Source organism: Streptomyces sp. NBC_00212, from assembly GCF_045206365.1.
Lineage (GTDB): Bacteria > Actinomycetota > Actinomycetes > Streptomycetales > Streptomycetaceae > Streptomyces.
Map to the genome: position 1 here is coordinate 6712083 of NZ_CP108115.1, position 57535 is coordinate 6769617.

Here is a 57535-nt window from a genome sequence, read left to right on the forward strand (position 1 = left end):
GCCCGCACCTTGTCCACGACCGAGGCGTCCAGGCCGCGAAGGAGCGCCACCCGGGCGTGCAGGGACTGCTCGAAGTCCAGCTCGCCGCGCATCGCGGCGGCCGTGACCTCGGCGACCTCGTCCTCGCAGCCGGCGTGCGCGGCGAAGAGCTCGATCACCTCGTCCTGGATCAGCGTGGAGTCCACGTCCATCACGACGAGCCGCTGGGCCCGCCGGTGCAGCCCCGCCGAGACGACCGCCACGTCCACGCCGAGGGCGGCCGCCTCGGTCGCGAGCGCGGTGCGCAGCACCCCGGTCGCCACGCCGGACACGGCGAACTCCACAGCCGTGACCGGGTACTTGGCGAGCCGGAAGATGCGGTCGATGTTGCCGCCGGCGCCGGCGATGCGAGCCGCTATGGCCGCCGTGGACTCGGCGGTCAGCGGGTGACCGAGCACGGTGACGTGCGAACGGCCGCTGCCGCGCGGCCTGTTGTCGCCGATGCCGGAGATGATCTCGGCTTCGAGCTTGAGCGATTCGGCCCAGCTGTGCACGGTGGCGCGCAGCTCGCCCTGGGAGGCCACGGTCGGCTCGGTGACGAGTACGCACAGCACGAGACGGCCACGGGAGACGACCTGTTCGATGTCCACGACATCGACGGAGTAGGCGGCGAGGGTGTCGAAGAGCCCGGCGGTGATGCCGGGGCGGTCCTTGCCGAAGATCTTGACGAGGAGGGTCGGTACGTCAGAGCTCTGACCGGCGTCGGAGTTCTGGCCGGCGGGGGGCAGGGGCGATGGCGTCATGGTGATCCCACCGTATCCGGCCGCGGCTCGGCCCCGGCACGCCGTCCCGCCCTGCGGACAGCGTGCCGGTGTACGGCCGCTCGGCCCGCGTGCCGCTCAGCGGCGGCCCCGCGGCGCCCCGGGGGGAGGCGGCGGGTCCTCCTTCGGGGGCCGGTACGGGCGGGGCCTCGGCCGGGGGCGGCCCGGGGGGCCCGGCAGCGTGGGGGAGCCGTGCAGGCCCGGCGGCAGCTTCAGATACGGGTTGGTGTCGGGGTTCGGCGGGCGGTAGGAGGGCGCCGGGTTGTACGGCCCCGGCCCCGTCTCCTCGCGGGGCCCGGGCACCCCGGGTGCCGAAACCCGGGCCAGGGCAGCGGCCCGCCGCCCCGCCGCCCCCGCCGCCCGGGCGAGCAGCGCGCCCGCCGCCCCCGCCGTGGCCCCCCACCCGGCGCCGAGCGCGAGCGCGAGCCCCGCGTCGCCGTGCAGCTCGACGCCCGCCCCGAACGCGTCGAAGCCCAGGACCGACAGGGAGGCGTTCGCGGACACCCCGGTGAGCCACACCATCAGGGGCAGCGCCACCGCGGTGGCCGCGGCCAGCGACAGCGCGCACCGCCCCACGAAAGCGCCGAGCGAACCCCTGCCCACCGGCGTACGGGCCGCGGCGAGCACCCCCGCGTACAGCATGAGCACGCCCGTCGCGACCGCCAACAGCCATACCCGGTGGTCGAGTTGGGCGAGCCGCCCCAGCGTCACCGACTCGTCGCTCTTCGCCCCGATGAGCTGGTCGAGCGGGTCGGGCAGGACGGTGGCGAGCGCGCCCGTGGCATGGCCGTGCCAAGGCACGAAAAGGCCGAGCGGGATCGCCGGCCACACGCCGTTGGGCGCGCCGAGCAGCGCCGCGCCCGCGATCCGCTTCGGGTGGGCGTCGCCGATCGCCGCGTACGCCGCCGCCGCGAGCCCCGCCACGACCGCCACCAGGACCACCGTCACCAGCGCGGACACCGCGGGCCGCACCACCCGGTGCAGCGCCGACCAGGAGCGCGGCAGCGGGGTGCGGCGGGAGGCGAGCAGGGCGATCACCAGGACCGCGAGCACCCAGCACGCCGCCCCGACCAGCGAGCGGGTCGTCCGGACGCTGAAGCCGACCTTGGCCTTGGCGTCCGCGAGGTCGGCGAGCCGGCCCGGCAACAGGCCGCCGACGTCCCCGATGCCGGGGATGCTCGGCACGCCGGGCACCTTGACCTGGCCCAGGCCCAGCTGGGATCCGTCGAGCGTGATGAGGTCGTGGCCGGCCCAGGCGAGCCCGCCGATCACGGCGACGAACAGGACGGCCACCGCGGCCGCGCGGGCCGTGAGTTCCGCGCCGGAGATCCAGGCCCCGGCGGCCCGCAGCGAGCGCAGGAAGAAGAAGGCGAGCAGCAGGGCGCCCGCGAGCCCGACGCCCAGTGGCGCGAAATCGACGGCCGTCTTCGCCTCCGCTCCGGTCAGCCCGAACGCCGAGACGTCGCCGGACGGGGTGACCGAGCCGCCCGCCCCGAGCACCACCACGGCCGCGGTCATCGGGCCGAGCGCCCCCGCCGCGTCCGCCCCGAGCAGATGCAGTCCGAGGGCGGCCGTGCCCGCCATCGCGACCAGGGCCCAGCTCACCGAGGCGATCGAGGCGAGCACGACGTCGCCCCACCGGATCGCACCTCGGACGTCGTTGTCGCCCACGCTCATCAGGACCCCCCGATACGAGCCGACTTGCCCCCATTCATACGGAGAGGACATTTTCATCCGCTGTCATGTTCCTTTATGCGCGGACATCATGATCCGTATGCACTCATGGGTGCTTACTACTCTCGGGGGGTGTTTGGTCCACGTCAACGGGCGGGCCCCGGGCGCCTGTTGCACGACCGCGACCGGACTGTGCCGCGTCTGTGCACGTAATTCACGAGGCCCGGGTTTCGGATACGAGCCCGGGCCTGAAATAGTTCCCCACGATGTTCACCATCCCTAGACTCCCTGTGTCGGGAGTCACAGGCCTCCGGTGCGGAGGTCTTTCGGGGGACGATAAGTGGGGCTGGAGTGCCGGAACTCGTACTGGAATTGAATGGCAGCACCTGGACGCTCGATCCGTCCAGGTCATACACCCTCGGGCGTGATCCGCAGGGTGACCTCGTGGTCGACGACGCCAGAGTCTCGTGGCGCCATGCCACGATCAGCTGGGGCGGCCGCAGTTGGGTCATCGAGGATCACGGATCGACCAACGGCACCTATGTGCAGGGCCAGCGGATCCACCAGATGGAAATCGGCCCCGGCTCTTCCGTCCACCTCGGCAACGCGACCGACGGCCCGCGGCTGAATCTGACCGGTGCCGCCGCGGCCGCCTACGCGCAGCCCGCCCCGGCCCAGCAGGCGCAGGCCGCGCCTGTCCACCCGCAGCCCCAGCAGGCCCCGCCGCAGCAGGGCGGCTGGGCGCAGCCGCCTCAGCAGCCCCAGCAGGCGCAGGTCCCGCCGCAGCAGCAGTGGCAGCAGCCCCAGCCGCAGCAGCCGCAGTTCCCGCAGCAGCAGGGCGGCGGCGCCGCGGGCGCTCCGCCGGTCTACGGCGACCGCAGCCCGACCACGTTCCACCAGGTCGCGCTCGGCCGCGTCATGCGCATCGGCCGTGCTCTGGAGAACGAGCTGGTGGTCTCCGACCTCCAGGTCTCGCGCCACCACGCCGAGTTCCACGCGACGCCCGACGGCCGGATGGAGATCCGCGACCTCGGGTCCCACAACGGCACGTACGTCAACGGTCAGCCGGTCGCCAAGGGCGGCACCGCGCTGCTCGGCCCCAACGACATCGTCGGCGTCGGCCACTCGACCTTCCGCATCGTCGGCGACCGGCTCGAAGAGTTCGTCGACACCGGTGACGTCTCCTTCTCGGCCCGCCACCTGACCGTCACGGTCGACGGCGGCAAGGACATCCTCAAGGACGTCTCCTTCGGCGTCCCCGAGAAGTCCCTCATCGCGGTCATCGGCCCCTCGGGCTCCGGAAAGTCCACCCTGCTCAAGGCGCTCACCGGCTACCGGCCCGCCAACAAGGGTGACGTCCTCTACGACAACCGGAACCTGTACAAGCAGTTCGCCGAGCTGCGCCAGCGCATCGGTCTGGTCCCGCAGGACGACATCCTGCACAAGGAGCTGACCGTCAAGAAGGCGCTGAAGTACGCGGCCAAGCTGCGCTTCCCCGCCGACACCACCGAGAACGAGCGCCAGCAGCGCATCGACGAGGTGCTGCGCGAGCTCAAGCTGGACATCCACAAGGAGAAGAAGGTCACCTCCCTCTCCGGTGGCCAGCGCAAGCGCGTCTCGGTGGCCCTGGAGCTCCTGACCAAGCCGTCGCTGATCTTCCTCGACGAGCCCACCTCGGGCCTCGACCCGGGCATGGACCGCGACGTCATGCAGCTGCTCCGGGGCCTGGCCGACGACGGCCGCACGGTTCTGGTGGTCACCCACTCGGTGGCCGAGCTCGCCATCTGCGACAAGCTGCTCGTGATGGCGCCGGGCGGCTCGGTGGCGTACTTCGGTCCGCCGGAGGAGGCGCTGAACTTCTTCGGCTACAGCACCTGGGCCGACGTCTTCTCCGCCTTCGAGAGCTACCGCGACTACGACTGGGCGGGCCGCTGGAAGGGCTCGCAGCACTACCAGATGTACGCCGCGGACATCGACGCGGTGGCCCCGCAGTCCGTACAGATGCCGCCGGCCCAGGCGATGAAGCCGCCGAAGCCGCAGGGCTGGGCCTCCCAGCTGTGGACCCTGATGCGCCGCTACGTCTCGGTCATCGCCTCCGACAAGGGCTTCCTCGCCCTGTCGGTGGCCCTGCCCGCGGTGATCGGCTCGGTCAGCGTCGTCATCCCGGCGAAGTTCGGCCTCGCGCCGCCCACGCCGCCGTCCCGGTTCAACGGCGACGCCGGCACGATCATGCTGATCCTCGCGGTCGGCATGTGCTTCTCGGGCGCGGCCAACTCCGTACGAGAACTGATCAAGGAACGGGTCATCTACGAACGCGAACGGGCCACCGGCCTGTCCCGTTCGGCGTACCTGATGTCCAAGATCCTGGTGCTCGGCGTCATCACGGCCTTCCAGGGCGTGATCCTCTGCGTGATCGGCTTCTCGACCCGCAAGCTGCCCGCCGAGGGCCTCGTGATGCCGCCCGCGATCGAGATGTGCCTGGTCGTGATCGCGCTCGGCTTCACCTCGATGATGTTCGGCCTGATCATCTCCTCGCTGGTGAAGACCTCCGAGAAGACGATGCCGCTCCTGGTCATGTTCGCCATCGTGCAGGTCGTCTTCACCGGCATCCTGTTCAAGGTGTACGACTCGGTCGGCCTGGAGCAGTTCGCCTGGCTGATGCCGTCGCGCTGGGCCATCGCGGGCGTCGGCACGACGCTGGACCTGTCCCACCTGATGGGGCCGATGGACCAGAACGACCCGACCAACCTCGACCCGCTGTGGAAGCACGAGGCGTCGCAGTGGTTCATCAACATCTCGGTGCTGCTGTTCATCGGCGTCGTCCTCGGCTTCTTCGTCGCGCGCCTGCTGCGCCGCCACGAGCCCGAGGTCATGCGCAAGTAGCCCGCGCCTGACAACGCGAGAAGGGCGGCACCCCCATGGGGGTGCCGCCCTTCTGCTGCGTCCGGAGAGATCAGCCGTCCGGAGAGGACCAGCGGTCCGATGCGGATCAGTAGGCGCTGTTGACGTTGTCCATCGAGCCGTACTTGTCGGCCGCGTAGTTGGCGGCGGCGGTGATGTTCGCGACCGGGTCGTAGATGTTCCACGAGGTGCCGGACACGTGGTACGCGTTGAAGGTCGGCTGGATGACCTGGAGCAGACCCTTCGACGGGACGCCGTTGATGGCGTTGATGTCCCAGCCGTTGATGGCCATCGGGTTGCCGGTCGACTCGCGCATGATGTTGCGGTGCAGACCCTCGTACGAGCCCGGGATGCCCTTGCTCTTCATGATGTCGAGGGACTGGCGGATCCAGCCGTCGAGGTTGTTGGCGTACACCGGCTTGCGGGCGGCGGAGCGGCTGGCGGCGGCCGCCTCGTCCCGCTTCTTCGCCTCGGCCTGGGCCTTCGCCTTGGCGTCCGCGGCGGCCTTCGCCTTGGCAGCGGCCTTGGCCTGCTGGTCGGCGGTGGCGTGCTGCTTGGAGACGGACTCCGAAACGGTCTTCGTGCTCGCGACGGTCGCCGAGAAGGCGGCGGGCTCGGCAGCCATGGCGTTGCCCGACTGACCCGTCCCGGGGAAGACCGAGAGGGCGAGAGCGGCGGCGCCGAGGGCGGCGACACCGGCAATCGAGATCTTGTGCGTCTGGGTGAGACGACTGTGACCAGGGTTGCTGGACTCGGGCATGGCTGTGGACCTCTTCCGAATGACGTGGACGGCGCATCGAAGCGCCGCGGCGATTGAGCCGCAGCGCTGTGCGACGGGAGCCATTGTTAGCGGCCGCAAAATCTGGTGGCAAAGGTGCTACATACGAAGCCGGGTAGTGGATCACGCCCGGGCGAAAGTCGGCTCGTACCCACTCTCGCCCCGCTCACACCGGCTTTATTTGTCCACTAAACGGCTTCGTAAGTGATGTGCGTCCTATGCGCGGGCTCACATCGGACACGTAACAGTCTCACCAAACGTTGCTGGAGCAATGCGCATAGTGAGGGTTCTCGTCCGGAAGTAGGAGGTGGACGTCGCCGAACTCGTGCCACAGGTAGAGCCGGCTCAGCGCCTGGTCGTAGGCGACGGCCAGCGCCTCGCGCCCCGCGATCGCCTCCAGCATCAGAAGGTGGGAGGCCTCCGGCTCGTGCAGCCCGGTCAGCAGGCCGTCCACCGCCCGCACCCCGCGCTGCGGGGTCACCACGAGATCCGTCCAGCCCGCGGCCTCGCGCACCACCCCGTCGGTCCCGGTCGCCGACTCCAGGGCGCGCACCGCCGTGGTCCCCACGGCCACGATCCGGCCGCCACCCGCTTTGGCCGCGTTCACAAGGCGGGCCGTCGCCCCCGGCACCTGGAAGCGCTCCGGGTACGGCGGCTCGTGCGCCTCCGCCGAGGCCACCCCGGTATGCAGCGTGACCGGCGCGAACTGCACGCCGCGCCGCACCAGCTCCACGACCAGCTCGACCGTGAAGGGCCGCGCTGCACTCGGCATCTCCGCCGAGCCGAGCCCGCCTGGCGCAGGCAGCGCGAACACCGTCTGGTAGGCGGCGAGCGGCTGGTCCCGCTCGGTGTAGGCGTACCGGATGGGCCGCCCGTGCCGGTGCAGCAGCCCGGGCACATCGGCCGCGGAGACCCGCGCCCACCACAGCCGGTCCGGGCTCAGCGCCTCGTCGAGCACGAGCCGTGCCCCGCCGGGCAGCGCCACCACCGCCCCCGCCCGGTCCCCGGTCCGCCGCTCGGTACTCCCCGACGCCGTCGGCGTACGCAGCTCCACCGCCCAGCGCCCGTCCGGCCCCCGGGTCGAGAAGTGCACCACCACCGGCCCGCCCTCCACCGTTCCGTCGACCGCCGCTGGCATCGTCTGCGACGTATTGACGACGAGGACGTCACCGGCCCGCAGCTGCTCCGCCAGATCGCGGAAGGCGTGATGGGAGACCCGCGTGCCGCGCGACACCATCAGCCGTACGTCGTCGCGCCCGGTCCCGCGCACCTCCGCGGGCACCGAGGCGAGCAGATCGTCGGGCACCCGCACCACCATGGGCACGGTCATCGCGCCACCTCCGCAGGGGCCTCCACGAGACCTTCCGTAAGAGAGGGGGCGCTGTAGCGCCCGCTCGCCGGCCGCTCGTCCAGGAGCCGCAGGAACCCCGGCACCGCCGTCGACGGCTCGGGCCGGCCCGAATCGTCGTCCGGCACCGCCGCCGCGTACAGGTCGGTGCGCATGTCGCCCGGGTCCACCGCCCACACCCGGAGCCCCGGCTCCTCCACGCCGAGCACCGCCGCCAGCCGGTCCAGGGCCGCCTTCGAGGCCCCGTACCCGCCCCACGTCTCGTACGCCTCGGCCGCCGCGTCCGAACTGACCGCGACCACTGCGCCCACGGGCGACTCCCGCAGCAGCGGCAGCGCCTCCTGCACGAGGCCCAGCGCCGCGACCACATTGGTCTCCAGGGCCGCCCGCAGGCCGGCCAGATCCAGCTCCTCCAGGCGTACGAGCGGCTCGGCGCCCAGCGCGGAGGCGTTGTTCACGAGGAGGTCGAGCCCGCCGAGGTCCCAGGCCGCCGCCACCAGTTCCGCCCGGTGCCCGGCATCGGTGACGTCCCCCGGCAGCGCCACGACCTTCGTGCCGTACGCATCGAGCCCGCGCGCCGTCTCCTCCAGTACGGGAGCGGTCCTGGCATCGAGGACGAGGTCCCAGCCCCGCCCGGCCAGCGCCCCGGCGAGCGCCCGCCCGAGCCCCTTCGAGGCCCCCGTGATGATCGCAACCGGCATGATGACCAACCCCTCTGTCACGTCGAACCGTCCGTCGATGCGTTCAGAGTGGCTCCGGGTGCGCCCCCGCCGCCTCGGACGCGGGCCCCACCCCGGCAAGGCACTTCGACCTAGGCCCGGCGACCTAAGCGGTGGAGGTCCACAGCCCGAGGCGCGCTGTCACACCCCGCCGGTACGGTGACGACATGAGCCGCTCCCGTCCCGCGCACGCCCCCGGACCAGGGGAGACCCCGTCACCGAGCGCGGGTCTCGCCGCCGTGAGCACCGCCCTGCTCGCCATGAGCAGGCACCTGGAGGTCGGCGACGTCCTCAAGACGATCACCGCGTCGGCCCGCGAACTGCTGGACGCGGAGTACGCGGCGCTCGGCGTCCCCGACGACCACGGCGGCTTCGCCCAGTTCGTGGTCGACGGCGTCAGCGACGAGCAGTGGCGGGCGATCGGTCCGCTGCCCCGTCAGCACGGGATCCTCGCCGCGATGCTCCACGAGGAGAAGGCCGAGCGCCTCGCCGACGTCCGCAAGGACCCCCGCTTCGAGGGCTGGCCGTCCGCCCATCCCGACATGTCCGACTTCCTGGGCATGCCGATCCGCGACGGCGAGGAGACGCTCGGCGCCCTCTTCCTCGCCAACAAGCGCTGCCCCAAGCCGGACGGCGGCTGCGGCTTCACCGAGGACGACGAGGAACTGCTGCGCCTGCTCGCCCAGCACGCCGCGATCGCCCTCACCAACGCCCGCCTGTACGAGCGCAGCCGCGAGCTGACCATCGCCGAGGAGCGCTCCCGGCTCGCCCACGAGCTGCACGACGCGGTCAGCCAGAAGCTCTTCTCGCTGCGCCTCACCGCCCAGGCGGCCGCCACCCTGGTGGACCGCGACCCGGTCCGCGCCAAGGGCGAGCTCCAGCAGGTCGCGGCCCTCGCGGCAGAAGCCGCCGACGAACTGCGCGCCGCCGTGGTGGAGTTGAGGCCCGCGGCCCTGGAGGAGGACGGCCTGGTGCACACGCTGCGCACCCAGATCCAGGTCCTCGACCGGGCCCACGCGGCCCGCGTCACCTTCGACAACCAAGGAGTGCGCGCGCTGCCCCCGGCCCAGGAGGAGGCCCTCCTGAGGGTCGCCCAGGAGGCCCTGCACAACGCGCTGCGCCACTCCGGCGCCGGCCGGGTCGACGTCGTCCTGGAGCGCAGCGGCCAAGGCGCGGTGCTGCGGATCACCGACAACGGCCGCGGCTTCGAGCCGAGCCGGGTCCGCCGCGCGGGCCGCCACCTCGGCCTGGTGTCGATGCGGCACCGGGCGAGCGGCGTCGGCGGCAGGCTCACCGTGCAATCGGCACCCGGCGAGGGCGCCACGATCAAGATGGAGGTCCCCGGTGGCTGACAAGGTGATCAGGGTCCTGCTCGTGGACGACCACCAGGTGGTCCGCCGAGGACTGCGTACGTTCCTGGAAGTACAGGACGACATAGAAGTGGTGGGGGAGGCCTCCGACGGCGCCGAGGGCGTGGCCCGCGCCGAGGAGCTGAAGCCGGACGTCGTCCTGATGGACGTCAAGATGCCGGGCATGGACGGCATCGAGGCCCTGCGCAAGCTCCGCGAGCTCGCCAATGGAGCCAAGGTCCTCATCGTCACCAGCTTCACCGAGCAGCGCACCGTGGTCCCCGCCCTGCGGGCGGGCGCTTCCGGCTACGTATACAAGGACGTCGACCCGGACGCGCTGGCCGGAGCGATCCGCTCGGTGCACGCGGGCCATGTGCTGCTCCAGCCCGAGGTGGCGGGCGCCCTGCTCAGCCAGGACGACGGGCACGGCGGCACCGGCCGTGGCACGACCCTGACCGAGCGGGAGAAGGAGGTCCTGGCGCTGATCGCGGACGGCCGCTCCAACCGCGAGATCGCCCGCCACCTCGTGCTGTCCGAGAAGACCGTCAAGACGCACGTCTCCAACATCCTGATGAAGCTGGACCTCGCCGACCGCACGCAGGCCGCGCTGTGGGCCGTACGGCACGGCGTGACGGGCTGATCCGACTGTCTGACATACGTAAACCGGATCGTCACCGTACGGTGCGAGATTCATACCGTCGTGTGGATGTCACCCACATAGCGCATCCCCTGGCGGCGGTGAGCGTTCTCCAGGCATGCCGCGGCGGCTGGTCGCGGCGAAGACCAGGAGGATCCAGAACATGAAGCTCAACAAGGCTCTCGCCGTCACCGTGCTCGCCGGCGGCGCCCTCGCCGCCGCGACCGGCGCTGCCTCCGCCGACGGGGTGGCCAACGGCAAGGCCGAGCACTCCCCGGGCATCGTCGCCGGCAACCTGGCGCAGGTCCCGGTGCACATCCCGGCGAACGTCACGGGCAACACGCTCAACGTGGTCGGCCTGCTCAACTCGGACTTCGGGAACGAGAGCTCCAACAACTGACCGGCCCCGCGCCGACGCAGTGACCTCCGGCCCCCGGGTTCCACCCGGGGGCCGGTCCCTTGCCCGAACCGTTTCGGCCCGCGCGACCTCAGAGCCTGTGTCCAAACCCCGCCCGGGTCCGCGACGCCTGGCACGCACGCTCGCCGCGTTGCCGAAGCGCCCTAGTAGCTCCTCCCCCAAGGTCTTGAAGACCAGGGGGTACCCCCATCGAGGACGCTCCGGCGCCTTGCGATCGCACGCACCAGACGCCGCGGCCTGATCCGGACGGGGTTTGGACACAGGCTCTCAGCCCCGCTCCCGCTCCTCCACATACGCGTTGTACGCGGCGACCCTGGCCCGCCGGGCCACCCGCTCCACCGGGCGCAGCACCTCGCCCCGCGCCGCGATCTCCGAGGCGCTCACCGCGCCCCCGTGCCCGCTCTCGTAGGCCAGCGACACCAGCAGCCCGACCCGCCGGGCCAGCTCCAACACCCGTACCGCGCGCGGCGGATAGCCCGGCGCGAGCACCTCCTCGTCGGGGCCCTCGGCCCGCGCCCGGTACGCGTCGATCGCGGCGGCCGCGGCGGGGCCCGAGCCCGCCACGTCGAGCCGGTTGAGCGCCGCGGTCGCCTCCCGCAGCGCCTCCGCGAGCTCACGCTCGGCCTCCCCGAGCGAGGGCACGTCCGCGGGCGGCGCCTCGCGCACCGCCAGGCAGTGCCAGACGACCTCCGCGTGCACGTCCCCCGCGGGCCCGGCCTCGTACAGCTCGGGAACGAGACCGTACGGGGCGCCGAACCCGACCACGGCCTCCTCGGCCTCAAGGGCGCGCGCGTTGAACTCCGGGGGGCCGCTGAGCCCCAGCGGATGCCCCGCCGCCGGGAGCGCGACCCGCCAGCCGTTCACCCCGAGGGTGCGCAGCCGGCCGAGCGCCAGCGTGAGCCCCACCGGCGCGGACTCGCCGGGCAGCCCTTCCACGCGGTGCACCGCGTCGTCCCCGACGATCGCGAGCGCCGCGTCGTCCGGCGAGACATATCCGGCCAACAGGGCATTTCCCCAAGCGGCCAGCCGACCTGAACGTGGTTCCGAGAACATGCCTCCAGCCTAGGGAAGCCGTACGACCGGACCTAGGGCCTGCCCGGCGGATCTTGTCTGGGACGCGCGGCCCTGGTGCGCCCTCCCCCAAGGCCTAATGGGCCAGGGGGGGACCCCCACCGCGTTGTCGTCAATCGCCGACGCTGCGCGTCGCCTCAATCCTCCGCCTTGCAGCTGGACGCACCAGGCCCCCGCTCAACGGCGCCGCAGAGCGAAGGCATCTCGCGGGCGACCAGATCCGCCGGACAGACCCTAGAGGCGGGATCACTTCGCCAGTGGCGTAGGTTTTCCCTGGGGACCGCGCCCACAGGCGCCCCCGGCAAGCACTCGCGAACTCAAGACGATGGCATGGGGAGACAACGCGCTCATGAGCGATGTACTGGAGCTGGTGGACGTATCCGTGGTCCGCGACGGACGCGCTCTGGTGGACGACGTCTCCTGGTCGGTCAAGGAAGGCGAGCGCTGGGTCATCCTCGGCCCCAACGGCGCCGGCAAGACCACCCTCCTCAACATCGCCTCCAGCTACCTCTTCCCGAGCACCGGCACCGCCAAGATCCTCGGTGAACAGCTCGGCAAGGTGGACGTCTTCGAGCTGCGCCCACGCATCGGCATGGCCGGCGTCGCCATGGCCGACAAGCTCCCCAAGCGCCAGACCGTCCTGCAGACCGTGCTCACCGCCGCGTACGGCATGACGGCCACCTGGCAGGAGGAGTACGACGCCGTCGACGAGGACCGCGCCCGCGCCTTCCTCGACCGGCTCGGCATGACGGACTTCGTGGACCGCAAGTTCGGCACCCTCTCCGAGGGCGAGCGCAAGCGCACCCTGATCGCCCGCGCCATGATGACCGACCCCGAGCTCCTCCTCCTCGACGAGCCCGCCGCCGGCCTCGACCTCGGCGGCCGCGAGGACCTGGTCCGGCGCCTCGGCCGGCTCGCCCGCGACCCGTACGCGCCCTCGATGGTGATGGTCACCCACCACGTCGAGGAGATCGCCCCCGGCTTCACCCACGTCCTCATGATCCGTCAGGGCAAGGTCCTCGCCGCCGGCCCCATGGAGACCGAGCTCACCTCCCGCAACCTCTCGCTCTGCTTCGGCCTCCCGCTCCTCGTCGAGCACCGCGGCGACCGCTACACGGCGACGGGGCTCCCGCTCGGCTAGGGCCTTTGTGCACTGTCGGTGAGGGGACGCCCGGACCTACCATGACCTTGTGGACATCGAGGCATGGGTTTGGTGGCTGATCGGCGCGGCAGCTCTGGGCATTCCCCTCGTCCTGACCACCATGCCCGAGTTCGGCATGATGGCGGTCGGCGCGGTCGCCGCCGCCATAGGCGCGGGCTTCGGCCTTGGCCCCGTCGCCCAGGTCCTCGTCTTCGTGGTCGTCTCGGTCGCCCTCGTCTCCGTCGTACGCCCCATCGCCGCCCGCCACCGCGCCCAGCGCCCCCAACTCGCCACCGGCACCGAGGCGTTGAAGGGCCGTCAGGCCGTCGTCCTGGAACGGGTCGACGCCGACGGCGGCCGGATCAAACTGGCGGGCGAGGTCTGGTCGGCCCGCGCGCTCGACCAGGACGGCGTGTTTGAGCCCGGCCGTCAGGTCGACGTCGTCGAGATCGACGGAGCCACTGCCATCGTCATGTGAACCATGCCAGGATCATCGGGTCCGGTAACTACCAACGTTTCCAGGGCCATCCGAGAGCAAGAAGGGCACGGGGTACGCGATGCAACCGATCATCATCGTCCTGATCATCCTGGTGGTGCTGGTCTTCATCGCCCTGATCAAAACGATCCAGGTGATCCCGCAGGCCAGCGCCGCCATCGTGGAGCGCTTCGGCCGCTACACGAGGACGCTGAACGCGGGTCTGAACATCGTCGTCCCGTTCATCGACTCGATCCGCAACCGCATCGACCTCCGCGAGCAGGTCGTCCCCTTCCCGCCCCAGCCGGTGATCACCCAGGACAACCTGGTCGTCAACATCGACACCGTCATCTACTACCAGGTGACCGACGCCCGGGCCGCCACCTACGAAGTCGCCAGCTACATCCAGGCGATCGAACAGCTCACCGTCACCACGCTCCGCAACATCATCGGCGGCATGGACCTGGAGCGGACCCTGACCTCCCGCGAGGAGATCAACGCGGCCCTGCGCGGCGTCCTCGACGAGGCCACCGGCAAGTGGGGCATCCGCGTCAACCGCGTCGAGCTCAAGGCCATCGAGCCGCCGACCTCCATCCAGGACTCGATGGAGAAGCAGATGCGCGCCGACCGTGACAAGCGCGCGGCCATCCTCCAGGCCGAAGGTGTACGGCAGTCGGAGATCCTGCGCGCCGAGGGCGAGAAGCAGTCCGCGATCCTGCGCGCCGAAGGTGAGGCCAAGGCGGCCGCCCTGCGCGCCGAGGGCGAGGCTCAGGCCATCCGTACCGTCTTCGAGTCCATCCACGCGGGCGACCCCGACCAGAAGCTGCTCTCCTACCAGTACCTCCAGATGCTCCCGAAGATCGCCGAGGGCGACGCCAACAAGCTCTGGATCGTGCCCAGCGAGATCGGCGACGCCCTCAAGGGCCTCTCCGGCGCCTTCGGCAACCTCGGCGGCGGCATGCCCGGCTTCAACACCGGCGGCAACAACGGCAACGGCGCGACCGAGCGCCGCGAAGAACCCCCCGTGGACTGACGACCCATCGGATGAACTGCCTGTGGACCGGGGCTAGTTGACTGCCCCATACACCCTTCATGCATGATCAGTGCGGCCCCTCGACCCCCACGGCGGGGAGGCGACTCACTGAACGTGTAAGGAGATGGCCTTGTCCATCTGGGAAGCACTCGCGGTCTTCGCGGCCGGCATCGGCGCGGGCACCATCAACACGATCGTCGGATCCGGCACGCTCCTCACCTTCCCCGTGCTCCTGGCGACCGGCCTGCCACCGATCACCGCCAACGTGTCGAACGCGCTCGGCCTGGTCCCCGGCTCCATCAGCGGGGCCATCGGCTACCGCAACGAACTGCGCGGCCAGACCCGGCGGGTGCTCCGCCTCGGCGCCGCCGCCCTGCTCGGCGGGCTCGCCGGGGCGATCCTGCTGCTCGCCCTGCCGTCCTCGTCGTTCGACGCGATCGTCCCGGTCCTGGTCGGCGCGGCGCTCGTCCTCGTCCTGTTCCAGCCGCGCCTGGCCGCCGCGATCAAGCGCCGCCGCGAGGCCCGAGGCACCGAGGCCCACCCCGAAGGCGGCGCCGCACTCCTCGCCGGCCTCTTCCTCGCCAGCATGTACGGCGGCTACTTCGGCGCCGCCCAGGGCGTCCTCTACCTCTCCCTGATGGGCCTGCTCCTGTCCGACAGCCTGCAGCGCGTCAACGCCGTCAAGAACATCCTCGGCGCCGTCGTCAACGGCATCGCGGCCGTCTTCTTCCTCTTCGTCGCCGAGTTCAACTGGACCGCCGTCCTGCTCATCGCCGTCGGCTCGACCATAGGAGGCCAGATCGGCGCCAAGGTCGGCCGCCGCCTCAAGCCCGCGGTGCTGCGCGGAGTGATCATCGCCGTCGGCATCGTCGCGATCCTCCAACTGACCCTGAAATAGCGGACGTACGCACATGCCGTACGCACATGAAGAAGCCCGCCTCCATTCGAAGGCGGGCTTCCCACAAGGAAGTTGACCCCGTTACGCGGCCGGTGCGGCGCCCGAAGCCAGCCACTCGGGCAGCTCGGACCGGGCCCCGGCCGCCATCGCAAGCAGCATCGCATCGGCCGGCGACGGCACGAACGGCTGCCGAAGCAGCGGCATCCCCGCCTCGTCCGGCGTCCGGTCCGCCTTGCGGTGGTTGTCCTCGGCGCAGGACGCCACCGTGTTCAGCCAGCCGTCCCGGCCGCCCTGCGCCCGCGGCACCACGTGGTCCACGGTCGTCGCCCGCCGCCCGCAGTACGCGCACCGGTGCTGGTCCCGGATCAGCACCCCCCGTCTCGACCACGGAGCCTGTCTTCGGAACGGCACCCGCACGTACCTGCACAGCCTGATCACCCGGGGCGCCGGTATGTCCATGGTGGCTGCACGCATCCGCAGACGGGGATGGGACTGCTCGACCACGGCCTTGTCCTGGAGCACCAGCACCACGGCACGGTTGAGCGTCACCGTCGACAGCGGCTCGAAGCTCGCGTTCAGTACCAGCGTGTCCCGCATCCTGCCCACCTCCGTAGTGCCGGCCCACTGACTGGCGGGCTGGGATCAACTCTGGCCGGGCTCGCCACGATGGACAACGCAATATCGGCGCCGGCGCGGGCGACGAACCCGGCCGACAACAGAAAAATGCCCTGCCCTGATCTCTCCAAGACCAGGGCAGGGCAAACGGAAAACGAACGATCAGCTCTGTGCGGGACCCGTGTACTCACCAATGAGCTGCGCCCGCCCGAGCGTGTGGAACCGCAGGTTGAAACCGACCACGGCAGGCGAGGCATCGGCATCCGGACCCAGCTTCTCGCTGTCGACCGCGTACACCGTGAAGACGTACCGGTGCGTCTCCCCGGCCGGCGGCGCCGCACCGCCGAAGTCCTTCGACCCGTAGTCGTTACGGACCTGGACGGCCCCGGCCGGCAGTCCCTCGAACTTGCCGCTGCCGGCCCCCGCGGGCAGCTCGGTCACCGACGCCGGGATGTCGAACACCGACCAGTGCCAGAACCCGCTGCCCGTGGGCGCGTCCGGGTCGAAGCACGTCACCGCGAAGCTCTTCGTCCCGGCCGGAAACCCTTCCCACCGCAGCTGCGGCGAGGTGTTCCCGGCCGCGTAGACCTGGGCGTCCTTGAGCACGGCACCCGGCTCGACGTCCTCGCTCACCACGGTGAACGACGGCACCTCGGGGTGGAAGTCGTGGGGAAGCGGCGGCCTCTTGAGCTCGCTCACGTCGGCACCTCCTGATTCGGCATCAACTGGTGGGACCGAGCCTAGGGCGTCCTCGCTCAGAACCAGTTCCGCCGCCCGCCGACCTCGGCCAGCCACTGATTGAGGTACGCCGCCCAGTCGGTCCCCCGGAAGTCGTGGAGGCCGACCTCGAACGAGCGGTAGGAGTCGCTGCCCTCGCTGAACAGACCCGGCTTCTTGTCCATCTCCAGGACCACGTCCATCGCGCGGTCGTCCGCGACGAACGACAGCTCCACCTGGTTCAGACCCCGGTACTGCGACGGCGGGTAGAACTCGATCTCCTGGTAGAAGGGCAGCCGCTGCCGCGTCCCGCGGATGTGCCCCTTCTCCATGTCCGCGCTCTTGAAGCGGAAGCCCAGCTGGATGAACGCGTCGAGGATCGCCTGCTGGGCCGGCAGCGGATGCACCTGGATCGGATCCAGATCGCCCGAGTCGAGCGCCCGGGCGATCTCCAGCTCGGTCGTCACGCCGATGTGCATGCCCCGCAGCTGCTGCCCGGCGACGGCCGTGACCGGCGTCTCCCAGGGAATCTCCAGACCGAACGGCACCACGTGCACGGCCCCCGCCTTCACCTCGAAGGCCCCGCCGAGCCGCACCTTGGTGAACTCGATGTCCTGCTTGTGCTCGTGCTCGCCGCCCTCGACCTCGACCCGGGCCTGCAGCCCGACCGAGAGCCCCTCGATCCGCTGGTCCACCGACCCGCCCTGGATCCGCACCTCACCCTGGACGACCCCGCCCGGCACCACATTGGTCTCGGTGAGCTCGGTCTCCACCGAAGCCCCGCCGGCTCCCAAGCTCGCCAGCAGCCGCTTGAACCCCATGCCAGTCCTTCCCGTACGACTTCTCGACCTCGACCCCTACGAACGCGCAACCGCCGTGTCCGGTTCCGCCCCGCCGTCCACTACCCTCGGACGCCATGATCGCGGGCACCGAACGTACGCCACTGGCAAGGGACTTCTTCGACCGGCCCGTCCTGGAGGTCGCTCCGGACCTCCTGGGCCGCACGCTCGTACGCCATACCGAGGCGGGCCCCCTCGAACTGCGCCTGACCGAGGTGGAGGCCTACGACGGCCCGAACGACCCGGGCTCCCACGCCTTCCGGGGCCGCACCCCCCGGAACGAGGTGATGTTCGGGCCGCCAGGACATGCGTACGTCTACTTCACGTACGGCATGTGGCACTGCCTCAACCTGGTGTGCGGTCCCGAAGGCCGCGCGAGCGGTGTTCTGCTCAGGGCGGGCGAGATCCGGGTGGGCGTCGATCTGGCCCGCAAACGTCGAATCTCGGCCCGTCATGACAGAGAACTGGCCAAAGGCCCGGCCCGCCTGGCCACCGCACTGGACGTGGGACGGGCCCTGAACGGCACCGACGTGTGCGACGGCCCGAAGGCCCCCCTCTCCGTACTGACTGGCACCCCTCCCACGCCCGACCAGGTACGCAGTGGACCGCGCACCGGAGTGGGCGGCGACGGTGCCCCGCACCCGTGGCGCTTCTGGATCTCCGAGGACCCCACGGTGAGCCCGTATCGGGCGCATCAGCCCCGCAAGCGCCGAACTTGACTCGGCCTCAAGCGGCGCCTAACGTAGCCCGAGCCGCTTGAGACGGGCCCTGCTGTTCAGCAACCCCAGGCGGCCATCCACTACCTACGATCGAACCTCAACGGGTCTGTATTTCGGCATGCCGAAATTCGAACTCGAATGACTCGATTATGAAGAGGCGGGGAAACCCGCTAAAGTAGTGGACACGCCGAAAGGGAAACGCGAAAGCGAATACCTGAAAGCGAACCCCAATTCGACGGGGAATCGGACACGAAAGAGTCTGATAGAGTCGGAACACGAAATACCGAAGGGAAGCGCCCGGAGGAAAGCCCGAGAGGGTGAGTACGAAGGAAGCGTCCGTTCCTTGAGAACTCAACAGCGTGCCAAAAGTCAACGCCAGATTGACAACCCCGTATCCGCTTCGGCGGATCGAGGTTCCTTTGAAAAGTCCACTCGCCCCCTTGGGGTGTGGGTGGCGATTACACAGCGAGGACGCTGTGGACGACCGGCCTCATTCCGGCCTGGTCGTCCCGCTCTTACGTGATGTGTGCACCCGATTACGGGTAAACATTCATGGAGAGTTTGATCCTGGCTCAGGACGAACGCTGGCGGCGTGCTTAACACATGCAAGTCGAACGATGAAGCCCTTCGGGGTGGATTAGTGGCGAACGGGTGAGTAACACGTGGGCAATCTGCCCTTCACTCTGGGACAAGCCCTGGAAACGGGGTCTAATACCGGATAACACTTCCTGCCGCATGGTGGGGGGTTAAAAGCTCCGGCGGTGAAGGATGAGCCCGCGGCCTATCAGCTTGTTGGTGGGGTGATGGCCTACCAAGGCGACGACGGGTAGCCGGCCTGAGAGGGCGACCGGCCACACTGGGACTGAGACACGGCCCAGACTCCTACGGGAGGCAGCAGTGGGGAATATTGCACAATGGGCGAAAGCCTGATGCAGCGACGCCGCGTGAGGGATGACGGCCTTCGGGTTGTAAACCTCTTTCAGCAGGGAAGAAGCGAAAGTGACGGTACCTGCAGAAGAAGCGCCGGCTAACTACGTGCCAGCAGCCGCGGTAATACGTAGGGCGCAAGCGTTGTCCGGAATTATTGGGCGTAAAGAGCTCGTAGGCGGCTTGTCACGTCGGATGTGAAAGCCCGGGGCTTAACCCCGGGTCTGCATTCGATACGGGCTAGCTAGAGTGTGGTAGGGGAGATCGGAATTCCTGGTGTAGCGGTGAAATGCGCAGATATCAGGAGGAACACCGGTGGCGAAGGCGGATCTCTGGGCCATTACTGACGCTGAGGAGCGAAAGCGTGGGGAGCGAACAGGATTAGATACCCTGGTAGTCCACGCCGTAAACGTTGGGAACTAGGTGTTGGCGACATTCCACGTCGTCGGTGCCGCAGCTAACGCATTAAGTTCCCCGCCTGGGGAGTACGGCCGCAAGGCTAAAACTCAAAGGAATTGACGGGGGCCCGCACAAGCAGCGGAGCATGTGGCTTAATTCGACGCAACGCGAAGAACCTTACCAAGGCTTGACATATACCGGAAACGGCCAGAGATGGTCGCCCCCTTGTGGTCGGTATACAGGTGGTGCATGGCTGTCGTCAGCTCGTGTCGTGAGATGTTGGGTTAAGTCCCGCAACGAGCGCAACCCTTGTTCTGTGTTGCCAGCATGCCCTTCGGGGTGATGGGGACTCACAGGAGACTGCCGGGGTCAACTCGGAGGAAGGTGGGGACGACGTCAAGTCATCATGCCCCTTATGTCTTGGGCTGCACACGTGCTACAATGGCCGGTACAAAGAGCTGCGATGCCGCGAGGCGGAGCGAATCTCAAAAAGCCGGTCTCAGTTCGGATTGGGGTCTGCAACTCGACCCCATGAAGTCGGAGTTGCTAGTAATCGCAGATCAGCATTGCTGCGGTGAATACGTTCCCGGGCCTTGTACACACCGCCCGTCACGTCACGAAAGTCGGTAACACCCGAAGCCGGTGGCCCAACCCCTTGTGGGAGGGAGCTGTCGAAGGTGGGACTGGCGATTGGGACGAAGTCGTAACAAGGTAGCCGTACCGGAAGGTGCGGCTGGATCACCTCCTTTCTAAGGAGCACTTCTCACCAGGTTCGCCTGGTCAGAGGCCATTTCGTCGGCAAACGTCCGACGGTGGTCAGCTCATGGGTGGAACGTTGACTATTCGGCACGATGCTTCAGGGTCACCAGTACTGCTTCGGCGTGGAACGTGAACCAGGGAGGATCGGGTCGGGCACGCTGTTGGGTGTCTGAGGGTACGGACCGTGAGGTCTGTCCTTCTGATGCCGGCCCCAGTGAACTCACCACGATGTTGGTGGGGTGATGGGTGGCTGGTCGTTGTTTGAGAACTGCACAGTGGACGCGAGCATCTGTGGCCAAGTTTTTAAGGGCGCACGGTGGATGCCTTGGCACCAGGAACCGATGAAGGACGTGGGAGGCCACGATAGTCCCCGGGGAGCCGTCAACCAGGCTTTGATCCGGGGGTTTCCGAATGGGGAAACCCGGCAGTCGTCATGGGCTGTCACCCATACCTGAACACATAGGGTATGTGGAGGGAACGAGGGGAAGTGAAACATCTCAGTACCCTCAGGAAGAGAAAACAACCGTGATTCCGGGAGTAGTGGCGAGCGAAACCGGATGAGGCCAAACCGTATGCGTGTGATACCCGGCAGGGGTTGCGCATGCGGGGTTGTGGGATCTCTCTTCTGTCGTCTGCCGGCGACAGGACGAGTCAGAAACCGTTGGTGTAGGCGAAGGACATGCGAAAGGTCCGGCGTAGAGGGTAAGACCCCCGTAGCTGAAACATCAACGGCTCGTTTGAGAGACACCCAAGTAGCACGGGGCCCGAGAAATCCCGTGTGAATCTGGCGGGACCACCCGCTAAGCCTAAATATTCCCTGGTGACCGATAGCGGATAGTACCGTGAGGGAATGGTGAAAAGTACCGCGGGAGCGGAGTGAAATAGTACCTGAAACCGTGTGCCTACAAGCCGTGGGAGCGTCGCTGGCAGCACTTGTGCTGTCAGTCGTGACTGCGTGCCTTTTGAAGAATGAGCCTGCGAGTTAGCGGTGTGTAGCGAGGTTAACCCGTGTGGGGAAGCCGTAGCGAAAGCGAGTCCGAACAGGGCGATTGAGTTGCACGCTCTAGACCCGAAGCGGAGTGATCTAGCCATGGGCAGGTTGAAGCGGCTGTAAGAGGTCGTGGAGGACCGAACCCACCAGGGTTGAAAACCTGGGGGATGACCTGTGGTTAGGGGTGAAAGGCCAATCAAACTCCGTGATAGCTGGTTCTCCCCGAAATGCATTTAGGTGCAGCGTCGTGTGTTTCTTGCCGGAGGTAGAGCACTGGATAGGCGATGGGCCCTACCGGGTTACTGACCTTAGCCAAACTCCGAATGCCGGTAAGTGAGAGCGCGGCAGTGAGACTGTGGGGGATAAGCTCCATGGTCGAGAGGGAAACAGCCCAGAGCATCGACTAAGGCCCCTAAGCGTACGCTAAGTGGGAAAGGATGTGGAGTCGCAGAGACAACCAGGAGGTTGGCTTAGAAGCAGCCACCCTTGAAAGAGTGCGTAATAGCTCACTGGTCAAGTGATTCCGCGCCGACAATGTAGCGGGGCTCAAGCGTACCGCCGAAGTCGTGTCATTCCAGCATATAGGGCCAACGCCTGCTGGGATGGGTAGGGGAGCGTCGTGTGCCGGGTGAAGCTGCAGCGGAAGCTAGTGGTGGACGGTTCACGAGTGAGAATGCAGGCATGAGTAGCGATACACACGTGAGAAACGTGTGCGCCGATTGACTAAGGGTTCCTGGGTCAAGCTGATCTGCCCAGGGTAAGTCGGGACCTAAGGCGAGGCCGACAGGCGTAGTCGATGGACAACCGGTTGATATTCCGGTACCCGCTTTGAAACGCCCAGTATCGAGCCCATTAATGCTAAGGCCGTGAAGCCGTTCCGGACCCTTCGGGGAATGGAAAGTGGTGGAGCCGCCGGCCCAAGGTGGTAGTAGGTAAGCGATGGGGTGACGCAGGAAGGTAGTCCAGCCCGGGCGGTGGTTGTCCCGGGGTAAGGGTGTAGCCCGTCATCTAGGCAAATCCGGATGACATATAAGGGTGAGACCTGATGCCGAGCCGATTGTGGTGAAGTGGATGATCCTATGCTGTCGAGAAAAGCCTCTAGCGAGTTTCATGGCGGCCCGTACCCTAAACCGACTCAGGTGGTCAGGTAGAGAATACCGAGGCGTTCGGGTGAACTATGGTTAAGGAACTCGGCAAAATGCCCCCGTAACTTCGGGAGAAGGGGGCCACGTCCGGTGATGAGTCTTGCACTCTGAGCTGGGGGTGGCCGCAGAGACCAGCGAGAAGCGACTGTTTACTAAAAACACAGGTCCGTGCGAAGCCGTAAGGCGATGTATACGGACTGACGCCTGCCCGGTGCTGGAACGTTAAGGGGACCGGTTAGTCACATTTCGGTGTGGCGAAGCTGAGAACTTAAGCGCCAGTAAACGGCGGTGGTAACTATAACCATCCTAAGGTAGCGAAATTCCTTGTCGGGTAAGTTCCGACCTGCACGAATGGCGTAACGACTTCTCGACTGTCTCAACCATAGGCCCGGTGAAATTGCACTACGAGTAAAGATGCTCGTTTCGCGCAGCAGGACGGAAAGACCCCGGGACCTTTACTACAGTTTGATATTGGTGTTCGGTTCGGCTTGTGTAGGATAGGTGGGAGACTTTGAAGCGGCCACGCCAGTGGTTGTGGAGTCGTCGTTGAAATACCACTCTGGTCGTGCTGGATGTCTAACCTCGGTCCGTGATCCGGATCAGGGACAGTGTCTGATGGGTAGTTTAACTGGGGCGGTTGCCTCCTAAAGAGTAACGGAGGCGCCCAAAGGTTCCCTCAGCCTGGTTGGCAATCAGGTGTTGAGTGTAAGTGCACAAGGGAGCTTGACTGTGAGACCGACGGGTCGAGCAGGGACGAAAGTCGGGACTAGTGATCCGGCGGTGGCTTGTGGAAGCGCCGTCGCTCAACGGATAAAAGGTACCCCGGGGATAACAGGCTGATCTTCCCCAAGAGTCCATATCGACGGGATGGTTTGGCACCTCGATGTCGGCTCGTCGCATCCTGGGGCTGGAGTCGGTCCCAAGGGTTGGGCTGTTCGCCCATTAAAGCGGTACGCGAGCTGGGTTTAGAACGTCGTGAGACAGTTCGGTCCCTATCCGCTGCGCGCGCAGGAACATTGAGAAGGGCTGTCCCTAGTACGAGAGGACCGGGACGGACGAACCTCTGGTGTGCCAGTTGTCCTGCCAAGGGCATGGCTGGTTGGCTACGTTCGGAAAGGATAACCGCTGAAAGCATCTAAGCGGGAAGCCTGCTTCGAGATGAGTGTTCCCACCTCCTTGAGAGGGTAAGGCTCCCAGTAGACGACTGGGTTGATAGGCCAGATGTGGAAGCCCGGTAACGGGTGGAGCTGACTGGTACTAATAGGCCGAGGGCTTGTCCTCAGTTGCTCGCGTCCACTGTGTTTGTTCTGAAGCAACGAACAGTTGCTGGTTGAGCAGAACCCACTTAATTGAAAAGTGTGCTTGTTCGCTCGAAACCGATAGGGTTTCGGTGGTCATAGCGTTAGGGAAACGCCCGGTTACATTCCGAACCCGGAAGCTAAGCCTTTCAGCGCCGATGGTACTGCAGGGGGGACCCTGTGGGAGAGTAGGACGCCGCCGAACAATATTTCAGGACCCTTGGTCCCAGCGTTCATGCTGGGACCAAGGGTTCTTTTGTTTTTCCGCTTTGCTTTGCCGAAGCGCGTCGGGCAGCCGACTGCGCGAGAATGACTGCAGTACCCGAAGACTAGGAGTCACGATGTCCACCAACTCTCCCGACGATCGTCCGGAGCGCGAGCCGCGCCGTCAGGACGGTGGTGACCGGGGCGGCTACCGCGGTGGTCGAGACGACCGCGGTCCGCGTCGTGACAACGACCGTGGTGGTTACGGCGGGCGTCGTGATGACAGCCGTGGTGGCTCCTCCGGCGGTGGTTACCCCCGCCGTGACGACCGTGGCGGTCGCCCCGCCGGCGGTGGCAGCTCGTACGGGCGTCGTGATGACCGTCCCGCCCCGCGTCGCGATGACGACCGCGGTGGGTTCCGCCGCGATGACAACCGTGGCGGCGGTAGCTCCTACGGGCGTCGTGATGATCGTCCGGCTCCCCGTCGTGATGACAACCGTGGCGGTTCCTCCGGCGGTGGGTACGGGCGTCGTGATGATCGTCCGGCTCCGCGTCGGGACGATGACCGTGGTGGGTTCCGCCGCGATGACAGCCGTGGTGGCTCCTCCGGCGGTGGTTACCCCCGCCGTGACGACCGTGGCGGTCGCCCCGCCGGCGGTGGCAGCTCGTACGGGCGTCGTGATGACCGTCCCGCCCCGCGTCGCGATGACGACCGCGGTGGGTTCCGCCGCGATGACAACCGTGGCGGTGCCGGTGGCTTCCGCCGTGACGACAGCCGTGGCGGTTCCTCCGGCGGTGGGTACGGGCGTCGTGATGATCGTCCGGCTCCGCGTCGGGACGATGACCGTGGTGGGTTCCGCCGCGATGACAGCCGTGGTGGTTCCTCCGGCGGTGGTTCGTCGTACGGGCGTCGTGATGACAACCGTGGTGGCGGCAGCTCGTACGGGCGTCGTGATGACCGTCCCGCCCCGCGTCGGGACGATGACCGTGGTGCGTTCCGCCGGGACGACAGCCGTGGTGGGTCCTCCGGCGGTGGTTCGTCGTACGGGCGTCGTGATGACAACCGTGGTGGCGGCAGCTCGTACGGGCGCCGTGATGACCGTCCGGCCCCCCGTCGCGATGACGAGCGCGGTGGTGGCAGTTCTTACGGGCGTCGTGATGACCGTCCCGCCCCGCGTCGGGACGATGACCGTGGTGGGTTCCGGCGCGATGACAGCCGTGGCGGTGGTTCGTCGTACGGGCGTCGTGATGACAACCGTGGTGGCGGCAGTTCTTACGGGCGTCGTGATGATCGTCCGGCTCCGCGTCGTGATGACGACCGTGGTGGGTTCCGGCGTGATGACCGGGGCGACCGCGGTGGGTATCGCGGGCGGGACGACCGGCGTGATGACCGGGGTGGCTACGCGTCGCGCGACGACCGTGGTGGCTTCGGGCGTCGGGACGACCGGGACCGGGATCGTGACCGCGAGCCCGTCAAGCGGCTGCCGATCGACGAGGACGTCACCGGCGACGAGATCGACGCGGATGTGCGCCAGGAGCTGATGAGCCTGCCCAAGGGCCTCGCCGAGGAGGTTGCGTGCAACCTGGTGATGGTGGCGCGGCTCATCGACGACGAGCCCGAGCAGGCCTACGCCTACTCCCGCATCGCGCTGCGGCTCGCCTCCCGTGTGGCCGCCGTTCGCGAGGCCGCCGGCTTCGCCGCGTACGCCACGCAGAAGTACTCGGAGGCCCTCGCGGAGTTCCGTGCCTCGCGTCGGATGACCGGCTCCGTCGAGCTGTGGCCCGTCATGGCGGACTGCGAGCGCGGGCTCGGCCGTCCCGAGCGGGCGCTGGCGATGGCCGGCGAGCCCGAGGTGGCCAAGCTGGACAAGGCCGGCCAGGTCGAGATGCGCCTGGTCGCGGCCGGGGCGCGGCGGGACATGGGGCAGCTGGACGCCGCCATCGTGACCCTGCAGAGCCCTGAGCTCGCGTCGAACTCCGTACAGCCGTGGACCGCGCGACTGCGTTACGCGTACGCCGACGCGCTGCTCGCGGCCGAGCGTGAGGACGAGGCCCGCGACTGGTTCGCCAAGGCGCTTGAGGCGGACAAGGACGGCACGACCGACGCCTCCGACCGGCTCGCCGAGCTGGACGGTGTCGACTTCGTCGACGCCATGATCGAGGACGATGTCGAGGCCGATGGTGACGTCGAGGCCGACGGTGATGTCGATGGGCCGCGCGACGAGGTCGAGGACGAGCCCGACTTCGCCGACGAGGGTGAGGAAGAGGACGACTTCGAGGGCGACGACGCCGAGATCGTCCGGGCTGCCGAGGTCGTCGACGCCGACCTGGTGGAGCCCGCGCCGGGCGAGCCCGTCCCGCCGGTCGAGAAGGACGCCTGACAGCCGGAAGGTGACGGCTGACAGCTGACGGTGTCTGATATCTGGCGTTCGGCGTCTGATGTTTGACAGTTGACGGTTGTAGAGACAGAAGAGAGGCGGTGCCCCGGCCGGGGCACCGCCTCTTTTTTGTTTTCAGTTCACGGTCAGGCTGCGCAGCACCAGGCCCGTCGCCGGCTTCGGGCCGAACGAGGTCGACTTGCGGGGCATCGTGACGCCCTGGCGGGCCAGGTCCCGGACGACTTCCTCGCGTACGGGGTGCATCAGGACCGCCGTCTTGTTGTGGCGCTCGGCCTGCTCGACGGCCGCTGCCGTGTCGTGGATGTACGCGATGTCGTCGGGCGTGTCCGGGATGCGCCAGATCTCGTCGAGCAGCGTCGAGTGCAGGACCGTCGCGTCCAGCGAGCGCCAGGCCGGCGGCCGGTCCGCCCGGATCGTGCGGGCGAGCAGTGCCTCGTCCGGGCGGTCCAGGAGGTGGAAGCGGCCGTCGCCCGCGAGCAGGAAGGCGTTGCTCTCGGACGCCGCTTCACCCAGCGCCTCCAGGGCGCGGGCGAGCGGGACTTCGAGGGTGCGGACGCGGAAGGCACCCGATTCGGTGACCGCGGCCAGCGCCTCGGACACCGGCAGGCGGTGCAGGAGGCGGTGGATCGCGCGGACCCGCAGCGGATAGCGAGCGGTGTCGACGAGGAGGACCAGGCCGAAGTCCCAGGGGCCCGGCGAGGTCTGTTCGTCGCGCAGGCGCAGGTAGGTGGCCCAGCGGTGGTGGCCGTCGGCGATGACCGCCTGGTGCGCCGTGAGGTCCGCCTGGGCCTCCGCGAGATCGGCCGGATCCGTGAGCGCCCACAGACGGTGGCGGAAACCGTCCTCCGTGGTGGTGCGCAGGAGCGGTTCGCGCAGGATGGTGCGGTCGATGACGGCGGTCGCGCCGGTGGGGGCGTTGCTGCCGTGGTAGGTCAGGAGCAGCGGTTCGAGGTGGGCGGCGATGGTCCGCATGAGGGCCGCGCGGTCCTCGACGACATGCGGCATCACGTCCTCGTGCGGCAGGACGATGCCCTCGGCCGGTTCGGAGAGGGCGAGCGCGCCGATCAGCCCGCGCTGCAGTATGCCGTCGCCCTCCTGCTCGTAGACGTACAGGGCGGGCTCGGGGTCCGGGGCGAGGACGCCCTCGTCGAGCCAGTCGTCCAGGGTGAGGGCGGCCTTCCGGTTGCGGGCGGCCGGGGAGGACGCCTGCGGGAGGATCAGCCGGACGATGTTGTACGGGTCCGCCGACTCCAGGTGCAGCAGCCCGTCGGGGCGCACGACCACGTCGTACGGCGGCGAGGTCACGGCGGCGAGGCTGCCCACCCGCTCGGGAACATAGCGCAGTCCGCGGAACGGGATCAGGCGCAGCCCGAGGTCCGCACGCCCAGTTGTGCTCATCTGTGCATCGTATGTGGGCGACGGGCATGCGCGATGATCGGGGGGAGAGCATCGAACGAGGAGTGGATGAAGATGAGCCAGATCGGCCGGATCATGCCGAGCGGCAGCGAGCGGGCGCTGAACGAGGCGTACGACACGGCCCTGCTGGATCTGGACGGGGTGGTCTACGCGGGCGGTGCGGCGATCGCGCACGCCGTCGACGCGCTCGCCGTGGCGCGGGACGGCGGGATGCACCTCGCCTACGTGACCAACAACGCGCTGCGGACGCCGGACGCGGTGGCCGCGCACCTCACCGAGCTCGGTGTGCCCGCCGAGCCGGCCGATGTGATCACCTCGGCGCAGGCGGTGGCCCGGCTCATCGCCGATCAACTCCCGCAGGGATCAAGGGTGTTGCTCATCGGTGGCGAGGGGCTGCGGGTCGCGCTGCTTGAGCGCGGGCTCGTGCCGGTGGAGTCGGCCGACGACGATCCGGCGGCCGTGGTGCAGGGCTACGGCGGTCCGGACATCACCTGGTCGCGGTTCGCGGAGGCCTCGTACGCGGTGGCCCGCGGGGTGCCGTGGTTCGCCTCCAACACCGATCTGACGATTCCGAGCGGGCGGGGGATCGCGCCCGGGAACGGCGCGGCGGTCGAGGTCGTCCGGATCGCGACCGGCGCCGAGCCCCAGGTGGCCGGCAAGCCGCTGCCCCCGATGCACCGCGAGACGGTGCTGCGGACCGGTGCCCAGCGGCCGCTGGTGGTCGGGGACCGGCTCGACACGGACATCGAGGGCGCGTTCAACGGCGGCGTCGACTCGCTGCTCGTGCTGACCGGGGTCACCGACGGCGCCCAGCTCCTGGCCGCGCGGCCCGAGCACCGGCCCACCTTCGTCGACGCGGATCTGCGCGGCCTGCTGACCGGGCAGCCCGAAGTGGCCGAGAAAGAGGGCGGGTTCGGGTGCGGAGGGTGGACCGCGTCCGTTGCCGACGGGGCGTTTGCGCTCGACGGGGGCGGGGAGGCGATGGACGGGCTGCGGGCGCTGTGCGCGGCCGCCTGGACGTACGCCGGCGACGGGGCGTGCGAGCTGGACGCGTCGAAGGCGCTGGAACTGCTGGGGCTTTGAGCCCGGGACGTGTTCGGTCGAGTGCAGGGTAGGCTAACCTAACTTGCGTGTTGGTAGACAGTCCTCCTCAGCCGCGCGACGGGACCACGTCCGCGCCCCCGGCCCCGACCGCGAAGCGCCGGACGCTGCGCGCCGCGGGTCTGCTCGTGTCCGTGGGCGCCCTGGCGCTCGTCGCCGTCGCCAGCATCGCGGTCGGCGCGAAACCCATGCCGCTCGGCGACGTCTGGCACGGCCTCTTCCACGCCTCCGGCACCGCCGACGACGTCCTCATCCATGACGTACGGGTGCCGCGGACGCTGCTCGGGCTGCTCGTCGGGGCCGCGCTCGGGATCGCCGGCGCGGTCATGCAGGCGCTCACCCGCAACCCGCTCGCCGAACCCGGCATCCTCGGGGTCAACGCGGGAGCGGCGGCCGCGGTGGTCTCCGCGATCAGCTTCCTCGGCGTCAACTCCCTCACCGGATATGTGTGGTTCGCGTTCCTGGGCGCGGGCGTCGTGTCGGCCGCGGTGTACCTCCTCGGTGGCAGCCGGGCCGCCACCCCCGTGCGGCTCGCGCTCGCGGGGACGGCGGCGAGCGCCGCGCTCTACGGCTACATCAACGCCGTGCAGCTCACCGACTCCGCCGCCCTCAACCAGCTGCGGTTCTGGCAGGTCGGCTCGCTGGCCACGGCGGACATGGCGACCGTCACCAAGGTCGCGCCGTTCATCCTCGTCGGCCTCGTCGTCGCCCTGCTGCTCGCGCGGCCGCTCAACGCGATGGCCATGGGCGACGACACCGCCCGCGCGCTCGGCGCCCATCTCACCCGGACCCGCGTCACGTCGATGGTCGTGATCACCCTGCTGTGCGGGGCCGCGACCGCCGCGTGCGGGCCCATCGTGTTCATCGGGCTCATGGTCCCGCACATCGTCCGCGCCATCACCGGGCCCGACCTGCGCTGGATCCTGCCGTACGCGGCCGTGCTCTCGCCCGTGCTGCTGCTGGGCTCCGACGTGGTCGGGCGGGTCATCACCCGGCCCGGCGAACTCCAGGTCGGCATCGTCACCGCGCTCATCGGCGGGCCCGTCTTCATCTACCTCGTACGGCGCAAGAGGATGGCCCAGCTGTGAAGGCGATACGTATTCCCGGCGGCCTCTCCTTCCGGGCCGAACCGCGCGCCCTTGCCGTGGTCTGCGGGCTCGCCGTCCTCGCGCTCGCGGCCGGCGTCGTCCTGATCGGCACCGGTGACTTCACCATCGCCCCCGCCGACGTCGTGCGCAGCCTGCTCGGATCCGGCACGCCCGCGCAGGACTTCATCATCAACGAACTGCGGCTGCCGCGCGTGCTGGTGGCGCTGCTTGTGGGCGCCTCGCTCGGGATCTCCGGGGCGCTGTTCCAGTCCATCTCCCGCAATCCGCTGGGCAGTCCGGACGTCATCGGCTTCGGGCAGGGCTCCTCGGTCGGCGCGCTCACGGTCATCGTGTTCTTCCACGGCAGCGCGGTCGCGGTCTCGTTCGGCGCGCTGGTCGGCGGCCTCGCGACCGGTATCGCCGTCTACCTCCTGGCCTGGAAGAAGGGCGTGCACGGCTACCGGCTCGTGCTCGTCGGCATCGGCGCGGCCGCGATGCTCACCGCCGGCATCCACTACCTGCTCACCAAGTCCACCCTGGTGGACGCCACCCGTGCGATGGTCTGGCTCACCGGATCGCTCGACGGGCGCGACTGGGCCCAGGTCTGGCCGCTGCTCGTGCTGTTCGTGGTGCTCCTTCCGGTCGTCCTCGCGTACGGGCGGCCGCTTCGGATGCTGGAGATGGGCGACGACGCGGCGTACGCGCTGGGCGTGCCGGTGCAGCGGACCCGTACCGTCCTGATGCTCTCCGCCGTCCTCCTCAACGCCTCGGCCACCGCGGCCGCCGGGCCCATCTCCTTCGTCGCGCTGACCGCGCCGCAGCTGGCCCGCCGCCTCACCCGCGCGACCGGGCCGAACATCCTCGCCTCGGCGTGCATGGGCGCGGCGCTCCTGGTCGTCGCCGACTGGGCGGCGCAGCGGCTGTTCGGCGGGAGCACGCTGCCGGTGGGGGTCCTGACCGGCATGGTCGGCGGCGTCTATCTGCTGTGGCTCCTCGTCACCGAGCGCAGGGCGGGCCGGATATGAGCCGCCGGGCGACGCCCGTCACCACCAACTCCCTTGCGGATTACGGAACTTCACCCAGGAGTACGAGCATGCAGCGCCTCAGCGCCGAATCGGTCACCCTCGGCTACGACCAGCGGGTGATCGCCGAGGACCTGTCGGTCGACATCCCCGACAACTCCTTCACGGTGATCGTCGGGCCCAACGCGTGCGGCAAGTCGACCCTGCTGCGCGCCCTGTCCCGGATGCTCAAGCCGAGCCAGGGGCGGGTGCTGCTCGACGGGCAGAGCATCCACTCGCTGCCCGCGAAGAAGGTCGCCAGGACGCTCGGGCTGCTCCCGCAGTCCTCCATCGCGCCGGACGGCATCACGGTGGGGGACCTGGTGGCGCGCGGGCGCTATCCGCACCAGGGCCTGCTGCGGCAGTGGTCGCCCGAGGACGAGCGCATCGTCCAGGAGTCCATGGACGCGACGGGGGTCGGCGGGCTCGGTGAGCGGTACGTCGACGAGCTGTCCGGGGGGCAGCGCCAGCGGGTCTGGATCGCCATGGCGCTCGCTCAGCAGACGCCGCTGCTGCTGCTCGACGAGCCGACGACGTTCCTGGACATCCAGCACCAGATCGAGGTCCTTGACCTGTGCGCGGAGCTCCATGCGTCGCAGGGGCGGACGTTGGTGGCCGTGCTGCACGATCTCAACCAGGCGGCTCGGTACGCGTCTCACCTCGTTGCCATGAGGGAGGGGCGGGTGGTGGCCGAGGGGGCGCCCTCGGAGGTGGTGACGGCGTCGCTCGTCGAGGAGGTCTTCGGGGTGCGGTGTCAGGTGATTCCGGATCCGGAGACGGGGACGCCGTTGGTCGTGCCGGCTGCTCCTCGGCGGGCGGCTCTGGTGGGCTGAGTTTCCCCACCCCGCCCCTTCCCGAGACCCTCCGGGGGTGAAGGACCCTGGGGCTCCGCCCCAGACCCCGGATCGCGCCTTGAGGGCGCTCGTCCTCAAACGCCGGACGGGCTGGATATGGCTGATGTTCATTCTCGGCATCCCCCGGCGGGCTGAAGATGCCTGCACCCGGCGCTGCCAGGGGCGCGGGGAACTGCGCGGAAGGGGGGGCGGGGGTCAGAGCAGGGTGCGGAGGCGGAGGAGGTCTCGGAAGCTCGCTTCCAGGCGGATCCTGCCCGAGGCCCAGGCCTTCGCGAAGTTCAGTTCGCCGTCCACCATCGCCACCAGGTCGTCGCCCTTCATCGCCAGGCGGATCTGGGCCTTCTCCCGGGGCGGGCCGGGAGCCGTGTCGTGGACCTCGATGCGGCCGGACCGGAGGCGGCCCGCGAAGGTGACGTCCAGGTCCGTGATGTGGCAGCTCAGCGAGCGGTCCAGCGCGGCGGCGGCACGCACGTCGCCCTCCGCCCGGGCCAGATTGTCCGAAAGTTTGTCGAGTGCGCTGCGGCACTCCTCCATGGTCGCCATCGTGATCGACCGTACCCCAGGGCTTCGCGGTAGCGTCTTGGCATGAGCGACTCGATGCCGGGCCCCGAGGCGGAACCCGAGGTGCAAGCCGATGTGGAATCCGAGGTGGTCGGCCCCTCCCCCTTGGACGTACCCCGCGGCCCCACCGGCGACGCCGGGATCGACGCCCTCGTCGAGCGGCTCGGCGACGTCGACCACCTCGGTACGGACGGCCACCTTGAGGTGTACGAGGATGTACACCGGGGGCTGCGCGACTCACTGACCGCGCTCGACGCCCGGCAGGGGCCTTCTCCCGCCCCGGGGGCGGCCCTGGGAACCTCCGGCCGGACCCGGCCGTTGGGCGACCAACGGCCCTAGCGGTCCGCCGGGCAGCCGACAGAACTACGACTACAGGAGCTGAACCGAACGTGGCAGGAGTGGCACGCCGCCGCCTCGACGCCGAGCTGGTGCGCCGGAAACTCGCGCGGTCGCGGGAGCACGCCGCCCAGCTGATCGCCGCGGGGCGGGTGAGCGTCGGCAAGACCGTCGCCACCAAGTCCGCCACTCAGGTCGAGACCGCCGCCGCGATCGTGGTGGTGGACGACGACAGTGATCCGGACTACGTCTCGCGCGGTGGGCACAAGCTCGCCGGCGCCTTCGCGGCCTTCGTTCCGCAGGGGCTGGAGATCGAGGGCCGGCGGGCGCTCGACGCGGGCGCCTCCACCGGCGGATTCACCGATGTGCTGCTGCGCGCCGGAGCCGGGCACGTGGTCGCCGTGGACGTCGGCTACGGGCAGCTCGCCTGGTCCCTCCAGAGTGACGACCGGGTCACCGTGAAGGACCGTACGAACGTACGTGAGTTGACGCTCGACGACATCGACGGGCAGCCCGCCGACATCGTCGTGGGTGACCTCTCCTTCATCGCGCTCGGCCTGGTCCTGCCCGCCCTCGTGCGCTGCTCGGCGCCCGACGCGGACCTGGTCCTCATGGTCAAGCCGCAGTTCGAGATCGGCAAGGAACGGCTCGGGAGCGGCGGCGTCGTGCGCAGCCCCGAGCTGCGGGCCGAGACCGTACGGACGGTGGCGGCCCAGGCGGCCACGCTCGGCCTCGGGGTCCTCGGGGTCACCGCGAGCCCGCTGCCCGGGCCCTCCGGCAACGTCGAGTACTTTCTGTGGCTGCGGGCCGGGGCGCCCGCGCTCGATCCCGCGGACGTGGAGCGCGCAGTGGCGGAGGGACCTCGTTGAGCTCGTCGGAGAACAACCCGGAGAACAGCACGGCGGCACGCACCGTATTCCTGCTCGCGCACACCGGAAGGCCGGCCGCCATCCGCAGCGCGGAGCTGGTCGTACGGGGCCTGCTGCGCAGCGGCATCGGCGTACGCGTGCTGCGGGCGGAGGCGGCCGATCTGCCGCTGCCCGCCGAGGCGGAGATCGTCGAGGAGGCCACCCCCGAGTGCCTGGATGCCTGTGAACTGCTCATCGTCCTCGGCGGTGACGGCACCCTGCTGCGCGGCGCCGAGCTCGCCCGGGCGTCCGGCGTGCCGATGCTCGGCGTCAACCTCGGCCGCGTCGGCTTCCTCGCGGAGGCCGAGCGCGACGACCTCGACAAGGTCGTCGACCGGGTCGTGACACGGGCCTACGAGGTCGAGGAGCGGATGACCCTCGACGTCGTCGTGCACAACAACGGCGACGTGGTGCACGAGGACTGGGCCCTCAACGAGGCGGCCGTCCAGAAGGTCTCGCCCGAGCGGATGCTGGAAGTCGTCCTGGAGATCGACGGCCGTCCCGTGACCGGGTTCGGCTGCGACGGCATCGTCTGTGCCACCCCGACCGGCTCGACCGCTTACGCCTTCTCGGCCGGCGGGCCCGTGGTGTGGCCCGAGGTCGAGGCGCTGCTCATGGTGCCGATCAGCGCGCACGCGCTGTTCGCCAAGCCCCTGGTCACCTCGCCCACCTCGGTGCTCGCCGTCGAGGTGCAGCCGCACACGCCGCACGGCGTGCTGTGGTGCGACGGGCGCCGCACGGTCGAACTCCCTTCGGGCGCGCGGGTGGAGGTGCGGCGAGGGGCCGTTCCGGTACGGCTCGCCCGGCTGCACCACGCCTCGTTCACCGACCGGCTCGTCGCCAAGTTCGCCCTGCCGGTGTCGGGTTGGCGCGGCGCGCCGCACTGACCGGTCCGCGCGCGGCGGGCCTCAGGACGCGGCCAGCGTCCTGATCGCCCGCCTGCGCAGCGCCGACCGCACAGGTATCCCCGTGGCCAGCAGGGTCAGGACCAGCGTGCCGCCCGCCATGGCGAGCACGGTCGGCCACGGCAGGTACGGGATCCACGAGCCGAACGCGGCCGTCAGCATCGGGGCCAGGGTCGCAAGGGCGACCACCGCGCCGAGCACCAGGGCCGTGGCCGCGACGATGCCCGCCTCCCATGCCGCCATCGAGCGGACCTGGCCCGGCAGCGTGCCGACCACCCGGAGCAGGGCTATGTCGCGGCGCCGCTCGAAGGAGATCATCGCCAGGGTGTTGGCCGCGGCGATCGCGGCGAAGCCGGCGTAGAGACCGGTGCCGAAGTAGTCCAGCCAGACCTCGCCCGCGCTGCCCGACGAACCCGTGTAGTGGGCCGCCGTCGTGTGCATCGCGATCTTGGTGAGCCCGAAGCCGGTGACCAGGACCAGCGGCACCACCGCGGCCGAGAAGCGGCGCGGCTGCGAGCGGACGTTGAGCATCGCCAGGCGTGCGCTGCCGCCGAACCGGCGGGCCGGCGCCGAGACGAGCCGGGCGGCCGGGCCGACCACCTTCGGACCGAGCAGCCCCGCCCCGACGCAGAACAGCAGCAGCACCAGGAACGACGCCTGCGCCGCGTCGTCGGACGACTGGTGGGCCAGCGAGACCGACAGGGCGCCGCCGCCCGCCACCGCGATCACACCGAGCGGGGCCCGGACCCTGCCGAGCCCGCGCCGGCCCGCCGACGCCTCGTCCAGGGCCCGTGCCGGGCGCAGCATCGAGAAGCGCAGCGAGGCGAGGAACGCGGCGAGCGCCGAGGTCACCACGGCGACCGCCAGACACACGGGCAGCGCGAACCACGTGAAGCGGTACGCCACCTCGGCCGGGACGAGCCCGTGGTCGCGCAGCCCCGCGAACCAGACCCGGCTCAACAGGCCGCCGCCGAGCAGGAACCCGGCCAGCGCGGCCGGCACCGCGGCGGCCACCGCCTGGACCACCACGGCCCGCCGCACCTGCCGGGGCCGGGCGCCGATGGCCCGTACCAGCGCGAGCTCGCGGTGCTGCTGGGTCACCGCGGTGCCCATCGTCGAGGCGATCACGAAGATCGACATGTAGATGGAGCCGATGAGCATCACGACCGCCATGTCGCCGATGTCGTTCGCCGCGAGCGCGCCGCGTGCCTGCGCGGACAGTCCCTTTGTCGACGTGCTGACCAGGAGGGTCAGCGACGCGCTCACCACGGTCGCGGCGAACAGCGCGGCCACGAACGTCCCGACGAACGCCGGGCGGTGGCCGCGCAGGGCGGAGTGGGCCAGTCCTGTGCTCATGCGTCAAGCCTGGCGGGCAGGGTGGTGCCAGGACCATCCGGCAGGCCCCATGATCTTGCTGAGGTTTTCCCCCGCACCGCCGGTTCGGGCACCACGAGAGGGTGACGGGCCGGGGGGCGTCGCACACAGGGCTGTGGACCTCGTAAGGTCGTGTCCGTGTTGGAGGAGATGCGGATACGGTCGCTCGGGGTCATCGACGACGCTGTCGTGGAGCTTTCGCCCGGTTTCACCGCGGTGACCGGCGAGACCGGCGCGGGCAAGACCATGGTCGTCACCAGCCTGGGGCTGCTGCTCGGCGGACGTGCCGACCCCGCGTTGGTGCGGATCGGCGCCAAGGCGGCGGTCGTCGAGGGGCGGATCGCGCTGCGGCCCGGCACCTCGGCGGTGCTGCGGGCGGAGGAGGCCGGGGCCGAGCTCGACGACGGCGCGCTGCTCGTGAGCCGTACCGTTTCGGCGGAGGGCCGCTCGCGGGCGTTCCTCGGCGGGCGGTCGGTGCCGGTCGGAGTGCTCGCCGAACTCGCCGACGAACTCGTCGCGGTGCACGGCCAGACCGACCAGCAGGGCCTGCTGCGCCCGGCCCGGCAGCGCGAGGCGCTCGACCGGTACGCCGGTGACGCGGTGGCGGGTCCCCTCGCCAAGTACGCCGGGGCCTACAAGCGGCTGCGGGCCGTCGCCGTCGAACTGGACGAGCTGACCACGCGGGCGCGCGAGCGCGCCCAGGAGGCCGATCTGCTGCGGTTCGGTCTCGGCGAGATCGCCGCCGTCGAGCCGCTGCCCGGCGAGGACGCCGAGCTCGCGGCCGAGGCCGAACGGCTCGGACACGCCGAGGCGCTCGCCTCCGCGGCGGCCCTCGCGCACGCGGCTCTGGCCGGCAACCCCGAGGACCCGGAGAGCGTGGACGCCGCGACCCTGGTCGCGGGCGCGCACCGGGCCCTGGAGGCCGTACGCTCCCACGACCCCGCGCTCGCGGCGCTCGCCGAACGCATCGGCGAGGTCGCGATCCTGCTCGGCGACGTGGCGGGCGAACTCGCCGGATACGCCGACGACCTGGACGCCGACCCGCTGCGGCTCGCCGCCGTCGAGGAGCGCCGGGCCTCGCTGACCGCCCTGACGCGCAAGTACGGCGAGGACATCACGGCCGTACTCGCCTGGGCGCAGGACGGGGCCGCGCGGCTCACCGAACTCGACGGCGACGACGACCGGATCGGGGAGCTCACGGCCGAGCGGGACGGGTTGCGCGGTGAACTGTCCATCCTGGCCCAGGAGTTGACGGACGCCCGCACCGAGGCCGCGGCCCGGTTCGCGGAGGCCGTCACCGCCGAGCTCGCCTCCCTCGCGATGCCGCACGCACGGGTGTCGTTCGCGGTCGGCCAGAGTGACGATCCCGAGGGGGTCGAGGTCGGCGGCAGGACGGTGGCGTACGGGCCGACCGGCGCCGACGAGGTCGAGCTGCTGCTCGCCCCGCACCCGGGCGCGCCGCCCCGGCCCATCGCCAAGGGCGCCTCGGGCGGTGAGCTCTCGCGTGTGATGCTCGCGGTGGAGGTCGTCTTCGCGGGCACGGACCCGGTGCCGACCTACCTCTTCGACGAAGTCGACGCGGGCGTCGGCGGCAAGGCGGCGGTCGAGATCGGGCGTCGGCTCGCCAAGCTCGCCAAGTCCGCTCAGGTCGTGGTGGTCACGCACCTGCCGCAGGTGGCGGCGTTCGCCGACCGCCAGCTCCTGGTCGAGAAGACCAATGACGGCACGGTCACCCGCTCCGGCGTCACGGTCCTGGAGGGCGAGGACCGGGTGCGCGAGCTGTCGCGCATGCTGGCCGGCCAGGAGGACTCGGAGACGGCCAGGGCGCACGCGGAGGAACTCCTGGCAACCGCCCGCGCGGACGGATAGCCCTTGGCGCTCAGGGCGGCCGGCCTCGCCGTGCGCGCCGCCGCGCTGCTCGCCGCGGCCGCCCGGGCGGAGTCCCGCATTCCGCGCTGACGGCCTCCCGCGCGCCTGTCCCGGACCGGCGTGGGCGGAGTCCCGGATTCCGCGCTGAGGGTGTCGCGCTGCCCTTGCCGAAAGGCCTGGCGCACATGTTCGTTCACCCATGGGGGTGTTTCGGGTGCGGCGATCTTCCCGGCGCGACACGGAAGGAACCCCCGGACGGTCCCGGAACGCCCGTACGGACTGGCATCCTTGGCCGGGAACCACCGACCTCCACCGCCGACTCGGCCGCTCCGGGAGCCTGTTCACGTGACTCAGCTGCGTACGGTCCAAGTGCTGGGCGGCGGCAGCGCGGGCAGCAGCGCGCATGTCAGGTCGCTCGCGGCCGGTCTGGTCGCGCGGGGCGTGCGCGTCACCGTCTGCGCGCCCGCCGAACTGGAGCGGGAGTACGACTTCCTCGCCGCCGGGGCTCATTTCGTACCGGTCTCGCGGCGCGGCGACCCGGCGGCGGTCGGCGCGCTGCGGGCCGCCTGCGCCGACGCGGACGTCGTCCACGCGCACGGGCTGCACGCGGCCGTACGCGCCGCCCTCGCGCTCCGGGGCCGCAAGGGCGTGCCGCTGGTCGTCACCTGGCACACCCGCTCGCACGCCGAAGGAGCCCGCGGCCAGATCCTGGGCCTGCTCGAACGCCGGGTCTCGCGGGCCGCGGCCGTGGTCCTCGCCACCTCGTCCGACCTCGTGGACCGGGCGCGCAGCCGCGGCGCGCGGGACGCCCGGCTCGCCGCGGTCGCCGTCCCCGCGCCCCGCCTTCCGTCCGGGCTCCTCGACGGCAAGGCGCGGGCCGAACTCGGCGCCGTGGACCGGCCGTTGCTGATGGCCGTGGGCAGCCTCGTCGAACACCGCGGCTACGAGGTGCTCCTGGACGCGGCCCGCACCTGGCGCGATCTCGACCCGGCGCCGCTGCTCGTCATCGCGGGGGAGGGGCCCGGCCGGGCCGCGCTGCAGCGCCGGATCGAGGCGGAGGCGCTGCCGGTCCGGCTCGTCGGGCGGCGCGACGACATCACCGAGCTGCTCGCCGCCGCCGACATCGCGGTCCTGCCCAGCCGCTGGGAGGCCCGCTCGCTGCTCGCCCAGGAGGCGCTGCGCCTCGGCGTGCCGCTGGTCGCGACGGCCGTGGGCGGGGTGCCGGAGCTGGTGGGGGACGCGGCCCTGCTCGTCCCGTACGGCGACGCCGGGGCGCTCGCGGAGGCGGTCGTACGCCTCCTCACGGACGCCGAGGCGTGCCGCACGCTGGCCGCGGCCGGGCGGGCGCAGGCCGAGACCTGGCCCACCGAGGACGAAACGGTTGCTCAAGTCCTCGCCGTCTACGACGAGTTGGCGGGATCCTAGGCGCTAGCCCGCCACGTGCCTGCGGGCCCGCAGCGCGAGCGACAGGGCGAGGACCGTCTGCGGGTCGTCCAGATCCGTGCCGAGGAGGTCCGCGATGCGGGCCAGGCGGTTGTACAGGGTCTGCCGGTTGAGATGGAGCTCGCGGGCGGTCTCCGCCTTCCGGCCCGCGTGCGCCAGATAGGTCGCCAGGGTGGGCAGCAGGGGCGGCCGGGAGGCGCGGTCGTGGGCCTGGAGCGGGCCGATCGCCCGCTCCACGAACGCCGCGAGGTCGGGGTGTTCGCGCAGCCGCCAAAGGAGCAGGTCGATGTCGAGGCGCCGGGCGTCGTACCAGGGCCGCTCGGGCAGCCCCTGGGCGGCCGCCGCGGTTTCCGCCGCGTGCCTGAGACCGGCGCCCGCCGCCGCCCAGCCGCCCGCCACCCCCACCACGACCACCGGCTGCGTCCCGGCCCGCGCGCCCATCAGGCCGGCCCGCTCGACGCCCGCCCGCAGGGCCGCCGCGACCCGGTCGGCCACGGCCGTACGCTCCGACTCGGAGCGCAGCCCGAGCAGCAGCGGCACCCGGCCCTCGACCGGGCGTACGCCGAGCAGGACCGGCACGCCCACCGAGGACAGCTCTTCGAGGACCGCCCTCGCGAGGACCGCCCAGTTGCCCGTCGGGGCGAGCTCCGAGGCGAGGCGCATCACCACCGGGAGCAGCGGCCCCTCGCCGGGCTTGAAGCCGAGGACCTTGGCCTGGCCGGGCGCGTCGTCGGGGGTGATGCGGCCCTCGGCGAGGTCGGTCAGGAAGTCGCCCCGGCCGCGCGCGGCCAACTCCTCCTCCTGGCGGGCCTGCATGAGGACGACGGCCAGGATGCCCGCGGCCCGCTCGGCCGCCATCCGGTGCACGGGAAGGAGCGGCGGGCCGACCGCGAGCAGCGCCAGGCGGGCCCGTACCGCGCCCGCGCCGTGGCCGCCGCCCGGCACGTCCACCAGGACCGCGCCCGTCGGCGGCCCCGACGCGCGGGCCTCGCGCTGGCCGCGCAGCCCCTCCCAGACCTGCAGCGGGTCGGCGGCGGCCTCGCCCGCCTCGCAGGCCGCGGCGTACAGGAGCTGGCCGTCGGGGGTCTCCAGGAAGACCGGGTTGGCGGTGAAGTCGGCCAGAATGCCCAGGACTTGGGGGATCCCGCCGCCCCCGAGCAGTGCGCCCGTACACCGCTGGTGGACTTCCTCGGCGCGTTGGAGCAGGGCGTAGTGGCCGTTGACGATCTCGGTGTGGATCTCCTCGGTCACCGCGACGAACGGCACCTCGCGGTGCAGCTGGACGAGGGGGAGCCCGGCGGCCCGCGCGGTCTCCACGATGGTGGCCGGCAGCCGGGCGAAGCGCGGGCCGAGCTCCACGACGAGGGCCGCGATGCCCCGGTCCGCGAGCCTGCGTACGAAGGCGCGCTGCTCGGCGGGGCGGGTGCCGAGGCCGAGCCCGGTGGTCAGGAGCAGCTCGCCGCCCTTGAGCAGCGAGGCGATGTTGGGCACCTCGCCGGCGTGCACCCAGCGCACCGTGCGCTGGAGCCGCTCGGCGCCCGCCACGACCTCCGGGAGACCGCCGCGCAGCCCCGGCAGCTCAAGCGCGCGCTGCACGGTGATCCCGCCCTGCGTGTCCACTGCGCCCACCTCTCGTCCCGCGGGACCCGGAGCCCGCCCCCGGGACGACACCGCATGCGCCGGACGCTACCTGCGGTTACGCGCCCGGACCCGCTCGTTGTGGCGTACGTCACCCCGATATGCGGACGGGCCGCCTCCGAGAACCCGTGGGAACTCGGAGACGGCCCGTGGGCCGGCCCGGCCGTCAGCCGCCGTACGCGCCCGAAGCGGTAAGGCGCAGGGCCGTGTCGATCAGCGGAACGTGGCTGAAGGCCTGCGGGAAGTTGCCGACCTGGCGCTGGAGGTGCGGATCCCACTCCTCCGCGAGCAGCCCCAGGTCGTTGCGCAGGGCCAGGAGCTTCTCGAAGAGCTTGCGGGCCTCGTCGACCCGGCCGATCATCGCGAGGTCGTCCGCCATCCAGAACGAGCAGGCCAGGAACGCGCCCTCCTCGCCCAACAGGCCGTCCAGGTTCTCCCCGTCGCCGCCCGTGGTGGGGTAGCGCAGGATGAACCCGTCCGGCGTGGACAGCTCGCGCTGGATCGCCTCGATCGTGCCGATCACGCGCTTGTCGTCCGGCGGCAGGAAGCCCATCTGCGGGATGAGCAGCAAGGAGGCGTCCAGCTCCTGCGAGCCGTAGGACTGCGTGAAGGTGTTGCGTTCCTTGTCGTAGCCCTTCTCGCAGACGTCCCGGTGGATGTCGTCGCGCAGCTCGCGCCACTTGTCGAGCGGGCCGTCCGCGTCGCCGGACTCGATGAGCTTGATCGTGCGGTCCACGGCGACCCAGGCCATCACCTTGGAGTGCACGAAGTGGCGGCGCGGGCCGCGTACCTCCCAGATCCCCTCGTCCGGCTGGTCCCAGTGGCTCTCCAGGTAGCGGATCAGCTTCAGCTGGAGCAGCGAGGCGTAGTCGTTGCGGGCCAGGCCCGTCATGTGCGCCAGGTGCAGCGCCTCGGTGACCTCGCCGTACACGTCGAGCTGGAGCTGGTGGGCGGCGCCGTTGCCGGCCCGTACCGGCGTCGAGTTCTCGTACCCGGGCAGCCAGTCGAGCTCGGTCTCGCCGAGCTCCCGCTCGCCGGCGATCCCGTACATGATCTGGAGGTTCTCGGGGTCGCCCGCGACCGAGCGGAGCAGCCACTCGCGCCAGGCGCGGGCCTCCTCGCGGTAGCCGGTGCGCAGCAGCGAGGACAGGGTGATCGCGGCGTCCCGCAGCCAGGTGTAGCGGTAGTCCCAGTTGCGCTCGCCGCCGATGTGCTCGGGCAGCGACATCGTGGGGGCGGCCACGATGCCGCCGGTCGGGGCGTAGGTGAGCGCCTTCAGGGTGATCAGGGAGCGGACCACGGCCTCGCGGTAGGGCCCGTGGTAGGTGCAGTGCTCCACCCACTCCCGCCAGAAGTCCTCGGTCGCCATCAGGGACGCCTCGGGCTCCGGCAGCGCGGGCTCCTCGCGGTGCGAGGGCTGCCAGCTGATGGTGAACGCGACCCGCTCGCCGGGCGAGACCGTGAAGTCGGAGTACGTCGTGAGGTTCTTGCCGTACGTCTCCGCATCGGTGTCCAGCCACACCGAGTCGGGGCCCGCGACGGCCACCGTACGGTTGTCGACCTTGTGCACCCAGGGGGTGATCCGGCCGTAACTGAACCGCATGCGCAGCATGGAGCGCATCGGGACCCGGCCGCTGACGCCCTCCACGATGCGGATCAGCTGCGGGGCTCCGTCGCGCGGCGGCATGAAGTCGGTCACCCGGACCGTGCCGCGCGGGGTGTCCCACTCGGATTCCAGGATGAGCGAGTCGCCCCGGTAGCGACGGCGGTCGGCCGCCGGTGGCGGTTCCTCGGCACCATGTGCCGGGCCGACCCGCCAGAACCCGTGTTCCTCGGTGCCGAGCAGTCCGGCGAAGACGGCGTGCGAGTCGAAGCGGGGCAGGCAGAGCCAGTCCGCCGTGCCGTCCCGGCAGACCAGTGCCGCGGTCTGCATGTCTCCGATGAGTGCGTAATCCTCGATGCGCCCGGCCACGTGCAATCTCCAGTCGAACGGCCACGTCCGCCCCTGGGGGCGCTTACAGCGACAGCGGTCAAGGGTTCGCCAACGAGCGCATGTTCCGGATGACGGACGGGGTGTTCCCGTGCTACCAGGTGGCTCGGCAAGCGAGTGTCCGAGCAGGATACGACGCACCCCAGTGATCCGCTGGAGCCTTCCTTGAACGCCATTGGGCCGAACGAGTGAGGCTCGTACTCAGGGCTGACCGGCCGCATACGGAGCGTGGCCGGACGCGGTCTCCCGCTGTCGCTGATACCCTGGTAGCCCGTGGCCGGGTGCTGAAAAAAGCCCCGAACCGCAGCGACGGCACCCCTGGAAACGCGTACGGATTCCGTACAAGATCCACACAGGGTGACCGGCACGCACTCCACACAGCGACCACGGGAGCCCCCTCTTGGCCATGCAGCCCAAGGCTTTGCGAAACAGCGCAGCCACGACGACCAAGCACATCTTCGTCACCGGGGGTGTCGCCTCTTCCCTCGGCAAGGGTCTGACTGCCTCCAGCCTGGGTGCGCTCCTCAAGGCGCGGGGCCTGCGGGTCACGATGCAGAAGCTCGACCCGTACCTGAACGTCGACCCGGGCACGATGAACCCGTTCCAGCACGGCGAGGTGTTCGTCACCAACGACGGCGCCGAGACCGACCTGGACATCGGCCACTACGAGCGCTTCCTCGACGTGGACCTCGACGGGTCCGCCAACGTGACCACCGGCCAGGTCTACTCGCAGGTCATCGCCAAGGAGCGGCGCGGCGAGTACCTCGGCGACACCGTTCAGGTCATCCCGCACATCACCAACGAGATCAAGCACCGCATCCGCCGCATGGCGACCGACGACGTCGACGTCGTCATCACCGAGGTCGGCGGCACGGTCGGCGACATCGAGTCGCTGCCGTTCCTGGAGACCGTCCGCCAGGTCCGCCACGAGGTCGGCCGCGACAACGTGTTCGTCGTGCACATCTCGCTGCTGCCCTACATCGGCCCCTCGGGCGAGCTGAAGACCAAGCCGACCCAGCACTCGGTCGCGGCCCTGCGCAACATCGGCATCCAGCCCGACGCGATCGTGCTGCGCGCCGACCGCGAGGTGCCGCTGTCCATCAAGCGCAAGATCTCGCTGATGTGCGACGTCGACGAGGCGGCCGTGGTCGCCGCCATCGACGCCAAGTCGATCTACGACATCCCCAAGGTGCTCCACACCGAGGGTTTGGACGCCTACGTCGTCCGCAAGCTGGACCTGCCGTTCCGCGATGTGGACTGGACGCAGTGGGACGACCTGCTCGACCGGGTCCACAACCCGCTGCACGAGGTGACCGTCGCGCTGGTCGGCAAGTACATCGACCTGCCCGACGCCTACCTCTCGATCACCGAGGCCATGCGGGCCGGCGGCTTCGCCAACAAGGCCCGCGTCAAGGTCAAGTGGGTCACCTCGGACGACTGCAAGACCCCGGCCGGCGCCAAGAAGCACCTCGGCGACGTCGACGCGATCCTGGTGCCCGGCGGCTTCGGCGACCGCGGCGTCAACGGCAAGATCGGCGCGATCCAGTACGCCCGTGAGAACAAGGTGCCGCTGCTCGGCATCTGCCTCGGCCTGCAGTGCATCGTCATTGAGGCCGCGCGCAACCTGGCCGGCATCCCGGACGCCAACTCCACCGAGTTCGACGCCGCCACCGCCCACCCCGTCATCTCGACGATGGAGGAGCAGCTGGCCTACGTCGAGGGCGCCGGCGACCTGGGCGGCACGATGCGGCTCGGCCTGTACCCGGCGAAGCTCGCCGAGGGCTCCATCGTCCGCGAGGTCTACGACGACCAGCCCTACGTCGAGGAGCGCCACCGCCACCGCTACGAGGTGAACAACGCCTACCGCGCGGAGCTGGAGAAGAAGACGGGCATCGTCTTCTCGGGCACCTCCCCGGACAACAAGCTCGTCGAGTACGTCGAGTACCCGCGCGAGGTGCACCCCTACCTGGTCGCCACCCAGGCGCACCCGGAGCTGCGCTCGCGCCCGACGCGCCCGCACCCGCTCTTCGCGGGCCTGGTCAAGGCCGCCGTCGAGCGCAAGACGGGCAAGCCCGCCAAGTAGTCACCACCGGTTAACGTTGCCGGGGTACGGACCTTTCCGAAGGATTCGTACCCCGGTTCTGTTTTGCGCGCGCACTGTGGGAGGACGCCGTCATGGCCATCGAGGACACCGCCGAACACTGGCAGGTCGTGGCGAGTGCCACCCCTTTCACCGGCCACAAGACCGGGGTGCGCACCGACGACGTCGTGATGCCCGACGGCGCGGTCCACCAGCGCGACTACCAGACCCACCCCGGCTCGGTGGCGATCCTCGCCCTGGACGACGAGGGCCGCGTCCTGGTGCTGCGCCAGTACCGCCACCCCGTACGCCAGAAGCTGTGGGAGATCCCGGCCGGGCTCCTGGACGTGCCCGGCGAGAACCCGCTGCACGCCGCCCAGCGCGAGCTGTACGAGGAGGCGCACGTCAAGGCCGAGCGGTGGCACGTTCTGACCGATGTGTACACGAGCCCGGGCGGCAGCGACGAAGCCGTACGGATCTTCCTGGCGCGGGACCTGTCCGAGGCGGAGGGCGAGCGCTTCGAGGTCTCCGAGGAGGAGGCCGACATGGAGCTGGCCCGGGTCCCGGTCGCCGATCTCGTACGGGGCGCCCTCGCGGGGGAGCTGCACAACACCTGCCTGGTGGTCGGCGCCCTCGCGCTGGCCGCGGTCCTGAACGGGGACGGCTTCGACGCGCTGCGCCCGGCCGGGGCGCCCTGGCCGGCCCGCCCGTTCGAGGAGTGAGCCCACCCCTCCCGCATTCGATCTGAAAATCCGCTGATCCGATCGGGCGACATCCCCGCCGTGCTCCGCCCAAACGGTCACGAAGGGTGAACTACGCTCGGACTGCCCGTGCGGAGACCCGCACGGTCTCCAGGTGCGCAGGCGGACGGAGCGTGGCCCGTGACGGATCAGGCGGTGGACGTGGGCGGCGCAGCCGTCGGGCAGCGCACGGAGCAATTCCTGGGCAGGCAGCGGGAGTTGAAGGAACTACGGGCCGACATCGAACGGGCCGGACTTGACACTCTGTCAGGAAAGAAGTCGCCCCGGGCCAGGGTCCTGCTGATCGCCGGCCGGCCCGGATCCGGTCGCACCGCGCTCGCCGCCGAACTCGCCCGCCAGGTGGCCGGCGACTACCCGGACGGGATCCTGCGGGCCACGCTCACCGAACCCGGCGGGGTCCGCGTCCCGGCCGACCGGGTCGCCCGGGACCTGCTCGACGCCCTGAGGGTCCCGGCGCCGCCCGGAGCCGGCCAGGACGAGCTGACCGAACTGGTCCGCACCGCGCTCGCGGGCCGCCGGGCGATCGTGCTGCTCGACGACGCGGCCGACGCCGAACAGGTCGGCCCGCTGCTGCCCGACACCTCCAAATCCCTGGTCGTGGCCACCGCCGAGGGACCGCTCACCGGAATCCCGGACGTGCGTCCGTGCACGCTGGGCGGCCTCGACGTGAAGTCGGCCGTCGAACTCCTGGAGGGCTTCACCGGCGCGGTGCGCGTCACGGTGGACCCGCGCGCCGCCGAGACCCTCGCCGAAGAGTGCGGCGGACAGCCCGCCGCTCTCGTCCTGGTCGGCGGCTGGCTCCGCGCCCGCCCCAAGGCCGCCATCTCCGACGTGGCCAAACAACTGCGCTCCATGTCCGACGAAGAAGCCGAACTCCCCAGCGCCGCAAGGCCGTTGGCACGTTCCTTCCGGCTCGCGTACGACTCCCTCTCGCAGCCGGCCGCGCGGATACTGCGACTGCTCGCGCTCGCCCCCGCCGGGGTCGCCGACGCGCACACCGCCTCCGCCCTTGCCGGCTGCTCGGTCTCGGGCGCCCAGGCGGCGCTCGCCGACTTCGTGACGTTCGGACTGCTGCGGCGCGACCCGGACGCCCCCGAGCAGTACCGGGTGCCCGGCGCCCTCGCGCCGCTCCTTCGCACGCTCTGCGAGAGCGTGGACCGGCCCGGCGAGATCCAGCTGGCCCGGGCCCGGATGCTGGAGCGGACCGTTCGGCTGCTCCAGTCCTGCCGGGCGGTCACCGAGCCGGAGGGCTCGCCCGCCCGCAAGAAGCTCGCGGGCCTGCCGCGGGCCCTGCGCTTCCCCAGCGCGGCCGTCGCCGACGCCTGGCTGAGCGGCCGCCGGCCCGCGCTGCTCGCCGCCGCCCGGATCGCGGTGGAGGACGGCGAGCTCGACACGCTGGCCCGGCGCCTGGTGGCCGCGCTGGTCCGCGCGCTCGCCGCGCACCGGGGCGCCGAGGCCGCGGCCCCCGACCTGTACGGCCTGCACCAGCTCGTCCTGGACGTCGCCGAGCGCCGCGAGCTGCACCGCGAGAAGGCCGCGGCCCTGCTCAACCTGGGCGACCTGGACGCCGGGACCGGGCGGACGACCGCGGCCCTTGCCCGCTACCGGGCCGCCCTGGACGCGGGCCGCGCCGCGAACGACGCGTACGCGACCGGCCGCGCGATGGAATCCGTAGGCGGCGCCCACCAGGAGCTGGGCGACTGGCAGCGGGCCTCCGACTGGTACGGGCGGGCCCTTTCCCAGCGCCTCGCGCGCGGCGAACGGGCGGACGAGGCCCGGCTGTACGGGAGGCTCGCCGCCGTGCACACGTACGCGGGCCGCTACGGCGAGGCGCTGCGCAGCTGGCGGGCCGCGGTGGCCGGATACCGGCGGCTCGGCGATCTCCCCAGCCAGGCAAGGGCGTTGAGCGAGGCGGCCCGGGTCCAGGAGTACGCGGGGCGCCCCGAGGAGTCGCTGCGCACCTGCCGCGAGGCGGTCGAGTCCGCGCGCAGGGCCGGTGATCTGCGCCTTGAGGCCGCGCTCCAGCTCAGGCTCGCCGACACCCTGGACCGGCTCGGCGACCCCGCGGCCGCGCGGTTGCACCGGGGCACGGCGGACAGATTGCTGGAAGATGAGCCGTCAAGCGCAGGGGACCTGCGAAATCCGTAGTCCTTCGGCCAAAGATTAAAGCTTTGTAAGGGTAGACAGCGGGAAGACCTTCATTAGACTGGGTGAGCCGCAACATCCTGCGGTGTCTCCCGGTGCGCCCGTGTGTGTCCGGGTATGTATGGCATTGCCCCCGTTTTCCCCTGAGTCAAGGACCGTGATCGACGTGAAGGTCGGCATCCCCCGCGAGGTCAAGAACAACGAGTTCCGGGTGGCCATCACCCCCGCCGGTGTGCACGAGCTCGTGCGCCACGGCCACCAGGTCTTCGTCGAGCAGAACGCCGGCGTCGGCTCCTCGATCACGGACGCCGAGTACGTCTCCGCGGGTGCGGAGATCCTCGGCAGCGCCGACGAGGTCTGGGCCACCGCCGACCTGCTGCTGAAGGTCAAGGAGCCCATCGCGGAGGAGTACCACCGCCTCCGCAAGGACCAGACGCTCTTCACCTACCTGCACCTCGCCGCCTCCCGCGAGTGCACGGACGCCCTCCTGGAGTCCGGCACCACCGCGATCGCGTACGAGACCGTCGAGACGGCCAACCGCCAGCTGCCGCTGCTCGCCCCGATGTCCGAGGTCGCGGGCCGGCTGGCCCCGCAGGTCGGCGCCTACCACCTGATGCGCTCGGCCGGCGGCCGCGGCGTGCTGCCCGGTGGCGTCCCCGGCACCCACGCCGGCCGTGCCGTCGTCATCGGCGGCGGTGTCTCCGGCTGGAACGCGGCGCAGATCGCCGTCGGTATGGGCTTCCACGTGACCCTGCTCGACAAGGACATCAACAAGCTCCGCGAGGCCGACAAGATCTTCGGCACCAAGGTGCAGACGATCGTCTCCAACGCCTACGAGCTGGAGAAGGCCGTCATCGAGGCCGACCTCGTCATCGGCGCGGTGCTCATCCCCGGCGCCAAGGCCCCGAAGCTGGTCACCAACGAGCTCGTCGCCAAGATGAAGCCCGGAAGTGTCCTTGTCGACATTGCGATCGACCAGGGCGGCTGCTTCGAGGACTCGCGTCCGACCACCCACGCCGAGCCGACCTTCATGGTCCACAACTCGGTCTTCTACTGCGTCGCCAACATGCCGGGCGCGGTGCCGAACACCTCCACCTACGCCCTCACCAACGCCACGCTGCCCTACATCGTGTCGCTGGCGAACAACGGCTGGGTCGAGGCGCTGCGCCGCGACGCCGCGCTCGCGCTCGGCCTCAACACCCATGACGGCCAGGTCGTTTACGGCCCGGTCGCCGAGGCCCACGGCCTGGACCAGGTCGAGCTGCACGCGCTTCTCGGCTAGTAAAAAGCCGGTTCGTCAACGCGGACCGTCAACCTCGTACATCCGGCCGGACCTTGTCGACCAAGGTCCGGCCGGATGTGTATCGCGACACTTCCGCCCACCTGTGCCAGGCTCGCTCAACTCGCCTCGAACGTAACCCTTTAACCGTTTCGCGCACCGGTGAAACGCGCGTCTGAGTGCCCGTACGCCCTTGACAGAGTGGTGTTCGGTTGCCGACACATCGGGCCGGGTCCGGCGGATTGTGTTGCTGCGGACCGGTGACACGCCATAGAGTCGCCAACCGTCGGCATGGTGCCACGCTGACCTATCGATAAAGTTTCCTGGTCACGTCCAAGGAGGTAAGACGACTTGTGAATGAGTCGACATTTACTCCCGGAGGTGGTCAGTCAGGAATCCCTGCGGGGATGTCCGTACGGGGCCAGAGCCCTTCGGGGCCCGAGGCTGTCGGCTCCGTCGCGGTCCGCACCTTCGAAACCACCCAGCACATGACGACAGCCCCACGGATGATGGACGGCCTACACGTGAACGCCACGGCCGGCAACGAGAGCGGCCGGGAGACCGCCGCTCTCGCCGACTTTGACGAAGTGCCCCAGGGGCACTTCTACGACCCCGACGCCGAGTACGAGCCCGACCCCGAGTACGCGGCCACCCTCGCACCCGACGCCGCCCGCCAGCGCCGCGAGCGGATCGGCCCGACCGGACGGCCGCTGCCGTACTTCCCGATCCCGGGTCCGCTGACCGACCACGGTCCCGCGAAGATCATCGCGATGTGCAACCAGAAGGGCGGCGTGGGCAAGACGACGTCGACCATCAACCTGGGTGCCGCGCTCGCGGAGTACGGACGCCGCGTGCTGCTCGTCGACTTCGACCCGCAGGGTGCCCTGTCGGTCGGCCTCGGCGTGAACCCGATGGAACTCGACCTCACCGTCTACAACCTGCTCATGGAGCGGGGCATGTCGGCCGACGAGGTGCTGCTCAAGACCGCGGTCCCCAACATGGACCTGCTGCCGAGCAACATCGACCTGTCCGCCGCCGAGGTGCAGTTGGTGAGCGAGGTCGCGCGCGAGTCCACGCTCCAGCGGGCGCTGAAGCCGCTGATGCAGGACTACGACTACATCGTGATCGACTGTCAGCCCTCGCTCGGCCTGCTCACCGTCAACGCCCTGACGGCGGCTCACAAGGTGATCGTGCCGCTGGAGTGCGAGTTCTTCGCGCTGCGCGGTGTCGCGCTGCTCACCGAGACGATCGAGAAGGTGCAGGAACGCCTCAACCCCGACCTGGAGTTGGACGGCATCCTCGCCACGATGTACGACTCCCGCACGGTGCACAGCCGGGAGGTCCTGGCCCGCGTGGTCGAGGCCTTCGACGACCACGTCTACCACACGGTCATCGGCCGCACCGTGCGCTTCCCGGAGACCACCGTCGCCGGTGAGCCGATCACGACGTACGCCTCCAACTCCGTCGGCGCGGCCGCCTACCGTCAGCTCGCCAGGGAGGTGCTCGCCCGGTGTCACGCCGAGTGAGTCTGCCCGGGGCCGACGAGCTGTTCCGTACGACCGGGGGGATGGCGCTCTCGCCGTCCGCCCCGAGGCGAGGGGCCAACGGCGAGGCGAGGGTGCCGGCTCCGGCGGGCGAGAGCGAGCCGGTCACGGCCGAGCCCGCGCCCGAGACGGAGCACACCGCCGCCGAGGAGGACTCCGGCTCGGCCGAACAGCGCAGCCGCGGCGCCGCCGAGGCGGAGACCGCCAAGGCCCGGCGCACGCCCGCGCAGGGCGGCTCCTCCTCCGGCTCCGGCACCGCCCAGCAGCGGCGCCGGCAGCGGGCGGCCAACCGGCGGCCCAGCGGGCGCGAGCGGCACGACGAGAAGATCACCGTGTACGTCTCCGCGGAGGAGCTCATGGACCTGGAGCACGCGCGCCTGGTCCTGCGGGGGGAGCACGGGCTCGCGGTCGACCGCGGGCGGATCGTCCGTGAGGCCGTCGCCGTCGTCCTCGCGGACCTGGAGTCGCGGGGCGACGCGAGCATTCTCGTACGGCGTCTTCGGGGGCGGTAGCCGTTAGCCTGCGGCGTGCGGCCGCGTGCCGCCCCGCGCTTCGTACCGCCCGCTCCGCACCCCCTGGAACGCCTCTTGCCCGCCGCCGACGAACCGAATGCTCCCGCTGCGCGGGGGGCTCGCCGTGCGCTCGGGCGGGGGCCGGGTGGTTCTTCCCCCACCCCGCCCCTTCCCGAAAGCCCTGGGCGGGCCGCCGCGGGAGTGGCTGAGGGCCCTGGCGCTGCGCCCCCGGATCCGGCGTCCGCCCCCGTCGACGCACCGGACCTCTTGTCGGCGGCTGCGGACCGTCCTGGGCTGGTCGCGCAGTTCCCCGCGCCCCTGGGGGTGCAGGCGGAGGCCGACGATTCCGGGCCTGCCCCCGAACCCCGCGACGGCAGGTTCACCGTTCGGCTCGCCAACTTCGAGGGGCCCTTCGACCTTCTCCTTCAGCTGATCTCCAAGCACAAGATGGACGTCACCGAGGTCGCCCTCTCCAAGGTGACCGACGAGTTCATGGCGCACATCCGGGGCATGGGGCCCGACTGGGATCTGGACCAGACGACCGAGTTCCTCGTCGTCGCGGCCACTCTGCTCGACCTCAAGGCCGCCCGGCTGCTGCCCGCCGCCGAGGTGGAGGACGAGGCCGACCTCGCGCTCCTGGAGGCCCGGGACCTGCTGTTCGCGCGGCTGCTGCAGTACCGGGCGTACAAGCGGATCGCCGACATCTTCAGTGAGCGGCTGGACGCGGAGGCCCGCAGGTATCCCCGTACCGTCGGCCTGGAGGCGCAGCTCGCCGAGCTGCTGCCCGAGGTCGTCATCAGCATCGGTGCCGAGGGGTTCGCCAAGCTGGCCGTGAAGGCCATGCAGCCCAAGGCGAAGCCGCAGGTGTACGTCGATCACATCCACGCCCCGCTGGTGTCCGTGCGCGAGCAGGCCGAGATCGTGGTGGCCCGGCTGCGGGAGGCCGGGGAGGTCAGCTTCCGGGTGCTGGCCGAGGACGCCCCGGACACCCTCACGGTGGTCGCCCGGTTCCTGGCCCTCCTGGAGCTGTACCGCGAGAAGGCCGTCGTCCTGGACCAGGACGAGGCGCTGGGGGAGCTGATGGTGCGCTGGAGCGGCGGGGACGGCGACGGGGCGCCGACGGTGACCGACGAGTTCGACCAAGTGGTGACGGAGGAGGAGAACGCGTGACGGAGGAGCTGGAGCTGAAGCCCGCCCTGGAAGCCGTCCTCATGGTCGTCGACGAGCCCGCCACCGAGGAACACCTCGCGAAGGTCCTGGAAAGGCCGAGGCGGGCCGTGGCGGACGCCCTGCGGGAGCTGGCGGACGAGTACACCGTCCAGGGTCGCGGATTCGAGCTGAGGCTCGTGGCGGGCGGCTGGCGGTTCTACAGCCGGGCCGCCTACGCGGACGCCGTCGAGGGCTTCGTCCTGGACGGCCAGCAGGCCCGGCTCACCCAGGCGGCCCTGGAGACCCTGGCGGTCGTCGCGTACCGCCAGCCGGTGAGCCGCTCGCGGGTCTCCGCGGTGCGCGGAGTGAACTGTGACGGGGTCATGCGGACCCTGCTCCAGCGGGGTCTGGTCGACGAGGCGGGCACGGAACCCGAAACAGGTGCGATCCTGTACAGGACGACGAACTACTTTCTGGAGCGGATGGGCCTGCGCGGCCTGGACGAGCTCCCGGAGCTCGCGCCCTTCCTCCCCGAGGCGGACGCGATCGAGGCCGAGACGCTGGAGGGTGTGCCGTCGTTCGATCCGGACGCGCCGGACGCGCCGGAAACCCCCGCAGACGACAAGACGGAAATGTGATGCGAAGCAGCAGCGGCAGGAACAGCAGCGGAAACAACGGCGGGAGCCGTGGTGGCAACAGCGGCGGCCGCGGCAGCAGCAGTGGCGGTGGCGCCGGTGGCCGGGGCGGCAACCGCGGCGCCGGTGGCGGGCGCGACGACCAGCGCAAGGCCGGCGGCCCGCGCCAGAGCGGCAGCGGCAAGCCGCGCCCGCTGCGCCCCGAGGAGCGCACCTACGACGTGGGCGGCGACGCCCCCCGCAGCGGTCGCGGCGCCTCCGCGCGCGGCGGCGCCAAGGGCGGCCCGAAGTCGCCCCAGGGCGGTACCCCGGTGCGCCGCGGCCCGCACGGCCAGCGTCTGGGCCAGGCCCGCCCGCGCGAGCTCGACGCCAAGATCGAGCAGCGCAACCGCGACCGGTACGCCGACAAGCCGGACGTGAAGACCCCCAAGACCTTCCCCGGCGCCGAGCAGGAGGGCGAGCGGCTGCAGAAGGTCCTCGCCCGGGCCGGCATGGGCTCGCGGCGCGCCTGCGAGGAGCTGATCGAGCAGGCCCGTGTCGAGGTCAACGGCGAGATCGTGCTCGAACAGGGCAAGCGCGTCGACCCCGAGAAGGACGAGATCAAGGTGGACGGCCTGACCGTCGCCACCCAGTCGTACCTGTTCTTCGCCCTGAACAAGCCGGCCGGCGTCGTCTCCACCATGGAGGACCCGGACGGCCGCCAGTGCCTCGGTGACTACGTCACCAACCGCGAGACCCGGCTCTTCCACGTCGGCCGGCTCGACACCGAGACCGAGGGCATCATCCTGCTCACCAACCACGGCGAGCTGGCCCACCGTCTGACCCACCCCAAGTACGGCGTGAAGAAGACCTACCTGGCCGCCATCACGGGCCCGCTGCCGCGCGAGATCGGCAAGCGGCTCAAGGAGGGCATCCAGCTGGAGGACGGCTACGCGCGGGCCGACGCCTTCCGCGTCGTCCAGCAGACCGGCAAGAACTACCTCGTCGAGATCGAGCTCCACGAGGGCCGCAAGCACATCGTGCGCCGCATGATGGCCGAGGCCGGCTTCCCGGTCGAGAAGCTCGTGCGGGTCGCCTTCGGCCCGATCGGGCTCGGCGACCAGAAGTCCGGCTGGCTGCGCCGCCTCACCAACACCGAGGTCGGCATGCTGATGCGCGAGGTCGACCTCTAAGCACGCCGAACACCCGCTGAACAGAGCCCGGTTCCCCGTTTCGTACGGGGAGCCGGGCTCTTTCGTCATGGGCGCCCGCGAAACTCATGGCCGTCCCCGAAACCTTGTGCGGTCGCCCCGAACGCCTTTATAGTCATAGTGACCATTAAGGAGGTACGGGCGTGAGCCTCACCTGGACCGAGATCCTCGGCTTCGCGACCGGCGCGCTCTGCGTCTGGCTGGTGGCCCGGCAGCACATCGCCAACTGGCCGGTGGGACTTGCCAACAACGTGTTCTTCATCGTGCTGTTCCTCCAGGCGGGCCTGTACGCGGACGCCGGACTCCAGGTCGTCTTCATCGCCCTCGCCGGGTACGGCTGGTGGACCTGGGCCCACGGCGGTGGATCAGGTTCCGGCGCGCTTCCGGTCCGGCGGACGACCCGCACCGAGTGGCTGTGGCTGCTCGCGGCGGGGGCGGTGGGGACCGTGGCGCTGACGTTCCTGCTCGGCGCGGCCACCGACTCGACCGTCCCGTTCTGGGACGCGCTCACCACCGCCCTGTCCCTGACGGCGACGTACGGGCAGTGCAAGAAGCTCGTCGAGTCCTGGTGGCTGTGGATCGCGGCGGACGTGGTCTACATCCCGCTCTACGCCTACAAGGAGCTCTATCTGACCTCGCTCCTGTACGCCGGGTTCCTGACCCTGTGCCTGGTCGGACTGCGCGGCTGGCGGCGCGAGCTCGGCGCGCGCCCGGCCCGGCTCGCGGCGGTGGCGGCGTGAAAGCCCGCAAACGCTACGAACACGGCCTGGTCCTCGGCAAGTTCTATCCGCCGCACGCCGGCCACCACCACCTCGTACGCACCGCCGACGACCGGTGCGAGCGGCTCACCGTCCTGGTGTGCGCGGCCTCCGTCGAGACCATTCCGCTGGCCGAGCGGGTCCAGTGGATGCGCGAGGCGCACCCGGACGCCCGGGTCCTGGGCGCCGTCGACGACGTGGAGATGGACCTCAACGACCCCGACATATGGGACGCACACATGGCCGTCTTCCGGGGCGCCGTGCCCGAACGCGTCGACGCGGTGTTCACCTCCGAGTCCTACGGCGACGAGCTCGCCAGGCGCTTCGGCGCCGAGCACGTCCTCGTCGACCTCGACCGCACCCTGTTCCCGGTGTCCGGCACGGCCGTCCGCAAGGACCCGGTGGGCAGCTGGGACTTTCTCGAAGAGCCTGTACGGGCCTGGCTCGCCCGGCGCGTGGTCGTGCTCGGCGCCGAGTCGACCGGCACCACCACCATGGCCCGCGCCCTCGCCGAGCACTACCGGGAGCGCGGCGGACCCTGGGCGCGCACCCGGTGGGTGGCGGAGTACGGGCGCGAATACAGCGAGGGCAAGCTCGCCGCCCTGCGCTCGCGCTACCCGCAGGCGCAGTGGGAGGACGTCGAGTTCGGCTCGGACGAGTTCCCGGTGATCGCCGAGCGGCAGAACGAGCGCGAGAACCGGGCCGCTGGGCTCGGCTCGCCCGTGCTGTTCTGCGACACCGACTCCTTCGCCACCACCGTGTGGCACGAGCGCTACATGGGCCGCCGTAACCCGCGCGTCGAAGCCGTCGCCGAACGGGCCGCCGCCCACCACCTGTGGCTGCTCACCGACCACGAAGGCGTGCCCTTCGAGGACGACGGACTGCGCGACGGGGAGGAGCTGCGGCCCTGGATGACCGACCGGTTCCGGGCCGAACTCGCCCGTACTGGACGGGAGTTCATCGAGCTGCGCGGCCCGCACGAGGAGCGGCTCGCCACCGCCGTCGCCGCCGTCGACGCGCTGCTCGACCGGGGCTGGGACCTCGCCGACCCGCTGCCGGAGCGACGATGACCGCCGTCGGCCCCTGGGCCCTGGAGGGGGGCGCCCGGGGGCCGGCGGGAAACGTGCCCGAGGGGTACGACCCGCACGCCTTCGAACCGTTCGCCGTCACCGTCGACCTGGCCGTCTTCACGGTCCGCGGCGGCGCCCTGCACGCGCTGCTCATCCGGCGCGGCCAGGACCCGTACGCGGGGGCGTGGGCGCTGCCGGGCGGGTTCGTGCTGCCGCGCGAGTCCGCCGAGCTCGCGGCCCGGCGCGAACTGGCCGAGGAGACCGGCCTGCCCGACGACGTCGTGGCCGGGCTCCACCTGGAGCAGCTGCGCACCTACAGCGAGCCGGACCGCGACCCCCGCATGCGGGTCGTGTCGGTCGCCTACACCGCGCTCGTGCCCGACCTGCCCGAACCGCGCGGTGGAGGCGACGCGGCGCACGCCGAGTGGATCGCCTTCGGCACGTACGGACAGCTCGCCTTCGACCACGCCGACATCCTCGCCGACGCCCGTGAACGCGTCGGCGCCAAGCTCGAATACACCTGCCTCGCGACATCGTTCTGCCCGCCCGAGTTCACCCTCGGCGAGCTGCGGCAGGTCTACGAGACGGTCTGGGGCACCGCCCTCGACCGCCCCAACTTCCGCCGCAAGGTCCTTGCCACGCCCGGCTTCGTCGAGCAGGTGGCAGGTGCCTCGCGGCTGACCGGCGGCCGGGGCAAACCGGCCGCGCTCTACCGGGCGGGTCCGGCCACCGCGCTGCATCCGCCCCTTCTGCGCCCGGAGGGACGACAGACATGAACCGTGCTGCGCGACAGACGGCGACCGGTGCCTTGATCGGCCTCGCGCTGGGGGACGCCCTCGGCTTCCCGACCGAGTTCAGCGATGTGCCCGCGATCCTCGCCAAGTGCGGGCCGTGGCGCGAGATGGCGCTGCCGAACCCCGCGTTCGTCACCGACGACACCCAGATGACGCTCGCGCTCGGCCGCGGCATCCGTACCGCCATGGACCGCGGGCTGCTCGGCCCGGACCGGCTCGAAGGCCCGGTCCGCGCGGAGTTCGTCGACTGGTACCACTCGCCCGAGAACAACCGTGCCCCCGGCCGGACCTGCCTGGTGGCCTGCGCGAAGCTCGACAGCGGGCTGCCCTGGCAGCAGGCGAGCCAGCTGGGCTCCAAGGGCTGCGGCGCCAACATGCGGGTCGCGCCGATCGGCCTCGTGCCGGGTCTGAGCGAGGAACAGCGGGCGGGCGCCGCCCAGTTGCAGTCCGCGCTCACCCACGGCCACCCGACCGCCCTGGCCGCCTCCGACCTCACCGCGCGGGCGGTGTTCCTGCTCGCCCAGGGCGCCGACCCGACGGGCCTGGTCGGCCAGCTGCGCTCGTACGCGTACGAGAACCGCAACCGGTACCACGACCGCTGGCTCGGCGACCTGTGGACGCACGCGCAGGACCCGACGCCGGGCCACTTCATCGCGCGCGGCTGGGACGAGTGCCTGGACGCGCTCGACCGGGTGCTCAAGGCGCTCCGCAACCCCTCGCCCGAGACCGACCCCTGCCTGGAGACCGGCGACGGCTGGATCGCCGAGGAGGCCTTCGCCACGGGCCTGCTCTGCTTCCTGCTCTTCCCCGACGAGCCGCT

The 57535-nt window shown here is 70.5% G+C and carries 47 protein-coding genes and 3 rRNA genes (2 of these 50 only partly in view); 36 read left to right on the forward strand and 14 right to left on the reverse strand.

The annotated features are described in order from the left end of the window. Positions 1-782, reverse strand: the 5' portion of a protein-coding gene (gene serB / locus OHA17_RS30605) for a phosphoserine phosphatase SerB (RefSeq protein ID WP_406509213.1). 460 nt of this gene lie to the left of the window's left edge; 782 of the gene's 1242 nt are visible here — the first part of the coding sequence; its start codon is at positions 780-782; the stop codon falls past the left edge of the window. 96 nt (positions 783-878) lie between these two features. Next, the gene (locus OHA17_RS30610) at positions 879-2477 is read right to left on the reverse strand and encodes a streptophobe family protein (RefSeq protein ID WP_406509214.1); all 1599 of its coding nucleotides are present in this window, start codon (positions 2475-2477) and stop codon (positions 879-881) included. Positions 2478-2825: 348 nt separating this feature from the next. Here OHA17_RS30610 and OHA17_RS30615 point away from each other — a divergent pair, with 348 nt between their 5' ends. Continuing rightward, positions 2826-5357 carry an FHA domain-containing protein gene (locus OHA17_RS30615; RefSeq protein WP_406509215.1) on the forward strand — a complete coding sequence of 844 codons (2532 nt, stop codon included), beginning with the start codon at positions 2826-2828 and terminating at the stop codon, positions 5355-5357. Positions 5358-5463: 106 nt separating this feature from the next. Here the strand turns inward: OHA17_RS30615 and OHA17_RS30620 are convergent, their stop codons facing one another. From OHA17_RS30620 to OHA17_RS30630, 3 genes are all read right to left on the reverse strand, one after another. Next, positions 5464-6135: a transglycosylase SLT domain-containing protein gene (locus OHA17_RS30620; protein ID WP_406509216.1), complete on the reverse strand. Its 672-nt coding sequence runs from the start codon at positions 6133-6135 to the stop codon at positions 5464-5466. A 268-nt stretch (positions 6136-6403) separates the two neighbouring features. Then, complete coding sequence (locus OHA17_RS30625) at positions 6404-7483, reverse strand: S-adenosylmethionine:tRNA ribosyltransferase-isomerase (RefSeq protein ID WP_406509217.1); 1080 nt, start codon at positions 7481-7483, stop codon at positions 6404-6406. After that, complete coding sequence (locus OHA17_RS30630; protein WP_406509218.1) at positions 7480-8202, reverse strand: SDR family NAD(P)-dependent oxidoreductase; 723 nt, start codon at positions 8200-8202, stop codon at positions 7480-7482. The genes OHA17_RS30625 and OHA17_RS30630 overlap by 4 nt, the downstream gene beginning before the upstream one ends. A 185-nt stretch (positions 8203-8387) precedes the next feature. Here OHA17_RS30630 and OHA17_RS30635 point away from each other — a divergent pair, with 185 nt between their 5' ends. From OHA17_RS30635 to OHA17_RS30645, 3 genes are all read left to right on the forward strand, one after another. Beyond that, the gene (locus tag OHA17_RS30635; RefSeq protein WP_406509219.1) at positions 8388-9572 is read left to right on the forward strand and encodes a GAF domain-containing sensor histidine kinase; all 1185 of its coding nucleotides are present in this window, start codon (positions 8388-8390) and stop codon (positions 9570-9572) included. Further along, entirely contained in the window at positions 9565-10209 is a 645-nt protein-coding gene (locus OHA17_RS30640) for a response regulator transcription factor (RefSeq protein ID WP_053724166.1), read from the forward strand. Before OHA17_RS30635 ends, OHA17_RS30640 begins: the two co-directional genes overlap by 8 nt. Before the next feature lie 160 nt (positions 10210-10369). Then, a complete protein-coding gene (locus OHA17_RS30645; protein WP_406509220.1) occupies positions 10370-10606 on the forward strand; it encodes a chaplin in 237 nt (78 codons plus the stop codon). A gap of 285 nt (positions 10607-10891) precedes the next feature. Here OHA17_RS30645 and OHA17_RS30650 read toward each other — a convergent pair whose 3' ends face one another. Then, on the reverse strand, positions 10892-11677 hold the full coding sequence (locus tag OHA17_RS30650; RefSeq protein WP_406509221.1) for a hypothetical protein: 786 nt from the start codon (positions 11675-11677) through the stop codon (positions 10892-10894). Between the two features lie 367 nt (positions 11678-12044). Here OHA17_RS30650 and OHA17_RS30655 point away from each other — a divergent pair, with 367 nt between their 5' ends. From OHA17_RS30655 to OHA17_RS30670, 4 genes are all read left to right on the forward strand, one after another. Next, positions 12045-12836 carry an ABC transporter ATP-binding protein gene (locus OHA17_RS30655; RefSeq protein WP_053724168.1) on the forward strand — a complete coding sequence of 264 codons (792 nt, stop codon included), beginning with the start codon at positions 12045-12047 and terminating at the stop codon, positions 12834-12836. 49 nt (positions 12837-12885) lie between these two features. After that, positions 12886-13314: an NfeD family protein gene (locus OHA17_RS30660; protein WP_406509222.1), complete on the forward strand. Its 429-nt coding sequence runs from the start codon at positions 12886-12888 to the stop codon at positions 13312-13314. 79 nt (positions 13315-13393) lie between these two features. Further along, the gene (locus OHA17_RS30665) at positions 13394-14344 is read left to right on the forward strand and encodes an SPFH domain-containing protein (protein ID WP_053724170.1); all 951 of its coding nucleotides are present in this window, start codon (positions 13394-13396) and stop codon (positions 14342-14344) included. A 124-nt stretch (positions 14345-14468) separates the two neighbouring features. Further along, positions 14469-15242 (forward strand): sulfite exporter TauE/SafE family protein, encoded by a 774-nt coding sequence (locus OHA17_RS30670; protein WP_406509223.1) that lies wholly within the window; start codon positions 14469-14471, stop codon positions 15240-15242. An 81-nt stretch (positions 15243-15323) separates the two neighbouring features. Here the strand turns inward: OHA17_RS30670 and OHA17_RS30675 are convergent, their stop codons facing one another. The 3 genes from OHA17_RS30675 to OHA17_RS30685 all read right to left on the reverse strand — a co-directional run bounded on the left by OHA17_RS30675 (position 15324) and on the right by OHA17_RS30685 (position 17395). Beyond that, positions 15324-15839 carry an HNH endonuclease gene (locus OHA17_RS30675; protein WP_053724172.1) on the reverse strand — a complete coding sequence of 172 codons (516 nt, stop codon included), beginning with the start codon at positions 15837-15839 and terminating at the stop codon, positions 15324-15326. Positions 15840-16019: 180 nt separating this feature from the next. Continuing rightward, positions 16020-16556, reverse strand: coding sequence for a YbhB/YbcL family Raf kinase inhibitor-like protein (locus tag OHA17_RS30680; protein ID WP_189961370.1), 537 nt, complete (start codon positions 16554-16556; stop codon positions 16020-16022). Positions 16557-16612: 56 nt separating this feature from the next. After that, positions 16613-17395, reverse strand: a complete 783-nt coding sequence (locus tag OHA17_RS30685) for a sporulation protein (protein ID WP_406509224.1) — start codon at positions 17393-17395, stop codon at positions 16613-16615. Positions 17396-17490: 95 nt separating this feature from the next. Here OHA17_RS30685 and OHA17_RS30690 point away from each other — a divergent pair, with 95 nt between their 5' ends. From OHA17_RS30690 to OHA17_RS30715, 6 genes are all read left to right on the forward strand, one after another. Next, positions 17491-18132 (forward strand): DNA-3-methyladenine glycosylase, encoded by a 642-nt coding sequence (locus OHA17_RS30690; protein ID WP_053724175.1) that lies wholly within the window; start codon positions 17491-17493, stop codon positions 18130-18132. 549 nt (positions 18133-18681) lie between these two features. Beyond that, positions 18682-20207, forward strand: a 16S ribosomal RNA gene (locus tag OHA17_RS30695). A gap of 303 nt (positions 20208-20510) precedes the next feature. Next, positions 20511-23634: ribosomal RNA gene (locus tag OHA17_RS30700) — 23S ribosomal RNA — on the forward strand. Positions 23635-23739: 105 nt separating this feature from the next. Continuing rightward, positions 23740-23856, forward strand: a 5S ribosomal RNA gene (gene rrf, locus OHA17_RS30705). Together the 16S, 23S and 5S rRNA genes form the textbook arrangement of a ribosomal RNA operon. Positions 23857-24050: 194 nt before the next feature. Beyond that, entirely contained in the window at positions 24051-25397 is a 1347-nt protein-coding gene (locus OHA17_RS30710; protein WP_406509225.1) for a hypothetical protein, read from the forward strand. Beyond that, positions 25382-26236: a hypothetical protein gene (locus tag OHA17_RS30715; protein ID WP_406509226.1), complete on the forward strand. Its 855-nt coding sequence runs from the start codon at positions 25382-25384 to the stop codon at positions 26234-26236. Before OHA17_RS30710 ends, OHA17_RS30715 begins: the two co-directional genes overlap by 16 nt. Before the next feature lie 132 nt (positions 26237-26368). On the opposite strand, the gene OHA17_RS30720 is transcribed toward OHA17_RS30715, so the two are convergent. Continuing rightward, on the reverse strand, positions 26369-27652 hold the full coding sequence (locus tag OHA17_RS30720) for a DUF1015 domain-containing protein (RefSeq protein WP_406509227.1): 1284 nt from the start codon (positions 27650-27652) through the stop codon (positions 26369-26371). Positions 27653-27724: 72 nt separating this feature from the next. Here OHA17_RS30720 and OHA17_RS30725 point away from each other — a divergent pair, with 72 nt between their 5' ends. The 4 genes from OHA17_RS30725 to OHA17_RS30740 all read left to right on the forward strand — a co-directional run bounded on the left by OHA17_RS30725 (position 27725) and on the right by OHA17_RS30740 (position 31753). Continuing rightward, positions 27725-28753 (forward strand): HAD-IIA family hydrolase, encoded by a 1029-nt coding sequence (locus OHA17_RS30725; RefSeq protein ID WP_406509228.1) that lies wholly within the window; start codon positions 27725-27727, stop codon positions 28751-28753. Positions 28754-28803: 50 nt separating this feature from the next. Next, positions 28804-29859, forward strand: a complete 1056-nt coding sequence (locus tag OHA17_RS30730; protein WP_406510854.1) for an iron chelate uptake ABC transporter family permease subunit — start codon at positions 28804-28806, stop codon at positions 29857-29859. Continuing rightward, positions 29856-30884 (forward strand): iron chelate uptake ABC transporter family permease subunit, encoded by a 1029-nt coding sequence (locus tag OHA17_RS30735; RefSeq protein WP_053723350.1) that lies wholly within the window; start codon positions 29856-29858, stop codon positions 30882-30884. The genes OHA17_RS30730 and OHA17_RS30735 overlap by 4 nt, the downstream gene beginning before the upstream one ends. 68 nt (positions 30885-30952) lie before the next feature. After that, the gene (locus tag OHA17_RS30740; protein WP_406509229.1) at positions 30953-31753 is read left to right on the forward strand and encodes an ABC transporter ATP-binding protein; all 801 of its coding nucleotides are present in this window, start codon (positions 30953-30955) and stop codon (positions 31751-31753) included. Between the two features lie 216 nt (positions 31754-31969). Here OHA17_RS30740 and OHA17_RS30745 read toward each other — a convergent pair whose 3' ends face one another. Next, a complete protein-coding gene (locus OHA17_RS30745; protein WP_406509230.1) occupies positions 31970-32317 on the reverse strand; it encodes an SCP2 sterol-binding domain-containing protein in 348 nt (115 codons plus the stop codon). Positions 32318-32359: 42 nt separating this feature from the next. Here OHA17_RS30745 and OHA17_RS30750 point away from each other — a divergent pair, with 42 nt between their 5' ends. The 3 genes from OHA17_RS30750 to OHA17_RS30760 are packed head-to-tail and all read left to right on the forward strand — an operon-like array spanning position 32360 to position 34466. Further along, on the forward strand, positions 32360-32674 hold the full coding sequence (locus tag OHA17_RS30750) for a hypothetical protein (protein WP_406509231.1): 315 nt from the start codon (positions 32360-32362) through the stop codon (positions 32672-32674). Between the two features lie 50 nt (positions 32675-32724). Further along, complete coding sequence (locus tag OHA17_RS30755; protein WP_053723354.1) at positions 32725-33540, forward strand: TlyA family RNA methyltransferase; 816 nt, start codon at positions 32725-32727, stop codon at positions 33538-33540. Next, positions 33537-34466, forward strand: a complete 930-nt coding sequence (locus OHA17_RS30760) for an NAD kinase (protein ID WP_398879753.1) — start codon at positions 33537-33539, stop codon at positions 34464-34466. The genes OHA17_RS30755 and OHA17_RS30760 overlap by 4 nt, the downstream gene beginning before the upstream one ends. Before the next feature lie 21 nt (positions 34467-34487). Here OHA17_RS30760 and OHA17_RS30765 read toward each other — a convergent pair whose 3' ends face one another. Next, entirely contained in the window at positions 34488-35840 is a 1353-nt protein-coding gene (locus tag OHA17_RS30765) for an FtsX-like permease family protein (protein WP_406509232.1), read from the reverse strand. A 168-nt stretch (positions 35841-36008) separates the two neighbouring features. Between OHA17_RS30765 and recN the strand changes: the two genes are divergently transcribed. Beyond that, the gene (recN, locus tag OHA17_RS30770) at positions 36009-37727 is read left to right on the forward strand and encodes a DNA repair protein RecN (RefSeq protein WP_406510855.1); all 1719 of its coding nucleotides are present in this window, start codon (positions 36009-36011) and stop codon (positions 37725-37727) included. A 345-nt stretch (positions 37728-38072) separates the two neighbouring features. Further along, positions 38073-39152, forward strand: a complete 1080-nt coding sequence (locus OHA17_RS30775) for a glycosyltransferase family 4 protein (protein ID WP_406509233.1) — start codon at positions 38073-38075, stop codon at positions 39150-39152. Positions 39153-39155: 3 nt separating this feature from the next. Here OHA17_RS30775 and OHA17_RS30780 read toward each other — a convergent pair whose 3' ends face one another. Beyond that, positions 39156-40790: a PucR family transcriptional regulator gene (locus tag OHA17_RS30780; protein ID WP_053723359.1), complete on the reverse strand. Its 1635-nt coding sequence runs from the start codon at positions 40788-40790 to the stop codon at positions 39156-39158. A gap of 184 nt (positions 40791-40974) precedes the next feature. Continuing rightward, positions 40975-42780 carry a glycoside hydrolase family 15 protein gene (locus tag OHA17_RS30785; protein ID WP_406509234.1) on the reverse strand — a complete coding sequence of 602 codons (1806 nt, stop codon included), beginning with the start codon at positions 42778-42780 and terminating at the stop codon, positions 40975-40977. Between the two features lie 424 nt (positions 42781-43204). On the opposite strand from OHA17_RS30785, the gene OHA17_RS30790 reads away from it, so the two are divergent. The 13 genes from OHA17_RS30790 to OHA17_RS30850 form a co-directional block, all read left to right on the forward strand. After that, entirely contained in the window at positions 43205-44881 is a 1677-nt protein-coding gene (locus tag OHA17_RS30790) for a CTP synthase (protein WP_406510856.1), read from the forward strand. A gap of 92 nt (positions 44882-44973) precedes the next feature. After that, complete coding sequence (locus tag OHA17_RS30795) at positions 44974-45600, forward strand: NUDIX domain-containing protein (protein ID WP_406509235.1); 627 nt, start codon at positions 44974-44976, stop codon at positions 45598-45600. A 159-nt stretch (positions 45601-45759) separates the two neighbouring features. Further along, positions 45760-47787 (forward strand): tetratricopeptide repeat protein, encoded by a 2028-nt coding sequence (locus OHA17_RS30800; RefSeq protein ID WP_406509236.1) that lies wholly within the window; start codon positions 45760-45762, stop codon positions 47785-47787. Positions 47788-47950: 163 nt separating this feature from the next. Beyond that, entirely contained in the window at positions 47951-49066 is a 1116-nt protein-coding gene (gene ald / locus OHA17_RS30805; protein ID WP_053723521.1) for an alanine dehydrogenase, read from the forward strand. 404 nt (positions 49067-49470) lie between these two features. Continuing rightward, the gene (locus tag OHA17_RS30810) at positions 49471-50589 is read left to right on the forward strand and encodes a ParA family protein (protein WP_053723364.1); all 1119 of its coding nucleotides are present in this window, start codon (positions 49471-49473) and stop codon (positions 50587-50589) included. Beyond that, complete coding sequence (locus OHA17_RS30815; protein ID WP_053723365.1) at positions 50574-51119, forward strand: hypothetical protein; 546 nt, start codon at positions 50574-50576, stop codon at positions 51117-51119. Before OHA17_RS30810 ends, OHA17_RS30815 begins: the two co-directional genes overlap by 16 nt. Before the next feature lie 75 nt (positions 51120-51194). Then, the gene (locus tag OHA17_RS30820) at positions 51195-52289 is read left to right on the forward strand and encodes a segregation and condensation protein A (RefSeq protein ID WP_406509237.1); all 1095 of its coding nucleotides are present in this window, start codon (positions 51195-51197) and stop codon (positions 52287-52289) included. Continuing rightward, positions 52286-52906 (forward strand): SMC-Scp complex subunit ScpB, encoded by a 621-nt coding sequence (gene scpB, locus OHA17_RS30825; RefSeq protein ID WP_053723367.1) that lies wholly within the window; start codon positions 52286-52288, stop codon positions 52904-52906. The genes OHA17_RS30820 and scpB overlap by 4 nt, the downstream gene beginning before the upstream one ends. Next, the gene (locus OHA17_RS30830) at positions 52906-54075 is read left to right on the forward strand and encodes a pseudouridine synthase (RefSeq protein ID WP_398879741.1); all 1170 of its coding nucleotides are present in this window, start codon (positions 52906-52908) and stop codon (positions 54073-54075) included. Before scpB ends, OHA17_RS30830 begins: the two co-directional genes overlap by 1 nt. 161 nt (positions 54076-54236) lie before the next feature. Then, positions 54237-54833, forward strand: coding sequence for a nicotinamide riboside transporter PnuC (gene pnuC, locus OHA17_RS30835; protein ID WP_406509238.1), 597 nt, complete (start codon positions 54237-54239; stop codon positions 54831-54833). Further along, positions 54830-55921, forward strand: coding sequence for an AAA family ATPase (locus OHA17_RS30840; RefSeq protein WP_406509239.1), 1092 nt, complete (start codon positions 54830-54832; stop codon positions 55919-55921). Before pnuC ends, OHA17_RS30840 begins: the two co-directional genes overlap by 4 nt. Beyond that, positions 55918-56697, forward strand: coding sequence for an NUDIX hydrolase (locus OHA17_RS30845; RefSeq protein ID WP_406509240.1), 780 nt, complete (start codon positions 55918-55920; stop codon positions 56695-56697). Before OHA17_RS30840 ends, OHA17_RS30845 begins: the two co-directional genes overlap by 4 nt. Continuing rightward, on the forward strand, positions 56694-57535 hold the 5' portion of the coding sequence (locus OHA17_RS30850; protein ID WP_398879733.1) for an ADP-ribosylglycohydrolase family protein. The gene runs 172 nt beyond the window's last position; only the first 842 of its 1014 coding nucleotides appear in the window; it begins with the start codon at positions 56694-56696; the stop codon falls past the right edge of the window. Before OHA17_RS30845 ends, OHA17_RS30850 begins: the two co-directional genes overlap by 4 nt.

What these genes read in the sequence shown, in the direction of transcription:
- OHA17_RS30610 (WP_406509214.1), bottom strand. Translation starts at nt 2,477, where the DNA reads ATGAGCGTGGGCGACAACGACGTCCGAGGTGCGATCCGGTGGGGCGAC.
- OHA17_RS30620 (WP_406509216.1), bottom strand. Translation starts at nt 6,135, where the DNA reads ATGCCCGAGTCCAGCAACCCTGGTCACAGTCGTCTCACCCAGACGCAC.
- OHA17_RS30625 (WP_406509217.1), bottom strand. Translation starts at nt 7,483, where the DNA reads ATGACCGTGCCCATGGTGGTGCGGGTGCCCGACGATCTGCTCGCCTCG.
- OHA17_RS30630 (WP_406509218.1), bottom strand. Translation starts at nt 8,202, where the DNA reads ATGCCGGTTGCGATCATCACGGGGGCCTCGAAGGGGCTCGGGCGGGCG.
- OHA17_RS30635 (WP_406509219.1), top strand. Translation starts at nt 8,388, where the DNA reads ATGAGCCGCTCCCGTCCCGCGCACGCCCCCGGACCAGGGGAGACCCCG.
- OHA17_RS30645 (WP_406509220.1), top strand. Translation starts at nt 10,370, where the DNA reads ATGAAGCTCAACAAGGCTCTCGCCGTCACCGTGCTCGCCGGCGGCGCC.
- OHA17_RS30650 (WP_406509221.1), bottom strand. Translation starts at nt 11,677, where the DNA reads ATGTTCTCGGAACCACGTTCAGGTCGGCTGGCCGCTTGGGGAAATGCC.
- OHA17_RS30655 (WP_053724168.1), top strand. Translation starts at nt 12,045, where the DNA reads ATGAGCGATGTACTGGAGCTGGTGGACGTATCCGTGGTCCGCGACGGA.
- OHA17_RS30665 (WP_053724170.1), top strand. Translation starts at nt 13,394, where the DNA reads ATGCAACCGATCATCATCGTCCTGATCATCCTGGTGGTGCTGGTCTTC.
- OHA17_RS30670 (WP_406509223.1), top strand. Translation starts at nt 14,469, where the DNA reads ATGGCCTTGTCCATCTGGGAAGCACTCGCGGTCTTCGCGGCCGGCATC.
- OHA17_RS30675 (WP_053724172.1), bottom strand. Translation starts at nt 15,839, where the DNA reads ATGCGGGACACGCTGGTACTGAACGCGAGCTTCGAGCCGCTGTCGACG.
- OHA17_RS30685 (WP_406509224.1), bottom strand. Translation starts at nt 17,395, where the DNA reads ATGGGGTTCAAGCGGCTGCTGGCGAGCTTGGGAGCCGGCGGGGCTTCG.
- OHA17_RS30690 (WP_053724175.1), top strand. Translation starts at nt 17,491, where the DNA reads ATGATCGCGGGCACCGAACGTACGCCACTGGCAAGGGACTTCTTCGAC.
- OHA17_RS30720 (WP_406509227.1), bottom strand. Translation starts at nt 27,652, where the DNA reads ATGAGCACAACTGGGCGTGCGGACCTCGGGCTGCGCCTGATCCCGTTC.
- OHA17_RS30725 (WP_406509228.1), top strand. Translation starts at nt 27,725, where the DNA reads ATGAGCCAGATCGGCCGGATCATGCCGAGCGGCAGCGAGCGGGCGCTG.
- OHA17_RS30740 (WP_406509229.1), top strand. Translation starts at nt 30,953, where the DNA reads ATGCAGCGCCTCAGCGCCGAATCGGTCACCCTCGGCTACGACCAGCGG.
- OHA17_RS30745 (WP_406509230.1), bottom strand. Translation starts at nt 32,317, where the DNA reads ATGGCGACCATGGAGGAGTGCCGCAGCGCACTCGACAAACTTTCGGAC.
- OHA17_RS30750 (WP_406509231.1), top strand. Translation starts at nt 32,360, where the DNA reads ATGAGCGACTCGATGCCGGGCCCCGAGGCGGAACCCGAGGTGCAAGCC.
- OHA17_RS30765 (WP_406509232.1), bottom strand. Translation starts at nt 35,840, where the DNA reads ATGAGCACAGGACTGGCCCACTCCGCCCTGCGCGGCCACCGCCCGGCG.
- recN (WP_406510855.1), top strand. Translation starts at nt 36,009, where the DNA reads ATGCGGATACGGTCGCTCGGGGTCATCGACGACGCTGTCGTGGAGCTT.
- OHA17_RS30790 (WP_406510856.1), top strand. Translation starts at nt 43,205, where the DNA reads ATGCAGCCCAAGGCTTTGCGAAACAGCGCAGCCACGACGACCAAGCAC.
- OHA17_RS30795 (WP_406509235.1), top strand. Translation starts at nt 44,974, where the DNA reads ATGGCCATCGAGGACACCGCCGAACACTGGCAGGTCGTGGCGAGTGCC.
- OHA17_RS30810 (WP_053723364.1), top strand. Translation starts at nt 49,471, where the DNA reads ATGTCCGTACGGGGCCAGAGCCCTTCGGGGCCCGAGGCTGTCGGCTCC.
- OHA17_RS30830 (WP_398879741.1), top strand. Translation starts at nt 52,906, where the DNA reads ATGCGAAGCAGCAGCGGCAGGAACAGCAGCGGAAACAACGGCGGGAGC.
- OHA17_RS30845 (WP_406509240.1), top strand. Translation starts at nt 55,918, where the DNA reads ATGACCGCCGTCGGCCCCTGGGCCCTGGAGGGGGGCGCCCGGGGGCCG.